56 protein-coding genes and 1 tRNA gene (1 of these 57 cut by a window edge) are annotated in these 57,671 nt (G+C 32.7%); 53 read left to right on the top strand and 4 right to left on the bottom strand.

The window, feature by feature from the left end; all coding sequences use genetic code 11:
* The first annotated feature begins 23 nt into the window (after positions 1-23).
* The 4 genes from racE to ACM6UH_RS09325 all read left to right on the top strand — a co-directional run bounded on the left by racE (position 24) and on the right by ACM6UH_RS09325 (position 2,288).
* Positions 24-833 carry a glutamate racemase gene (gene racE / locus ACM6UH_RS09340; protein ID WP_047503109.1) on the top strand — a complete coding sequence of 270 codons (810 nt, stop codon included), beginning with the start codon at positions 24-26 and terminating at the stop codon, positions 831-833.
* Positions 834-835: 2 nt separating this feature from the next.
* On the top strand, positions 836-1,420 hold the full coding sequence (locus tag ACM6UH_RS09335) for an XTP/dITP diphosphatase (protein ID WP_011303379.1): 585 nt from the start codon (positions 836-838) through the stop codon (positions 1,418-1,420).
* Positions 1,417-1,926 (top strand): YfcE family phosphodiesterase, encoded by a 510-nt coding sequence (locus tag ACM6UH_RS09330; RefSeq protein ID WP_048787032.1) that lies wholly within the window; start codon positions 1,417-1,419, stop codon positions 1,924-1,926. Before ACM6UH_RS09335 ends, ACM6UH_RS09330 begins: the two co-directional genes overlap by 4 nt.
* Before the next feature lie 288 nt (positions 1,927-2,214).
* Positions 2,215-2,288: transfer RNA gene (locus tag ACM6UH_RS09325), tRNA-Arg, on the top strand.
* Positions 2,289-2,420: 132 nt separating this feature from the next.
* Here ACM6UH_RS09325 and ACM6UH_RS09320 read toward each other — a convergent pair.
* Entirely contained in the window at positions 2,421-3,464 is a 1,044-nt protein-coding gene (locus tag ACM6UH_RS09320; RefSeq protein WP_069793620.1) for a tyrosine-type recombinase/integrase, read from the bottom strand.
* Positions 3,465-4,081: 617 nt separating this feature from the next.
* Between ACM6UH_RS09320 and ACM6UH_RS09315 the strand changes: the two genes are divergently transcribed.
* From ACM6UH_RS09315 to ACM6UH_RS09275, 9 genes are all read left to right on the top strand, one after another.
* Complete coding sequence (locus ACM6UH_RS09315; protein ID WP_047503483.1) at positions 4,082-4,330, top strand: GlsB/YeaQ/YmgE family stress response membrane protein; 249 nt, start codon at positions 4,082-4,084, stop codon at positions 4,328-4,330.
* 95 nt (positions 4,331-4,425) lie between these two features.
* Entirely contained in the window at positions 4,426-4,617 is a 192-nt protein-coding gene (locus ACM6UH_RS09310; protein ID WP_011303347.1) for a hypothetical protein, read from the top strand.
* 9 nt (positions 4,618-4,626) lie between these two features.
* A complete protein-coding gene (locus ACM6UH_RS09305; protein ID WP_048787298.1) occupies positions 4,627-5,037 on the top strand; it encodes a YolD-like family protein in 411 nt (136 codons plus the stop codon).
* Between the two features lie 313 nt (positions 5,038-5,350).
* Positions 5,351-5,542: a hypothetical protein gene (locus tag ACM6UH_RS09300; RefSeq protein ID WP_011303345.1), complete on the top strand. Its 192-nt coding sequence runs from the start codon at positions 5,351-5,353 to the stop codon at positions 5,540-5,542.
* A gap of 539 nt (positions 5,543-6,081) precedes the next feature.
* Positions 6,082-6,189, top strand: a complete 108-nt coding sequence (locus ACM6UH_RS09295; protein ID WP_011303344.1) for a putative holin-like toxin — start codon at positions 6,082-6,084, stop codon at positions 6,187-6,189.
* A gap of 83 nt (positions 6,190-6,272) precedes the next feature.
* Positions 6,273-6,956 (top strand): helix-turn-helix domain-containing protein, encoded by a 684-nt coding sequence (locus tag ACM6UH_RS09290; RefSeq protein ID WP_011303343.1) that lies wholly within the window; start codon positions 6,273-6,275, stop codon positions 6,954-6,956.
* The gene (locus tag ACM6UH_RS09285; protein WP_080983406.1) at positions 6,917-7,825 is read left to right on the top strand and encodes an IS3 family transposase; all 909 of its coding nucleotides are present in this window, start codon (positions 6,917-6,919) and stop codon (positions 7,823-7,825) included. The genes ACM6UH_RS09290 and ACM6UH_RS09285 overlap by 40 nt, the downstream gene beginning before the upstream one ends.
* Before the next feature lie 140 nt (positions 7,826-7,965).
* Positions 7,966-8,280, top strand: coding sequence for an ArsR/SmtB family transcription factor (locus ACM6UH_RS09280; protein WP_011303341.1), 315 nt, complete (start codon positions 7,966-7,968; stop codon positions 8,278-8,280).
* Between the two features lie 18 nt (positions 8,281-8,298).
* Complete coding sequence (locus ACM6UH_RS09275) at positions 8,299-10,830, top strand: heavy metal translocating P-type ATPase (protein WP_011303340.1); 2,532 nt, start codon at positions 8,299-8,301, stop codon at positions 10,828-10,830.
* Between the two features lie 558 nt (positions 10,831-11,388).
* Here the strand turns inward: ACM6UH_RS09275 and ACM6UH_RS09270 are convergent.
* The gene (locus ACM6UH_RS09270) at positions 11,389-12,012 is read right to left on the bottom strand and encodes a LysE family translocator (RefSeq protein WP_011303339.1); all 624 of its coding nucleotides are present in this window, start codon (positions 12,010-12,012) and stop codon (positions 11,389-11,391) included.
* Positions 12,013-12,392: 380 nt separating this feature from the next.
* Between ACM6UH_RS09270 and ACM6UH_RS09265 the strand changes: the two genes are divergently transcribed.
* The 5 genes from ACM6UH_RS09265 (at position 12,393) to ACM6UH_RS09245 (ending at position 16,803) form a co-directional block, all read left to right on the top strand.
* Positions 12,393-12,647: an ATP/GTP-binding protein gene (locus tag ACM6UH_RS09265; protein ID WP_231097698.1), complete on the top strand. Its 255-nt coding sequence runs from the start codon at positions 12,393-12,395 to the stop codon at positions 12,645-12,647.
* Positions 12,648-13,172: 525 nt separating this feature from the next.
* The gene (locus tag ACM6UH_RS09260) at positions 13,173-15,056 is read left to right on the top strand and encodes a glycosyltransferase family 2 protein (RefSeq protein WP_048787297.1); all 1,884 of its coding nucleotides are present in this window, start codon (positions 13,173-13,175) and stop codon (positions 15,054-15,056) included.
* Positions 15,057-15,672: 616 nt separating this feature from the next.
* Positions 15,673-15,807: a beta-class phenol-soluble modulin gene (locus tag ACM6UH_RS09255; protein WP_048787296.1), complete on the top strand. Its 135-nt coding sequence runs from the start codon at positions 15,673-15,675 to the stop codon at positions 15,805-15,807.
* A gap of 38 nt (positions 15,808-15,845) precedes the next feature.
* On the top strand, positions 15,846-15,980 hold the full coding sequence (locus tag ACM6UH_RS09250; RefSeq protein WP_011303334.1) for a beta-class phenol-soluble modulin: 135 nt from the start codon (positions 15,846-15,848) through the stop codon (positions 15,978-15,980).
* Between the two features lie 139 nt (positions 15,981-16,119).
* On the top strand, positions 16,120-16,803 hold the full coding sequence (locus ACM6UH_RS09245; protein ID WP_011303333.1) for a YjjG family noncanonical pyrimidine nucleotidase: 684 nt from the start codon (positions 16,120-16,122) through the stop codon (positions 16,801-16,803).
* Positions 16,804-16,917: 114 nt separating this feature from the next.
* Here ACM6UH_RS09245 and ACM6UH_RS09240 read toward each other — a convergent pair whose 3' ends face one another.
* Positions 16,918-17,358 carry an N-acetyltransferase gene (locus ACM6UH_RS09240; RefSeq protein ID WP_047503500.1) on the bottom strand — a complete coding sequence of 147 codons (441 nt, stop codon included), beginning with the start codon at positions 17,356-17,358 and terminating at the stop codon, positions 16,918-16,920.
* A gap of 262 nt (positions 17,359-17,620) precedes the next feature.
* Here ACM6UH_RS09240 and bshC point away from each other — a divergent pair, with 262 nt between their 5' ends.
* From bshC to ACM6UH_RS09085, 31 genes are all read left to right on the top strand, one after another.
* Positions 17,621-19,234: a bacillithiol biosynthesis cysteine-adding enzyme BshC gene (gene bshC, locus ACM6UH_RS09235; protein ID WP_048787295.1), complete on the top strand. Its 1,614-nt coding sequence runs from the start codon at positions 17,621-17,623 to the stop codon at positions 19,232-19,234.
* Positions 19,235-19,383: 149 nt separating this feature from the next.
* Positions 19,384-19,815 (top strand): division/cell wall cluster transcriptional repressor MraZ, encoded by a 432-nt coding sequence (gene mraZ, locus ACM6UH_RS09230; RefSeq protein WP_011303330.1) that lies wholly within the window; start codon positions 19,384-19,386, stop codon positions 19,813-19,815.
* A gap of 14 nt (positions 19,816-19,829) precedes the next feature.
* On the top strand, positions 19,830-20,765 hold the full coding sequence (gene rsmH / locus ACM6UH_RS09225; protein WP_011303329.1) for a 16S rRNA (cytosine(1402)-N(4))-methyltransferase RsmH: 936 nt from the start codon (positions 19,830-19,832) through the stop codon (positions 20,763-20,765).
* A 14-nt stretch (positions 20,766-20,779) separates the two neighbouring features.
* A complete protein-coding gene (ftsL, locus tag ACM6UH_RS09220; RefSeq protein ID WP_011303328.1) occupies positions 20,780-21,172 on the top strand; it encodes a cell division protein FtsL in 393 nt (130 codons plus the stop codon).
* Entirely contained in the window at positions 21,153-23,387 is a 2,235-nt protein-coding gene (locus tag ACM6UH_RS09215; RefSeq protein WP_069822223.1) for a penicillin-binding protein, read from the top strand. The genes ftsL and ACM6UH_RS09215 overlap by 20 nt, the downstream gene beginning before the upstream one ends.
* Before the next feature lie 193 nt (positions 23,388-23,580).
* Complete coding sequence (gene mraY, locus ACM6UH_RS09210; protein ID WP_011303326.1) at positions 23,581-24,546, top strand: phospho-N-acetylmuramoyl-pentapeptide-transferase; 966 nt, start codon at positions 23,581-23,583, stop codon at positions 24,544-24,546.
* 1 nt (position 24,547) lies between these two features.
* On the top strand, positions 24,548-25,897 hold the full coding sequence (gene murD / locus ACM6UH_RS09205) for a UDP-N-acetylmuramoyl-L-alanine--D-glutamate ligase (RefSeq protein ID WP_002483544.1): 1,350 nt from the start codon (positions 24,548-24,550) through the stop codon (positions 25,895-25,897).
* Positions 25,898-25,912: 15 nt separating this feature from the next.
* Positions 25,913-26,800: a cell division protein FtsQ/DivIB gene (locus tag ACM6UH_RS09200; RefSeq protein ID WP_052190972.1), complete on the top strand. Its 888-nt coding sequence runs from the start codon at positions 25,913-25,915 to the stop codon at positions 26,798-26,800.
* Positions 26,801-26,905: 105 nt separating this feature from the next.
* Positions 26,906-28,336: a cell division protein FtsA gene (ftsA, locus tag ACM6UH_RS09195; protein ID WP_047503508.1), complete on the top strand. Its 1,431-nt coding sequence runs from the start codon at positions 26,906-26,908 to the stop codon at positions 28,334-28,336.
* Positions 28,337-28,365: 29 nt separating this feature from the next.
* Positions 28,366-29,538, top strand: coding sequence for a cell division protein FtsZ (gene ftsZ / locus ACM6UH_RS09190; RefSeq protein ID WP_002483541.1), 1,173 nt, complete (start codon positions 28,366-28,368; stop codon positions 29,536-29,538).
* 446 nt (positions 29,539-29,984) lie between these two features.
* Positions 29,985-30,773, top strand: a complete 789-nt coding sequence (gene pgeF, locus ACM6UH_RS09185) for a peptidoglycan editing factor PgeF (RefSeq protein WP_047503513.1) — start codon at positions 29,985-29,987, stop codon at positions 30,771-30,773.
* A 17-nt stretch (positions 30,774-30,790) separates the two neighbouring features.
* Complete coding sequence (locus ACM6UH_RS09180; protein WP_011303322.1) at positions 30,791-31,465, top strand: YggS family pyridoxal phosphate-dependent enzyme; 675 nt, start codon at positions 30,791-30,793, stop codon at positions 31,463-31,465.
* Positions 31,466-31,470: 5 nt separating this feature from the next.
* Positions 31,471-32,076: a cell division protein SepF gene (locus ACM6UH_RS09175; protein WP_002483538.1), complete on the top strand. Its 606-nt coding sequence runs from the start codon at positions 31,471-31,473 to the stop codon at positions 32,074-32,076.
* 13 nt (positions 32,077-32,089) lie between these two features.
* A complete protein-coding gene (locus ACM6UH_RS09170) occupies positions 32,090-32,380 on the top strand; it encodes a YggT family protein (RefSeq protein ID WP_002483537.1) in 291 nt (96 codons plus the stop codon).
* A 56-nt stretch (positions 32,381-32,436) separates the two neighbouring features.
* A complete protein-coding gene (locus ACM6UH_RS09165; protein ID WP_048787294.1) occupies positions 32,437-33,267 on the top strand; it encodes an RNA-binding protein in 831 nt (276 codons plus the stop codon).
* Between the two features lie 139 nt (positions 33,268-33,406).
* Positions 33,407-34,009 carry a DivIVA domain-containing protein gene (locus ACM6UH_RS09160; RefSeq protein WP_011303320.1) on the top strand — a complete coding sequence of 201 codons (603 nt, stop codon included), beginning with the start codon at positions 33,407-33,409 and terminating at the stop codon, positions 34,007-34,009.
* A gap of 242 nt (positions 34,010-34,251) precedes the next feature.
* On the top strand, positions 34,252-37,002 hold the full coding sequence (gene ileS, locus ACM6UH_RS09155; RefSeq protein ID WP_011303319.1) for an isoleucine--tRNA ligase: 2,751 nt from the start codon (positions 34,252-34,254) through the stop codon (positions 37,000-37,002).
* Positions 37,003-37,253: 251 nt separating this feature from the next.
* Positions 37,254-38,048 (top strand): VOC family protein, encoded by a 795-nt coding sequence (locus ACM6UH_RS09150; protein ID WP_047503520.1) that lies wholly within the window; start codon positions 37,254-37,256, stop codon positions 38,046-38,048.
* Between the two features lie 194 nt (positions 38,049-38,242).
* A complete protein-coding gene (gene lspA / locus ACM6UH_RS09145; RefSeq protein ID WP_011303317.1) occupies positions 38,243-38,719 on the top strand; it encodes a signal peptidase II in 477 nt (158 codons plus the stop codon).
* A 12-nt stretch (positions 38,720-38,731) separates the two neighbouring features.
* Positions 38,732-39,649 (top strand): RluA family pseudouridine synthase, encoded by a 918-nt coding sequence (locus tag ACM6UH_RS09140; protein WP_047503523.1) that lies wholly within the window; start codon positions 38,732-38,734, stop codon positions 39,647-39,649.
* Positions 39,650-40,133: 484 nt separating this feature from the next.
* The gene (gene pyrR, locus ACM6UH_RS09135) at positions 40,134-40,661 is read left to right on the top strand and encodes a bifunctional pyr operon transcriptional regulator/uracil phosphoribosyltransferase PyrR (RefSeq protein ID WP_011303315.1); all 528 of its coding nucleotides are present in this window, start codon (positions 40,134-40,136) and stop codon (positions 40,659-40,661) included.
* 273 nt (positions 40,662-40,934) lie between these two features.
* On the top strand, positions 40,935-42,242 hold the full coding sequence (locus ACM6UH_RS09130; protein ID WP_047503525.1) for a uracil-xanthine permease family protein: 1,308 nt from the start codon (positions 40,935-40,937) through the stop codon (positions 42,240-42,242).
* 33 nt (positions 42,243-42,275) lie between these two features.
* Positions 42,276-43,178 carry an aspartate carbamoyltransferase catalytic subunit gene (locus tag ACM6UH_RS09125; RefSeq protein WP_048787293.1) on the top strand — a complete coding sequence of 301 codons (903 nt, stop codon included), beginning with the start codon at positions 42,276-42,278 and terminating at the stop codon, positions 43,176-43,178.
* Positions 43,175-44,449 carry a dihydroorotase gene (locus ACM6UH_RS09120; protein WP_048787292.1) on the top strand — a complete coding sequence of 425 codons (1,275 nt, stop codon included), beginning with the start codon at positions 43,175-43,177 and terminating at the stop codon, positions 44,447-44,449. Before ACM6UH_RS09125 ends, ACM6UH_RS09120 begins: the two co-directional genes overlap by 4 nt.
* Positions 44,449-45,549, top strand: a complete 1,101-nt coding sequence (locus ACM6UH_RS09115; RefSeq protein WP_011303312.1) for a carbamoyl phosphate synthase small subunit — start codon at positions 44,449-44,451, stop codon at positions 45,547-45,549. The genes ACM6UH_RS09120 and ACM6UH_RS09115 overlap by 1 nt, the downstream gene beginning before the upstream one ends.
* Entirely contained in the window at positions 45,542-48,715 is a 3,174-nt protein-coding gene (gene carB, locus ACM6UH_RS09110; protein ID WP_433911955.1) for a carbamoyl-phosphate synthase large subunit, read from the top strand. Before ACM6UH_RS09115 ends, carB begins: the two co-directional genes overlap by 8 nt.
* Positions 48,716-48,811: 96 nt before the next feature.
* On the top strand, positions 48,812-49,504 hold the full coding sequence (gene pyrF, locus ACM6UH_RS09105; protein WP_002483524.1) for an orotidine-5'-phosphate decarboxylase: 693 nt from the start codon (positions 48,812-48,814) through the stop codon (positions 49,502-49,504).
* Between the two features lies 1 nt (position 49,505).
* A complete protein-coding gene (gene pyrE, locus ACM6UH_RS09100) occupies positions 49,506-50,117 on the top strand; it encodes an orotate phosphoribosyltransferase (RefSeq protein WP_002483523.1) in 612 nt (203 codons plus the stop codon).
* Positions 50,118-50,139: 22 nt separating this feature from the next.
* Entirely contained in the window at positions 50,140-50,325 is a 186-nt protein-coding gene (locus ACM6UH_RS09095; protein ID WP_283995360.1) for a hypothetical protein, read from the top strand.
* Positions 50,326-50,846: 521 nt separating this feature from the next.
* Positions 50,847-51,701, top strand: a complete 855-nt coding sequence (locus tag ACM6UH_RS09090; protein ID WP_047503538.1) for a YitT family protein — start codon at positions 50,847-50,849, stop codon at positions 51,699-51,701.
* 92 nt (positions 51,702-51,793) lie between these two features.
* Positions 51,794-52,201 (top strand): VOC family protein, encoded by a 408-nt coding sequence (locus ACM6UH_RS09085; RefSeq protein WP_048787291.1) that lies wholly within the window; start codon positions 51,794-51,796, stop codon positions 52,199-52,201.
* A 102-nt stretch (positions 52,202-52,303) separates the two neighbouring features.
* Here the strand turns inward: ACM6UH_RS09085 and ACM6UH_RS09080 are convergent, their stop codons facing one another.
* Positions 52,304-54,001 carry an Rqc2 family fibronectin-binding protein gene (locus ACM6UH_RS09080; RefSeq protein ID WP_011303305.1) on the bottom strand — a complete coding sequence of 566 codons (1,698 nt, stop codon included), beginning with the start codon at positions 53,999-54,001 and terminating at the stop codon, positions 52,304-52,306.
* 159 nt (positions 54,002-54,160) lie between these two features.
* Between ACM6UH_RS09080 and gmk the strand changes: the two genes are divergently transcribed.
* The 4 genes from gmk to priA form a co-directional block, all read left to right on the top strand.
* A complete protein-coding gene (gmk, locus tag ACM6UH_RS09075; RefSeq protein WP_002483518.1) occupies positions 54,161-54,784 on the top strand; it encodes a guanylate kinase in 624 nt (207 codons plus the stop codon).
* Positions 54,784-54,996 carry a DNA-directed RNA polymerase subunit omega gene (gene rpoZ / locus ACM6UH_RS09070; RefSeq protein ID WP_002483517.1) on the top strand — a complete coding sequence of 71 codons (213 nt, stop codon included), beginning with the start codon at positions 54,784-54,786 and terminating at the stop codon, positions 54,994-54,996. The genes gmk and rpoZ overlap by 1 nt, the downstream gene beginning before the upstream one ends.
* A 236-nt stretch (positions 54,997-55,232) precedes the next feature.
* Complete coding sequence (gene coaBC / locus ACM6UH_RS09065; protein WP_047503540.1) at positions 55,233-56,441, top strand: bifunctional phosphopantothenoylcysteine decarboxylase/phosphopantothenate--cysteine ligase CoaBC; 1,209 nt, start codon at positions 55,233-55,235, stop codon at positions 56,439-56,441.
* 1 nt (position 56,442) lies between these two features.
* Positions 56,443-57,671: the 5' portion of a primosomal protein N' gene (priA, locus tag ACM6UH_RS09060; protein WP_048787290.1), read on the top strand. Its footprint extends 1,180 nt past the window's final position; only the first 1,229 of its 2,409 coding nucleotides appear in the window; its start codon is at positions 56,443-56,445; the stop codon falls past the right edge of the window.

The following is a 57,671-nucleotide window of genomic DNA, read 5'->3' as shown; positions in this document are numbered from 1 at the left end:
GATAAGTAAGGATGTAATTGAATATGGAAAAACCAATTGGTGTAATTGATTCAGGTGTTGGCGGTCTAACAGTCGCAAAGGAAATTATGCGTCAACTACCAAATGAAACAATATATTATTTAGGCGACATTGAACGTTGTCCATACGGATCTAGAGAAGGATCTGAAGTAAGACAATTTACTACTGAATTAGCACAAAAGTTAATGACCTTTGACATAAAAATGCTAGTCATTGCTTGCAATACTGCAACAGCCGTTGCACTCAACCATTTACAAAATATTTTACCGATTCCAGTGATAGGTGTCATTGAACCGGGCGCACGTACAGCGATTATGACAACAAAAAATAATGATGTTTTAATTTTAGGAACAGAAGGTACAATTAAATCAGAAGCATATAGACATCATATTAAGGCAATTAACCCGAACGTTGAAGTGACAGGTATAGCATGTCCAAGTTTCGCACCTATGGTAGAACAAATGCGTTATAAAGACCCAACCATTACTAGTATTATTATTCATCAAAATTTAAAACACTGGCGAAATAGCAATGCAGATACAGTTATTCTGGGTTGCACACACTATCCATTGCTTTACCAACCTATTAATGATTATTTTGGTGGAGAGAAAACAGTGATTTCTTCTGGGCTAGAAACTGCTCGTGAAGTCAGTGCTTTACTAACATTTAGTAATGAACATGCTGGTTATCAACGTCAACCTAAACATCGTTTTTTCGTGACTGGTGAAACGGAATATATAGAACGAATCATAACAGAATGGTTAAATATAAGTGCTACCGTTGAAAAAATAGACTTAAAAGAACAGGAGGCATAACAATGGAAGATATTGTAATTGCATCGACGAACAAAGGTAAAATTAACGATTTTAAAGTTATATTTCCAGATTTTAATGTTATAGGTATAGCTGAAATTATAGAAGATTTCGATGTTGAAGAAACGGGAGATACATTTGAAGCAAATGCTAAATTGAAATCAGAAGCTGCTGCAAAAGCATTGAATAAACGTGTGATTGCTGACGATAGTGGACTTGAAGTATTTGCTTTAGATGGAGAACCAGGCGTTTATTCTGCGCGTTATGCTGGTACTGATAAAGACGACGATGCCAATATCGATAAATTATTAACCCAGCTTGGTGATGAAACAGACAGAAGCGCACAGTTTGTATGTGTGATTAGTATGAGTACGCCAGGCGAGGAAACTGTACAATTTAAAGGTACCGTACAAGGTGAGATTACATTGAGTAAAATAGGTGAACATGGCTTTGGCTATGACCCGATTTTTTACTTAGATGATAAAAACAAAACGATGGCACAGCTTTCTGCAGAAGAAAAAAGTGAAGTCAGTCATAGAGGTAAAGCAATAGAAAAATTACGACAATATTTAGAAGGTGATGAATCATGACAAAATGGATTATAGTTAGTGATAATCACACAGAGCAAGGTGTGCTTTTTGATGTTATTAATCACCATGATCATATTGATGTTGCAATTCATTTAGGCGATTCAGAATTTGCATATGATGATAGTGAACTAAGTCGTTTTTATAGAGTTAAAGGAAATACAGATTTTTATCCTGAATTTCCTAATGAAGAGACTATAGAAATAGACGGTATTAAAGCCTTTTATACGCATGGTCATCTTTATAATGTGAATCGTTCACGCATGCAACTTGCAGAACAGGCTAAATCGTTAGGCTGTCAATTTGCTTTTTACGGTCATACACACGTGGCTAAACATGAAAATATCGCTGGCGTACATGTAATTAATCCAGGAAGTATATCACAATCGAGAAGTAATATTGAAGAAACGTATGCAGAATTAGTTATTGATGAACAAAGTAAGGAAGTAGTACTGAATTTTTATAATCGTGATCATAAGGTCATTGATAGTGAAACTTTTGAAATCTAATCGTTAAATACATACGATGGTTATGTTAATACGAAAATTTGCTTTCAATATGCAGAAGTAAGAAATCAAATATACACGTATTTGATTTCTTATAGTGCTGCTTTATGATAATCATTGATCAGTAAAAGCAAATGAGATAACTTAGTTTTTAATTAGAATTTTAAAATATATTTAGAAAAGATGATAAAAAGTCCATTAAAGTGAAAAATCATATTTATTTTTAGCGCTTAGAGTATTGCTTTATAGCACTAAGTTAGATATAATTATTTTTGTGTTCAAAAACAATATGTCCTGGTAGCTCAGCTGGATAGAGCAATGGCCTTCTAAGCCATCGGTCGGGGGTTCGAATCCCTCCCAGGACACTAATAGCGTTGAATAGCGCACATTCCAAACTTAGAAACCCCGTTGTTACGGGGTTTCTTTTATTTTGTCTACAATGCGATACAATAGAAAACAAAATTTTATGGCACTGGCATGGCACCGAGAACATATTTTTACATTGCTGATAAAATTTCAATTGCTTTGTTATTTTCTTCAAGATATTTTTCTTCCAATAAATGGGAATAGATTTCAGTGGTAACAGAAATATTTTTATGGCCAAGCCTTTTTGAAATATAATAAATCGATACATCATTTGCGAGGAGATAAGAGCAATGCGTATGTCTTAATGCATGTGAAGTAATCTGTTTGATACCATGTAACTTACAGGTCTGTTTTAGTTGCTTGTTAACAGCGTTAATAGTAAGTGTAGTACTAAAAGAATTAAATAGTAATCCTTTGGTATTTAGTTTGAGTTTTTCAATCATACTAGTAATGTGTCTCATATCATCTTTAGCTATTGTTAAAGTACGAGGTGATACATCATTTTTACGTTCATCTATAAATAATTCATTTTTTACTTGGTTAATGTATTCATACTTCATATTTAAAACACCACTTATTCGACAGCCTGTACAAATCATTATAAATAGGGCGAGGGATGAACGATTATTTTGTGATTTGAAATATTGTTTAAGTGTTTCATATTCTACTAGGTTAATAAACTTACTTTGTTCATCTTTTGGAGGGTTAGACCCTTTAAATGTGACCTTATAAGTAATATTTTTAGGTAGTAATCCTTCATAAACAGCATCATCTAAAGATGATCTGATATATCCATTTAGTTTTCTTATTGTTTCCTTCGAATGTGTTTTAGAAAATTCATTTATAAATTGTTGATACATATTTCGTGTTAATGATTTAAGGCTTGTCTGTGAAAATGAATGATTACCAATATGTTTGATAGCTGCCTTATATGATTTGTAAGTTATAGGTGTAACATTAGGTTGTTTGAATGTTTCGCACCAATTCTTAAAGTAATCATAAAAGGATAAATCATTATCAAGATAAAGCCCTTTAGTTAATTCATTAAACTTTTCATTTCCTGCATATTCAGCTTCACGTTTAGTTTTAAATCCTTTTTTTCTATGGCGTTTGCCTTCATATACAAAGTCATACATCCACTTTTTTAGTTTTTTATCATATTGTTGTGTTTTCATAAGTTGTTCCTCCTAAAAAAGATAAAAATATAAAGGGCAGTAGAGACTGCCCCTTATCACATTAATTATAACTAATGTGGTATAGTGATAGCCAAACTCAAAAAAAGCGGTTCAAAGTTAGACCTATGATGATTATAGGTTCTGAAAAAGATACTTTTCAAACAGATTTCACTGCCTTTCCTATTTCTTCTGTATCTAACAAGGCTAATTTGAATCCAGATTTTGATATAAATATAGGGTGTAACTTTTGTCCTAATTTAAAGCACATAACTTATTCTGATTGTTATGTGCGGGTACATAAACCTACTACTTATAAATTCGAATGATATTTTAAGAGAAAAAGAAAATGATGATATTTGCAAAATTTATCCAGATAAGTACAAAGAGATAAATGATGCTTGGATTAATTTTAATAAAACTCTATTTTAAAACACTCACCAACTGGTGGGTGTTTTTATTTATATGATCGTTGGGTAATATAACATTGTAGTAGTTCCACACCTTCCATTGAAAGTTATATATTAAGTGCAGCCATTAATTTGGTTGCTTTTTTATGTTTGTTTATTTATGTAGTGGGGAATAAAGTTAGGGACATTATTTCAAAAGGAGAGGGTAATATGGGCTTTATACTTATGATAATCGTTGGAGGATTAATAGGATGGCTTGCAGGAGCTATTCTAGGTAAAGATATTCCAGGTGGAATTATTGGTAATATCATTGCCGGCTTAATTGGTTCTGCAATTGGAAGTAAACTGTTGGGCACATGGGGACCAGTTTTAGGCGGAGTGCCTATTCTACCAGCTTTAGTTGGTGCTATCATTTTAATATTTATAGTTTCATTTATTATGAAAGCAATTAGAAAGTAACCATAGAGAAAAATAACCACCCTGATAATTTTGGGAGGTTATTTTTTTATTTACATATGCGAACAAGTGTTCTATTATATTCATGAGGTGATTATATGAAACCTAATTTAGATTGGAGTAAAAATTTTCAAGAATTTCAAGAAATATTAAATTCTGGAATTAATCCAGAGTGGTTATATAATGCTAAAGCGAATATGGTTTTAAACCCAGCTTATACTGGTGAAGGCAAGCAATTTTTCTTTACTAAGGACATTATAGAAGCTAGTAAAACTATTCCATTTTTTTGAGGTGATAATATGAAAATAATAAATCCTAACGCACCAGATGAATATAAATACGAAACTGATTATCGTAATATACCGAGAGAATATCTTAATTCACATATACCAGAAAGTAGAGGCATCGTTAAGTGGCAAGCCTTCAAGACACTCCCCGAACAATACGAGCAACTAGAACAATACATACAAGATCAAAATAAGATTGATAGACCGATATTAGACGACGATCAATTGAATGACCTTAATAACACATTAATTTTCAAAATGTATAATGACCCATCAATTGAATTGCGTTACTTCGAAACTGGTTATATTAAAACAAAAGTAGGTTATATTCATAAAGTAGACGTGCATACTAAAACACTACACATGTATGAAGATACTGGAATGAGTGTGTTGAATTTAAAAGATATTGTGGAGATAAAATAAGGGAGCTATTATGGAAACACATCAGTCCGCCCGAGCATATCGTTGAGTAGTTATTATTGTTATTAAAGTTGACATAGATTTTTTTAATTACTCTTATTATTGTATATTAAAATTAGCTAGTGAAAAACTAGCGCAATTCACCTTTTGTAAAATGATATATTTTTAACAGTCTGCCCCCACAGGCTGTTATTTTTATGTAAATTTACTTAACATAAATTTTTTCACAAAAAATAAATAATATATAATGATTTTAGCTAGCGGAAACTAGCTATCTTAACCTTCCACTATTTAAATAAAAACGAGCGTGATAATTATGAGTGAATACAAACAGGTAATCAAAAAACTAATTGAAAGCGAGATAACTGGTTATCAAATATATAAGAACACACTTATAAATCAAGCTATAATTTCTACTTTAAGAAACGGGAAACGTGATTTAGACAATCTATCATTAAAGAATGCAGAAAAACTATACCAATATGGAAAAGCCCACCTAAGTGAATAGGTGGGTATTTTTTAGGGCAAAAAAAGATAGATTATTTAAAAAAGTGCAGACGCTCATAGAAATATAACATTTTAAAAGTCTTTTAAAACAGTAATTCCACAAGTCCTTTTAAACATCAATATACAATCGTAAAAGTAATAACAAGAATCTGTCAAGGTGTTTAAAATTGCACAATAATAGATTTAGTAACGTTAAAGATAACGAACTAGTTTCTACCATTAAAATGTAAGAAATATATAATCAATATTTTTATGGCACTGGCATGGCACTAAAACGCTACAAACACTGATAATAAGGGCTGTATAGCAGCCCTCCCAGGACACTAAAAGAATAAATTACATATTATTCAATTAAGAATCTTGCGCTTGCAAGGTTCTTTTTTTATAGAATTAATGTAAGCGGGATAGTAAGCGAAATGGAAAGATTTGAAGAAAGCAGATTAAGGTGAGTAAGTTGGATAGATGGTGGCTAATCTCAGTATAAAGTGAGGTGATGCTTATGAAAGTACCGACAAAATCTTTAGAAAGGAGACGCCTTGTTTGGTTTCAATTGTAGAAGTGCCGTACTTAATGTTAGGTTTCGGTACATTCATCGTTACCTTGTTAGGTATAGCAATCACAATTGTTAAATCAAGCCATAAAAAATAACCATCCCAACTTTTGATACACTCCCCTAAAAGTAGACACTTTAAATATAAAAAGTGAACTATAATTAGGGGAGTGTATTTTTTATGACTACAAATAAGATGCCTTTAGAAAAGCGTATTAAAATAGTTGAAGATATAGTTGATGGAAATATATCTAGATATAGTACAGCAAAAAATAATGGAGTTTCTAGCGCTACATTACAAGAATGGGTAAGAAGATATAAAGCTTATGGTGTAGATGGATTAAAACCTTTTAGTAAAAGAAATAAATACTCTGCAGAGATTAAAGCAATAGCTATAGAAGATGTGTTAGAAAGGAATATTCCACTGTATAAAGTTGTTAACAAGTATAATATTAGCTCTATATCAGTTTTAAAATTGTGGTTAAGAAATTATAAAAAGGGAAAATCTAACAAGCACACAGGGAAAGGGTTTTCCACTATGAATAAATCAAGAAAAACAACTTTATCTGAACGTATTGAAATTACTGAAAATGTCATAGCTAAAAATTATAACTATCAAGAGGCTTCCGTGGAATATGGTGTTTCCTACCATCAAATATACCATTGGGTGAAGAGCTATAAAAAGAATGGTATAGATGGATTAAAAGATAAACGTGGAAAAAATAAAAAACAAGAATTATCTGAAATAGAACTAATAAAATTAGAAAATAAAAAACTAAAAACAAGAATAGAATACTTAGAAATGGATAAAGCAATCGTAAAAAAGTGGCAAGAGTTCAAGTATCGAAACAATCATTTTCATTAGGTCATAAAGAACATTTATATCAAATGATATTTGAGCTCAACAGAGAACAAAATTACAGTATTAAAATGTTATGCGAGCGTCTAGAAGTCAGCCGTAGTGGTTATTATAAATGGTGTAATAAAGAAATTTCTAATAATGAAAAACGCTCTAAATTAATTGCAAAAGAAATTAAGTGTATATTTAAGAACTCTAAAGAAACCTTCGGTGTAGTAAGGATACATTACGCTTTAAAAAGAGAGTGCAATTTAAATGTTAATATAAAATGTATTAGAAGAATTATGCGAATTTTAGGTTTACAAGCACAAATCAGAAAAAAACGTCCTAATTGGACTAGAATCAAACCACATTTCACAGCTGAAAATATATTGAATAGAAATTTTGAAGCCAATAAACCAAATCAAAAATGGTTTACAGATATTAGTTACTTAAATTATGGAAAAGGTCAAAAAGCTTATATTAGCGCTATAATTGATAGGTATGATTTAAGTATAATTGCTTATAAAGTGAGTAAGCGTAATGATTTAAAATTGGTTATGGACATATTGAAATTAGCCTTACAAAATAATGATGCATCTAATACAGTTTTACATAGTGACAGAGGTTTTCAATACACTTCTAAACATTACAAGAACTATTTAGATACACATAACGTAAAAATTAGTATGTCAAAAGTAGGAAGTTGTTTAGATAATCAACCGATAGAAGCTTTTTGGGGTACGTTAAAATCAGAATATTACTATAGAAATCAATTCAGCACATATGAAGATCTTGAAACAGGCATCAGTGAATATATTAATTATTATATGAATAAAAGATATGTTCCAAAATTTGATGGACTAACACCAAATGAATATAGGAACGTATCTTAAGAAAGAATAATTACAGACTAACTAATAAAATTAATTAGGACAAACGAAATTCTAATTAACATTATAAAAAGGATTGAATAACATATTATCAAATGGTAATATGTTATTTATATTAGTTTTAGGTAATATGAGGTGATTAAATGCATGATATTGAGTTAAAAGCACATTTTATACATGGTCTTTCTAATAAAGTACGTTTGATGATATTAGAGCTACTTAAATCGAAAGAAATGACTGTCAATGAGATTGTTAAACAATCTCAAATAAGTCAATCTAGTATTTCTCAACATTTATCTTGTCTCAAAGGGTGTGGTTTGGTTAATTCTAGACAAGAAGGTAAATACGTTTATTACCAAATAAAAAACAATCAAATTTTAGAACTGCTTAAACTTATTGATTCTGTAGTTGAAAATACTGAAGATGATATTCAAAGTTGCCAGTATCATACTATATAACGAAAGAAGATGACTTAAATGAGTACTAATTGCTGTAATAATAAAGCTGAATCTAATACTTGTTGTACAAGTAACTCAGTTAACGAAAATAAGTGTTGTAGTAATGAGCCTAAGGTAGCAAATCAAAATGACGAATGCTGTACAAATAACGGTGAAAGCATCGATTCAACTCATAACATTTCATGTAATGCTATGAGTAATAGTTCTGAAGAAGACGATGAAGTAGCCACCCCATTTTCAAATTATAATTTTAAAGTAACAGGTATGGATTGTAGTTCATGTGCAATAACCATTGAAAAAGCGTTAAGACCTTTAGACGATGTAACTAATCCTAAAGTTAATTTTTCTACAAGTAAATTAAGCGTTGGACTAAAATCTCAAAGTAGTATTAATCAAGTGACTCAAACACTAAAAAAATTGGGTTATGGTATCGAAGAAAATGATAGCAATCAAAACTATACAATATTTTCAATAGAAGGTATGGATTGTGGTAGTTGTGCTAAAAGTATTGAAAAACATTTGAACAATTTACCCTATGTAAATGACACACAAGTTAGTTTTTCAACTGGAAAAATGCAGATTGATTTTGAAGGCAATCAAACTAAAAATATTGAAAAAGAAGTTTCTAAAATCGGTTATTCTGCTACATTACAATCCAGTAATAAAAATAATAATACAAAGTGGCGTTTGTTTAGTAAGCCTATTATATCAACACTATTTCTTATCCTTGGTATTGTTTCATCTATGGTATCACTACCCATTTGGATAACTAATTTGATGTATATCATAGCTATTGTAGTCAGTGGTATAAAACCCTTAAAAAGTGCCTATTATGCTATTAAATCTAAGAGTTTAGATATGAATGTTTTAATGTCTGTAGCTGTTATTGGTGCCATATTAATTGGTGAGTTTTTTGAAGGCGCAATCGTCGTTTTACTATTTACTATTGGCACTTTATTACAAACTATTTCTATAGATAAAACAAGAAATTCTATTCAATCGTTAATGGATATTACACCAGCAGAAGCAAACGTTGTAACAGAGACGGGGATAATTTCAAAAAACTTAAAAGATATTAGTATTGGAGAAATTTTACTTGTAAAACCAGGCGATCGAGTACCACTAGATGGTACGATTATAGAAGGATATTCAAGTTTAAATCAGGCACCTATAACTGGTGAATCTATTCCTGTAGACAAAACGATAAATGAAGAAGCTTATGCAGGTTCTATTAATGAAAACGGGACTTTAAAAATACGTGTTTCAAGATTAGTTAAAGATACCACACTGTCTAAAATCATTCATATGGTTGAAGAAGCACAAGAAAACAAAGCACCTACACAAGCTTTTATCGACCGGTTTTCTGAAATTTATACACCCATTGTATTCATATTAGCATTATTAGTAATGGTAATCCCTCCTATTTTTTCTTTAGGAACATGGGGAGAATGGTTTTATAAAGGACTTGAACTACTTGTCATAGCATGTCCGTGTGCACTAGTTATTTCGACTCCTGTAGCTATTGTTACTGGGATTGGTAGCGCAGCAAAAAAAGGTGTACTTATCAAAGGTGGCAACCATTTGGAAGCTTTAGGTACACTTTCAGCTTTAGCTTTTGATAAAACTGGAACGCTGACTGAAGGACGCCCAAAAGTTTCAGAAATTAAAACAATCGAATCTGACAAAGAAATGTTTTTGAATATTGCGCTAAGTTTAGAATCATACTCAACGCATCCAATTAGCAATGCAATTGTTGATTATGTTTCACAATTTAAATCTATAACATACGATGTTACTGATTTTGAAAATATTGTTGGACGAGGTATTAAAGGTAAAATTGACCATAATAATATTTATGCAGGAAACATAAAGTTAATCGAATCTATAAATGAAAATATTGTAAATTATAAAGAAGAAATATATTCATATGAGCAACAAGGATATACAGTTATTATTATTGCAACAGCAGATAAAATCCATGGTTTTATTACTGTTGAAGACCCATTAAGGTCGGATATTAAGCAAACATTACAACAATTAAATGGAAGTAATATTAAAAATACTATAATGCTTACAGGTGATAATAAAGGAACTGCACATAAAATAGCGCAACTTTCAGGTATCAAAGAGGTTTATGCTGAGTTAATGCCTGAAGATAAATTATCAGCTATCAAAGATTTACAAAGCAAAGGCTATCGTGTAGGAATGATTGGTGATGGTATCAATGATGCCCCTGCTTTAGCACAAAGCGAAGTTGGTATTGCAATGGGCGGTATTGGTTCAGATACTGCAATGGAAACAGCAGATGTTGTATTAATGTCAGATAATGTACATCAACTAACAGACACTATCACTATTAGTAACAAAGCTAAGAATATAATTAAACAAAATATATATTTCTCTATTATTATTAAAATGATTGCTTTTATCTTAGTATTCCCTGGGTTACTAACACTTTGGTTAGCCGTATTCAGCGACACTGGCGCAGCGATATTAGTTATACTAAATTCATTGCGCTTATTAAGAACTAAGAAAAACAATTTATTATAAGTTTGTCCAACAGTTTGAATGAAATAATATTAACTAATACAAAAGCTAGAACAGCATTTACTGTTCTAGCTTTTGTATTTACTTCTATATTAAGTGAAATTATTATAAAAATAAAAGATACGTTCTGTAATTTCACAAATTATTGCCAAACTCTGGAACGTATCTAAATAATTAATTTTATATTTAAGGTGTCTACCTTGACGGTAGTGGTTTATTTGGCAGGTTGATGGTTATTTTTTAACTATAAATTTCAGGAACCGTCTTTTTAACGGACTCAATTGGGCGATACACTTATGTGTGTTGCCCTTTTTTCAACATACAAATTAAAACAACACAAAATATCAACAAATTATATAAGCAAGCAGTTTTATAATATTTTAGTAATTCATTGAACACATAAATCATAGTGTGGTCATATATATGAAAATACTTAGTGGACAATCTACTATGAGTTTTTAAATTGTTTATAAGTTAAGCTATTTTGACTCTAAGACATTTATTTATATATAAGACTCGCAATAACCAAAAAGTAATTAACAAAAACGATATTGTAATCATTTAATGTTTTGTAGTTAATATCTTGAGGGATAATGCAATTAAAGTTGTACTAACGATATAATCGAAACACATTTTAACCTTAGGTTTTTCAAAGATGATTTTTATGTAATTAAAGACCAAAGTACATAAACTAAACCATGTGATTACAGTTATTATAAATAGGATTGAAAATATTGCTACTTGGATACTTTGGTTACTTTGATGGTTTATAAATTGAGGTAATATACTAATATAAAATAGAATTGCTTTTGGATTTAAAATCATAGTGATGAATCCTTGTTTATATGACTTAAATAAATCGGGTTTTTCTGTATTTAAGCCATCTGATTTATCATACTCAAATTTGTGCGCATTCAGTATGTTTTTCAAACCAAGATAAATAATGTAGGCTGCACCTAATATTTTGATTAATAAAAATATAGTTTGTGAACTTACGAGTATAAAAATAAGCCCAAGTGTTGCTAATGTAGCGTAAATTAAATGGGCACTGGCGATACCTAATGTTGTGGAAATACCGCTTTTAATGCCACCATGTGTACTGTTTTTTATAACTGCAAAAAAACTAGGCCCCGGTACAATAAGTATGAGTAATGACATAATAATAAAGTTAATCCAATGATTCATATGAAATTCCCCCTTATATTGAATTTTAGAAATGAGTTACACCTTGTTTTCATGTTAATTTAATAATATGCAAAATCAAATAAATTAACAACTCATTCAAATAAATAGTTAGCTGTTTTTTAAATTGCGAAAATGGGCGAAATGGTTGGTTGGAAATAGTAAGGACAGAGAAACAATAAAAAATATTCAAAGGCTCTACGTTCTAATAAACGTAAAATATACAGATTTAGTGTTTGGCTATTGTTTCCATTACAGTGATATTTAGTATCATATTCTACAAAATGATTCACAATATATGCTTAATCGTATATGCTTAACGTTACTTACCACTCATATCATAATGTCTATAACTTTCAACATAGTTAAATGGAGGTAGAACGATGGATAAGGTAATGGTTGTTGGGTCTTTTGGATCAGGAAAATCAACGTTTTCACGTCAATTATCAAAGATACTTAAAGTCCCTGTTTATCATTTAGATATGTATTTTTGGAAACCAAATTGGCAGATGATGCGTTATGACGAACAAATTAAGATACATAAGCAATTGATTCAAAATAATAAATGGATAATTGATGGCAATGATTCATCGCTATTTGATGAAAAAATTAATGAAGCAGATACAATCATTTTATAGATTTACCTAGAGTCGTTTGTTTTTACAGAGTGTTTAAAAGATATATTGCAAATATAGGAAAAACACGTATAGATATGAGAGAAAGTTGTGAAGAAAGGTTAACTTTCACATTCTTAAAATATATTTGGCGCTATCCAATTGATAGAAAACCGCAAGTGCTAGAAAAAATTAAAATGCAAAGTAACCATAAACATGTATTTGTATTGAAGGGTCAAAAGCAAATTCGAAATTTTTCGAGGAATTGTTAATTTATATGACGCAATATGATTAAAATTCGAGATTTTTCATCTTATACTTAGAAGGTTGAAATATTGATTTTTCTATTAAATATATTCCTATAATATATTTAATGATTATAAGTGTAGTATATGGTTATTGTATGTTAACGTAAGATAAGACTTTCTCAAAAATTAATTTTTAAGTATTCAATTATATCTACAACTTAGATTATAAAAGTGTTAGAAAACATTTAGCATTAACATATATAAGTATCAAACAGAATTTATTTAAAAGGGGATTCATGCAATGAAGAAATTGCTATCTATCATAGTACCTGTATACAACAAAGAGTTATTTTTAGAATCATGTGTAGAGTCTATTAATAATTTAAATATAAATAAAGAAGCCATTGAAGCAATTTTTGTAGATGATTGTTCTAGTGATCAGTCTTTAGAAATAATAGAAGAATTTGTGGCTAAATACAATTTTATTAAATTGATTAAATTAAATGAAAATACAGGGAGCCCTTCGGAACCTAGAAATGTAGGGATAAACAATGCGCAAGGTGAGTATATTACGTTTTTGGATGCCGATGATTGGTTAGACGCAGAAGGATTGCCAACATTATTAAATCAAGCAGTGGATCATCATTCAGATGTCGCATTTGGTCAAAGTGTTAAACATACTGAAAAAGCAATTAAGAAATTAGGTAGATTTAGCTCGTATAAAGTCGCCAATCATTTAGTTCCTTATGAAATTGAACGTATATTTAGAGCTGTAGGTCCACCTGGAAAAATCATAAAACGTCAAATTATTTTAGATAATAATATAAAATTCAAACATATGAAGTATGGAGAAGATAAGTTATTTTTTATAGATGCGATCTCAAGATGTCAAACGGCGTCGATGAATCCGAGTCCGGTATATCATGTTAACCGTTATTCTTATAACCAATCTTTAGTCGGCGAAACGAGCATTATTGAGAAAACACAATTAAACTTATCTGTTTTAGAAGAAGTACTAAAATTAGATATTCCTGAAAACGCTGAATATCAAGCGATTAGTAGAATTATTGAAATGGATTTTATGTCGCGTTTATTTAATAACAAGCGATTTTTAAATGCTGAAGATAAGCAAGCGTTTTATGATTTGTTTAATCAGATGGAGCGCACGCTAGAAACTCATGGTAAAAATTTAGAATACTATTTATTGAATGATAAATTTAGAAATATCTATCACTTTTTAAAACATGAGTCATATCAGGAATTATGTGATTTCATAAAATTGGTTATACAAGGTGGAAACGCTAAAAAGTATGTTAAAGATAACCAAATATATTTTTTAATGTCTGATAATTTAACAGAAGCGTTACCTATCAAAGAACCTCTTTTCGCAGTTTATGAAGGCACACACTTTATCGATAATGAAATGAAAGAGGTCGTTCGTTTATATAAAGATGATAATAAGGTAATTAACAAGGTTGTACTGACTGAACTTAATAATGAAATCAATACAATAGATGTAGAATTTGAGGAAAAAAATCAATATATTTATTTTAGGACTGATGATTTGAAGCAATGTGATTTTGATTTCAATATTAGTATTATTTACGATGGTTATAAATTCGTAAACGTCAATATGAACTTACCCAATGCAAATACTACTATAAATCTTAAAAGACAAGGATTTAAAGCAGAATTCATATCAACAATAAAACCGAAGTCCAAAAAAGTGGACGATAGTAAATATTTAACATATAACCCTAAAGCGATTTCTCTTGTGAAACAAGCCAAACTGTATGATGATGTTGAATTTAAACAACCTGCTCAAATGACCATTGAAATGGGGGAATTAATAAATATTAAAGCATTGGTATATACGCGAAACGGGACACCAAGACTTCAGACAGAAAAAGGTCACTATTTAACTGCAAATAAGCAATTTATTCAAGCAGTTAATAAATCGAAACAAGCCCAATATATTTATAATCAACCTAGAAGCGTTAACATCTTGAAAAAATGTAAGGAATACTCAAACAGAAAATTCGATGGAGAAGCAGTGAATGTATTATCTGTTAGCGATCATGTAGACATTCAAAAAATTGTACTATCACCTAAGGGGACGCCAAGACTCAAAACTTTTAAAGATACATTTATCACTGCTAATCGTGATTTTGTAGAGGAAAGTTAAGATCCAAGAGATTTAAATTTGGTCCATAAAACGAAAAGTAAAAAAACTAAAGCGAGCGACAGAAATCGAATGGTCCAATAACGATTTCATAGTTCCATCTAGCCATTCACTAACTGGCTAAAAAGACTAAGACATTTTTTATGTGCTTAGTCTTTTTTTGTAAATAATGATAAATCTCTAAAATACATTGCTGTCGATGTGCTTATACTGCATTGATTAGCGCATGGCATTTTATTATGCCCTCTATTTATCATACTTTTTAAATTAGCATCCATTTTGCGGTTAGATCATGAAAGTAATAATCAATTACATAATGATATTCAATTTCATACTTTAAAATACTAAACAAACTCAAAAGAAATATTCTGTTCACTTAATTGTGCGATATTAAATTGTGCATAATACAGTTAGGCATGCGAAACTGTTTTGAATTTGAGATAAAAGGACAGTTAAAGCCAATTTATGACTAAGTAAGAAAAATCGACAATTAAATCACGTCATATCTTATAGTATATATATCGAACGATAGCTAGACGAAATAAGATTTTAGTAAATATCGTTCACTACATTAAAAACAGTCATAATAATCTAATTTTTTATCGAGGGGCTTATTATAATGGAAGGTTTATTCGAAGCAATCAAAAACACAGTTCAAGCAGGTATTGCTGGAGACGGCGCAAAAATTGGATCAGGCGTTTTAGATATTATTTCTAACGGCGCATCATTAATTGGCAAAGCATTAGGACTTTAATCCAGAATTAAAAATAATACTTAAAGGGGCTTATTATAATGGCAGACTTATTTAACGCAATCAAAGAAACAGTACAAGCAGGCATCGCTGGAGACGGCGCGAAATTAGGAACAAGCATTGTAAGCATCGTAGAAAACGGTGTAGGCGTATTATCAAAATTATTCGGATTTTAGTATTATTAATATCATAAACAATGGTCAGGGTGATAACCTTGGCCATTTTTGTGTTATATAAGTATATAATAATATGGAGAAATTAAAGAATATGATATATTTGAAATAAATATATTTAAGCGTACTAGAGGGTGACAAAATGAGAACGAAAAGTTTACTTATAGATTTTGATGACACATTGGTGGATTTTGATGATGCAGAAGCATATGCATTTTATGAAATGACACAACAATTTCAAATAAAGACCAACCAAAATGATTTGCATACATTTAAAAAAATAAATCAGGCACATTGGGATGCTTTTCAAAAGAATGAATTAACTAAAGATGAAGTTTTAAGTAAACGTTTTGAGGCATACTTTCATTTACATCAAATGAAGATAGATGGTAAGTTAGCTGATCAAATCTTTAGAGATGAACTTGCGAATGCACCGATTAAACATTTTGATCAAACAATTGAAACTTTAAAACAATTAAAAGAACATCACGATTTGTATATAGTGACTAATGGTGTTTTAGAAACGCAAGAAAGACGAATTGAAAAAACGAAGATAGGTCATTGGTTTAAAGATATTTTTGTTTCTGAACAAACAGGATACCAAAAACCGATGCCTGAATTTTTTGATTACGTATTTAATAAGATAGGTGAAGATAAACGAGGTTACGCAATGATTATAGGTGATTCTATGTCTTCTGATATTTTAGGTGGGAAAAATGCGAATATCGAGACATGTTGGTTTAATCCAAGAAATAAAACAAATGATACGGAAATTAAACCAGATTATGTAGTGAATTCGTTAAAAGAAGTAATCGCGTATGTTTAACCGTTCATTTAATTATTACTAAACGAATTCAAGTCATATAAAATGCCCTTCAAAGTTTTCATTTTTTAATGATTGCTTTGAAGGGCACTTTTCATTTTATTAGGACCCGTTTGATTATGGAGTCCAAACTAAAACATCATGACCATCTCTATTTGTTTCTTCTAAATCTGTAAAACCTTGTTTAATGAAAAAATCTTTAGATTGATTTCGTGCGATGACTTTGATTGGTAAGCCTTGATCTTTGGCAAAATCTAATAAAGATGTGCCATAACCACGATCTTGAAAATCACGTAGCACTTCTAATTTCCAAATTACGTTATAATCATCAAAGCCCGGGAAATGAGTTTCCTCAACTTCTCCTTTACGATATAGTGCCATTCGAGCCCCTAAACAATCACCTACATAAATACCATAGAAAGGTGAATCTGAACTTGCATCAATCATTTCTCCTCGAAGTTCATCTACTAAATACAAATCTTTATTACCGAAGTTTCTGAAATCTTCGAATAGTTCGTCTGTTTTATAATTTATATCAAGACGCTTTACACTACTCATCGCATCTTCCCCCTTTGTTATCATTTATTCTATTATACCTTATTTTTATTGTTTTTTCACAAAAACGATAGTTTAAACATATATGTATAGTTGTTTATATTTATAAAAAATAGATACTGAAGTTTTTTGAAAAATGAAGTGATCTAAGTGTGTACATATTATATAGGTTATTAAAATTTGAAAATTATAAGCCGTTAAATTGTCAATGATGTATATAAACTTTATACTAATTAGGAATAGAGTAACATAAGGAGAATTACGCATGGATTGTATGATTACAAAACTTAATGAAAAAGATCAATTTATTTCTAAAATCAAAGATAGTGATTCAAAAATAGGACAGTTTTATCACTTTGATGCTATGCAAGAAAAGAGCTATAGTGAACGTTTATCAATGTCGAATAATGGCAGAGAAGTGGCATTAGCTCAAGTTATTAAAAATTACATGAGCGACTTAACATTAACAGAGAAGCAATTGCAAAATATTTCATTATTAAGCGAAGGCGCAAAAGTCATCATAGGTGGACAACAAGCTGGATTGTTTGGTGGGCCTTTATATACTTTTCATAAAATATTTTCTATTATAACGATGAGTGAAAAACTCTCAAAAGACTATAATACAAATGTAATACCAGTATTTTGGATTGCTGGTGAAGATCATGATTTTGATGAAGTAAATCATACTTATGCCTATAATGCTCAAAATGCAAAATTACAAAAAATAAAATATCATACAATGACGCCACCTGAAGCAAGCGTCTCAACATATTATCCTGATAAAGCGCAATTAAAAGACGCGTTGAAACTATTTTTTAAAGAAATGAACGAAACCACACATTCTAAGCAACTGATTGAAATGTGTACGAAGATTATTGATCAGTATGATAGCTGGACGGATATGTTTAAAGCGTTGTTGAACGAAGTGTTTAAAGCGTATGGTTTATTATTGATTGACGCAAACAATACTGAATTACGTAAATTAGAACAACCATTTATCCAAAAAATTATTGAACATCATCAAGATGTAGATGCGTCATTTAGAAATAATCAACAAAACACGATTGCTAATGGATTAGAACAAATGATACAGACTGATACGAATGTACATTTATTTTTACATGAAGATAACATGAGACAGTTACTTACTTTTAAAGATAATCAATTTTACCTAAGTAAATCAGATAAATACATGACTAAAGAGGAATTATTAAAAATACTTGAAGTTGAACCAGAACGTTTTTCAAATAACGTAGTCACACGACCAATAATGGAAGAATGGTTATTTAATACAGTTGCTTTTATTGGTGGTCCAAGTGAAATTAAATATTGGACGGAACTGAGTGAAGTTTTTAATACATTGGATGTATCGATGCCAATTGTATTACCACGATTAAGAATTAGTTACTTGTATCCACGAACTGAAAAATTACTTAGTCAATATCAATTAAAACAGCATTCGATTATAGAACAAGGTATTGAAAAAGATAAGGAAAAATTCATACGTGCGCAAGCATCTCAAACATTTGTTGATAAAGTGGAAGAAATTAAGGTGCAACAAGAAAAATTGTATCAATCACTACTAACTGAAGTTGCTGGTAACAATGATAACCAGTTATTAGTAGAGAAAAACAATCATATACACCAAAAACAATATGAGTATTTAATTAATAGGTATTTATTGAATATTGAAAGAGAAAATGAAATAAGTATGAAGCACTTTAAAGAATTAAGTGAAACACTTCATCCGATGGGCGGATTGCAAGAAAGAATTTGGAATCCACTTCAAATAATGAACGATTTTGGGATGGACGTGTTCAGTCCCTCCACCTACCCCCCACTTTCTTACACATTTGATCATATTATTGTTAAACCCTAGATATGAAAGGGATTCACCCGATTCATCAATTTGATGAATCGGGTATTTTTTTACGCTTTTTAAGAAAAACTAGTTAAATTTGTATAATTAGTGGAGGATAGTGGTGAGATGTGGTAAATTATATATATGAGAAGGTAAGGTGATTATAAATGTTCATGGGAGAATACGAGCACCAATTGGATACAAAAGGACGTATGATCGTTCCATCCAAGTTTCGCTATGACTTAAATGAGCGTTTTATAATCACTCGCGGCCTTGATAAATGTTTGTTTGGCTACACTTTAGAAGAATGGCAAGTCATCGAAGAGAAGATGAAGACATTACCAATGACTAAAAAAGACGCACGTAAATTTATGCGTATGTTCTTCTCTGGTGCTGTTGAAGTTGAGTTAGATAAACAAGGGCGTATTAATATTCCACAAAATTTACGCCAATACGCGAACTTAAGTAAGGAATGTACAGTAATAGGGGTTTCAAATCGCATTGAGATTTGGGACAGAGAAACTTGGAGCAGTTTCTATGATGAATCTGAAGAAAGTTTTGAAGATATTGCTGAAGACTTAATTGATTTTGATTTTTAAATGGAGGTGCTAAATTGTTTCATCATGTCAGTGTAATGCTTAAAGAGACCATTGATTATTTAAATATTAAGGAAGATGGCGTGTATGTCGACTGTACATTAGGTGGAGCAGGCCACGCACTCTATTTATTAAATCAACTCGGAGACGAAGGTAGACTTATTGCGATAGATCAAGATACAACAGCTATAGAAAACGCAAAAGAAGTATTGAAAGAACACTTACATAAAGTGACCTTCGTCCATAACAACTTTAGAAAAATAACTGAAATTTTAAATGATCTGAATATTGAAAAAGTAGATGGTATTTATTACGACCTTGGTGTTTCTAGTCCGCAACTGGACGTTCCTGAGCGAGGTTTTAGTTACCATCATGATGCAAAACTGGACATGCGTATGGATCAAACACAATCATTATCTGCTTTCGAAGTAGTAAATGAATGGGAATTCGAAAAATTAGTCAGAATATTTCATCGTTATGGTGAGGAAAAATTCTCTAAACAAATTGCCCGACGCATAGAACAAAATAGAGAGCAAAAGCCAATCGAAACGACATTAGAACTTGTAGATGTTATTAAAGAAGGTATTCCAGCTAAAGCAAGACGAAAAGGTGGACATCCAGCTAAAAGAATATTCCAAGCAATTAGAATTGCTGTAAATGACGAATTATCGGCATTTGAAGATTCATTAGAACAAGCAATTGATGCAGTAAAAATGGATGGTAGAATTTCAGTCATCACATTCCATTCATTGGAAGATCGGTTATGTAAACAAATGTTTCAAGAGTACGAAAAGGGGCCAGATGTACCAAGGGGATTACCAGTAATACCTGAAGCATACACACCTAAATTGAAACGCGTTAACCGTAAACCTATTATCGCAACTGACGAAGATCTTGAAGAAAATAATCGAGCGCGTAGTGCGAAGTTACGTGTTGCAGAAATATTAAAATAAGGAGTGAATGTTGAGTGGCAGTAGAAAAGATATATCAACCTTATAACGACATAGAGACACAAATACCTGAGTCGCCACCGTCGACCCAGACCAAAACCGTAAAACGCAAGGTAGTAGTTCAACTTACAAAGTTTGAGAAGATGTTATACATAGGACTAATAACAGTAATTGCTTTAATAAGTATATATATGCTATCTTTAAAAATGGATGCGTATGATACTCGAGGAAAAATTGCAGATTTAGATACAAAAATCGAAAAACAATCAAGTGAAAACAGCGCAATAGAATCTGAAATTAAAAAGAACTCTTCATATGAACGCATTTACGATAAGGCTAAAAACGAAGGAATGAGCCTTAAGAACGACAATGTAAAGGTAGTGCGTAATAATGTCGAAGCGAAAAATTAGATTTAAAAAACCCAAATTTCAAATAAAACAAAGTAAAATAGGGGCAGTCCTACTCATCCTTGGATTCGGACTGCTCTTTTTTACGTTGGTTTTAAGATATTCATATATTATGTTGACCGGACATTCTTCTGGAGAAGACTTAATAATGAAGGCAAATGAGAAATACTTAGTAAACACCCAAGAACAACCAGAACGAGGGAAAATTTACGATCGAAACGGCAAGGTATTAGCAGAAGATGTTGAACGGTATAAAGTAGTTGCAATTGTTGATAAAAAAGCAAGTGAAGGTAGCGATAAACCTAAACATGTAACTGACAAAAAGAAAACTGCGAAAAAATTGGCTACCGTTGTTGATATGTCGGCTAAAGAAATTGAAGATAAATTAAATAATAAAAAAACTTTCCAAGTTGAATTTGGTCAAAAAGGTACAGATTTGACTTATCAAGAAAAAGAAAAAATAGAAAAAATGAAACTTCCAGGTATCACACTATATCCTGAAACCGAAAGATTTTATCCTAATGGAAACTTTGCGTCTCATTTAATCGGTATGGCACAAAAGAATCCAGACAATGGAGAATTGAAAGGTGCTATGGGCGTAGAGAAAGTTTTTGATAGTTATTTATCTGGTCAAAAAGGTGCGTTATCTTATATTCATGATATCTGGGGATATATAGCGCCAAATACTAAGAAAGAGCAAACACCTAAACGCGGTGATGATGTTCATCTTACACTCGATTCGAATATTCAAGTATTCGTTGAAGAAGCATTGGATGGCATGGTAGAACATTACAAACCAAAAGATTTATTTGCAGTAGTGATGGACGCACATACAGGAGAGATATTGGCGTATAGCCAAAGACCAACTTTTAATCCTGAAACTGGTAAAGATTTTGGTAAAAAATGGGCAAACGACTTGTATCAAAATACGTATGAACCGGGTTCTACTTTTAAATCATATGGTTTAGCAGCAGCTATTCAAGAGGGTAAATTTGATCCAGATAAAAAATATACAGCTGAACCAAGAGAAGTAATGGGTTCAAAAATTTCTGACTGGAATAAAGTGGGTTGGGGTAAAATCCCAATGTCACTTGGTTTCACTTATTCTTCAAATACATTAATGATGCATTTGCAAGATTTAGTAGGTGCAGATAAAATGAAGGATTGGTACGAGAAATTTGGTTTCGGTAAGTCGACAAATGGTATGTTTGACGGTGAAGCTACAGGCGGCATCGCTTGGGATAATGAAGCTCAACAGAAAACATCTGCCTTTGGTCAATCTACAACAGTTACCCCAGTGCAAATGCTAAGAGCACAATCAGCATTCTTTAATGGTGGTAATATGTTGAAACCATGGTATGTTAACAGTATTTCAAATCCAGTAAGCAAAGATACTTTCTTCAAAGGTAAGAAAGAATATGCAGGCAAACCGATAACTAAAGATACTGCTAAAAAAGTTCGTACTGAATTAGATAAAGTAGTTAATAGTGAAGATAGTCACGCGAAAAATTATCAAATTGATGGTTATGATGTAGCTGGTAAAACAGGTACCGCACAAGTAGCTGACTCAGATAACGGTGGTTATGTTAATGGAGAAAATCCTTATTTTGTTAGCTTTATTGGTGATGCACCTAAAGATGATCCAGAAGTGATTGTTTATGCTGGTATGAGTTTAGCTCAGAAAAATGATCAAGAGGCATACGAAATGGGTGTCAGTAAGGCGTTCAAACCAATTATGGAAAACACATTGAAATATCTAAATGTTGGAGATAAAGAATCTAAAGACAAGTCAGATGTTAAATATAGTGAAGTACCTGAAGTTGAAGGTCAAGAAACTCAAAAAGCGCAAGATAAAGTGAATAGCAAATCGTTAGAACCAATCGTTATTGGTGACGGTGAGAAAATTACAAAACAATCGGTAACTGCAAATAAAAAAGTATTACCAAACAGTAAAGTCTTGTTACTCACTGATGGCGATATAACAATGCCAGATATGTCAGGTTGGACAAAAGAAGAAGTGGTAGCATTTGAAAATCTTGCGAATGTGAAGATAACGACTAAAGGTAGTGGATTTGTTTCACAACAATCAACAACCAAAGGTCAGAAAGTAAGCAAAAATGATAAGATTGAAGTAACTTTATCTTCAGAAGCTATTGATGGTCAGTCCTCAGAGGAGCAAGATAGTGAAAAAGATTCGAAAGATAGTAAAGATTCATAGCACATAACGAATACGGTATTACATTGATATTATCATGCATACTGCTGTACTAAATTGAGGTTTTAAACAATAGTGCGAATATTTTAAAGTGGAGTCAACACTGTGGAATGTTCGCCTATGACCTCTATACATAGTTTTAAACACTCAGCATAACGACATAATCCAATTAATTAAGTATATAAAGGAGCATAATATGGTTTATCTACTCGCAATCATCGCACTTTTAATCACATTTATATTAGTCCCAGTATTAATACCGACATTGAAAAGGATGAAATTTGGGCAAAGCATCCGAGAAGAAGGTCCTCAGAGTCACATGAAAAAAACAGGTACACCAACAATGGGTGGACTCACTTTCCTAATTAGTATCATCATAACTTCAATTTTAGCGATTATTTTTATAGATAATTCTAATCCTATTATTTTATTGTTATTTGTAACAATTGGATTTGGTTTGATTGGCTTTATAGATGATTACATTATTGTTGTAAAGAAAAATAACCAAGGCTTAACTAGTAAACAAAAGTTTTTAGCTCAAATCGCGATAGCAGTTATATTCTTTATATTGAGCCAAGTGTTTAATTTAACGGACTTTTCAACAGGAATTCATATACCATTTATCAATTTTGAAATTCCTTTGTCAATTGCGTATGTAATTTTCATAGTTTTTTGGCAAGTTGGCTTTTCAAATGCAGTTAATTTAACAGATGGCTTAGATGGTTTAGCAACTGGACTATCAATTATTGGTTTCGTTATGTATGCAATTATGGCTTATTTCCAAGGTGCAACATCTATTGGTTTATTCTGTATTATCATGATTTTTGCATTATTAGGATTCTTACCATTTAACTTAAACCCTGCAAAAGTATTTATGGGTGACACAGGTAGTTTAGCCTTAGGTGGTATCTTTGCTACGATTTCTATTATGTTAAACCAAGAACTTTCATTGCTATTTATTGGATTTGTATTCGTAGCTGAAACATTATCAGTGATGATACAAGTAACATCATTTAAATTAACAGGTAAACGTATTTTCAAAATGTCACCTTTACATCACCATTTCGAACTTGTCGGTTGGAATGAAACTAAAGTAGTAACGGTATTTTGGACAGTCGGTCTAATTACAGGACTAATTGGTTTATGGATTGGAGTGAGTTAACATGCTTAAATATAGAGGATTAGAAAATAAAAATGTTTTAGTCATTGGACTAGCAAAAAGTGGCTATGAGGCAGCGAAATTATTAAATAAACTTGGCGCAAATGTGATTGTGAATGATGGTAAAGATTTAAGTCAGGATGCACATGCAATTGATTTAGAAAATGAGGGTATTAAAGTCATTGGTGGAGAACATCCATTGTCTTTACTGGATAGTCATCCCATTATTGTGAAAAATCCGGGGATACCTTATACAGTACCTTTGATAGAAGCGGCTGTTGAAAAAGGTTTAACTATTTTAACTGAAGTTGAATTGAGTTACTTAATATCGGAAGCACCAATTATAGGTGTAACGGGTACAAATGGTAAAACAACTGTGACTTCATTAATTGGAGATATGTTCCAAAAAAGTAGAGTGACTGGGAAATTGTCTGGTAACATTGGCTATGTGGCTTCTAAAGTAGCACAAGAAGTGACTGCTGACGATTACTTAGTGACTGAATTATCTTCATTCCAGTTATTAGGAATTGATCAATATAAACCTCACATTGCTATTATTACAAATATCTATTCTGCACATTTAGACTATCATGAAACTTTAGACAATTACCAAAATGCCAAAAAGCAAATTTATAAAAACCAAACTGAAAATGATTATTTAATATGTAATTATCATCAACGTCATTTAATTGAATCAGAGACACTAAGAGCAAAAACGTATTATTTTTCAACACAACAAGAAGTTGATGGGATATATGTTAAAGATGACTACATCGTTTTCAAAGGTTTTAGAATTATCCATAAAGACGATTTAGTATTACCAGGAGAGCATAATTTAGAAAATATTCTTGCTGCTGTATTGGCTGCGCTACTTTCAGGTATATCCGTTAAAGCCATTATTGATAGTTTGACTTCTTTTTCTGGCATTGAGCATAGATTACAATATATTGGCACGAATAAAACAAATAAATATTATAATGACTCTAAAGCGACGAATACACTTGCGACACAATTTGCATTGGATTCGTTTAAACAACCAATAATTTGGTTATGTGGTGGCTTAGATAGAGGAAATGATTTTGATGAATTAATTCCTCATATGAAAAATGTCAGAATGATGGTCGCTTTCGGTGAAACGAAAGAAAAATTTATCAAATTAGGTGAAAGTCAAGGAAAGTATGTAATTACAGCAAACGACGTGCAAGATGCTGTTGATAAAATTCAGTCAGTTATAGAGCCAAACGATGTTGTGTTACTTTCTCCGGCTTGCGCAAGTTGGGATCAATACAATACTTTTGAAGAGCGAGGAAATAAGTTCATTAAAAGTTTCCAAGCAAATTTACCTTCTTTTTAAAGGGTGTGAAAATGAATGGCTGATAAAGTAAAAGAATTTGATTCGGATTATTTGAAAGAAAAAAGAGCAAAACGACGAAAAAGACAGAAACAAATTCAATATTCAATATTTGGTGTTTTGTTATTCATCATCATTTTAATCTTGATTTATATGTTTACGCCCTTAAGTAAAGTTAATAGTGTGAAGATAGCTGGAAACGATAATGTTTCTAAAAGTACGATAGATAAAGCTATTAATGTAAAAAGCAGTTCACGAATGTATACGTATAGTACAACAAAAGCTAAAAACAATTTAGAAGACAACGAGCTTATCAAAAGTGCAGAAGTTAAAAAAGTTTTTCCAAATAAACTATCCGTTAAAGTGACTGAAAAGCAAATCGTTGCGATGGTTCAAAAGAAAGATAATTATGTGCCAATTTTAGAAGATGGATCAGAATTAAAGAATTATGATGGAAATGCGACGGATGATGGCCCAATTCTTGAAGGGTTTGAAAAAGATAAAAAAGAAAAAATTATTCATGAATTATCAAGTATGCCAGCAAATGTGAGAAGCATGATTGCAGAAATTAAATACGATCCTCAAGAAAATGCGCAAAGCCAAATCAAATTATTTACAACAGATGAAATACAAATAGTAGGTAATTTAAATACAATTGCTAATAAAATGAAGTATTATCCACAAATGTCGCAATCCTTAGAACGTGATGAATCTGGTAACTTGAAAAAATCAGGGTATATTGATTTATCAGTAGGTGCATCATTTATTCCATATAGTGATGGAGGTAGTACAAAATCTACGAGCGAGCAAAATGTACAGAAAAAAACAAGCGAAGAAAATGAAGCAAAAGATGAGTTGCAAAGTGCATTAAATAGAATTGCAGATAAGTCAAACGAAAATAATTAAAAAATTTAGACAAACACATGTGTTTATAGTTCACAAGCGTTAAAACGTATTGTAAACTGTTAATAGTGTCAACTTGAATAAGTGATTGTCAGGAGGTGCCTATCTATGGAAGAGCATTATTATGTAAGTATAGATATCGGTTCATCAAGTGTTAAAACAATAGTGGGCGAAAAATTTCACAACGGAATAAATGTGATAGGTACAGGACAGACCTACACAAGTGGGATTAAAAATGGTCTTATTGATGACTTCGATATTGCGAAACAAGCGATAAAAGATACAATCAAAAAAGCCTCTATTGCTTCAGGAGTAGATATAAAGGAAGTCTTTTTAAAACTTCCAATAATCGGAACAGAAGTATTTGATGAGTCTAATGAAATAGAATTTTATGAAGATACTGAATTAAATGGTACGCACATTGAAAGTGTGCTTGAAAGTATTAGAGACAAAAATGATGTACCAGAAACTGAAATTATTAACGCATTTCCAATTAAATTTGTTGTTGATGGCGAAAATGAAGTTTCTGATCCAAAAGAACTGATTGCAAGACATAGTTTGAAAGTTGAAGCAGGCGTCATCGCAATTCAAAAATCAATTTTAATTAATATGATTAAATGTGTTGAGTCTTGTGGAGTAGATGTACTAGATGTTTATTCTGACGCATATAATTATGGCTCAGTGCTTTCTGCTACTGAAAAAGAATTAGGTGCTTGTGTAATTGATATTGGTGAAGACATCACACAACTTGCGTTTTATGAACGTGGAGAATTAGTTGATGCAGATGCTTTAGAAATGGCAGGTCGTGATATTACTGAAGATATAGCCAAAGGGTTAAATACTTCATTTGAGACTGCTGAAAAAGTTAAACATCAATATGGACACGCTTTCTTTGAATCTGCATCGGATCAAGATATCTTTACTGTTGATCAAGTAGATAGCGAAGAAGATGTTCAATTTACTCAAAAAGATTTAGCAGATATTATCGAAGCACGAGTTGAAGATATTTTCTTCAATGTATTTGAGGTTTTACAAGACTTAGGTCTTACAAAAGTAAACGGCGGTTTCGTAGTTACTGGTGGTTCGGCTAATTTATTAGGAGTCAAAGAATTGTTGCAAGATATGGTGAGTGAGAAAGTTAGAATTCATACACCATCACAAATGGGAATTAGAAAGCCTGAATTCTCATCAGCAATTTCAACAATTTCTAGTAGCATTACTTTCGACGAATTGCTAGATTATGTTACAATTAGTAATCGTGACAGTGAAGAATTCGAAGAGGAAGTCATCGAATCTGATGAAAGAGAACACAGTACAAAATCAAGCGGATTTGATTGGTTCAAGAAAAAATCGAACAAGCAAGATGATGAACTTCAAGCTACTTCTTCAGAATCAACTCGAACAAAAGAATCTGTTGTTGATGAAGAAGAACCAGAGGTATACGACGATGAAGTAAATGTCGAACACGATGAAGAACTTAAACCTCAGGAAAAAGAAGAAGGTAAATTTAAAAAACTTATGAAATCTCTATTCGATTGATTGGCCATTAAAACTAGGAGGAAATATAAATGTTAGAATTTGAACAAGGATTTAATCATTTAGCGACGTTAAAAGTCATCGGTGTAGGGGGCGGCGGTAATAACGCTGTAAACCGTATGATTGACCATGGTATGAATAATGTTGAGTTTATTTCTATTAATACGGATGGACAAGCTTTAAACTTATCTAAAGCTGAGTCAAAAATCCAAATTGGTGAAAAATTAACTCGTGGTTTAGGCGCTGGCGCTAACCCTGAAATTGGTAAAAAAGCAGCTGAAGAATCACGTGAACAAATTGAAGATGCAATCCAAGGTGCAGATATGGTATTCGTAACTGCTGGTATGGGTGGCGGTACAGGTACTGGTGCAGCACCTGTAGTAGCTAAAATTGCTAAAGAAATGGGTGCGTTAACAGTTGGTGTTGTAACACGTCCATTTGGTTTTGAAGGTCGTAAGCGTCAAACTCAAGCTGCAGCAGGTGTAGAAGCTATGAAAGCTGCTGTTGATACATTAATTGTTATTCCTAATGACCGTTTATTAGATATCGTTGATAAATCAACACCTATGATGGAAGCATTTAAAGAAGCTGATAATGTATTACGCCAAGGTGTTCAAGGTATTTCTGATTTAATCGCAGTATCAGGTGAAGTTAACCTTGACTTTGCAGACGTTAAAACAATTATGTCTAACCAAGGTTCAGCATTAATGGGTATCGGTGTTTCTTCTGGCGAAAATCGTGCTGTTGAAGCTGCTAAAAAAGCAATTTCATCACCATTATTAGAAACTTCAATCGTTGGTGCACAAGGTGTGCTTATGAATATTACAGGTGGAGAATCATTATCATTATTCGAAGCTCAAGAAGCAGCAGACATCGTACAAGATGCAGCTGACGAAGATGTTAATATGATATTTGGTACTGTAATTAATCCTGAACTACAAGATGAAATTGTTGTAACAGTAATCGCAACTGGTTTTGAAGATAAACCTTCATCACAAGGTCGCAAAGCTTCAAACACAGGATTTGGAAGCAGTGCTACAAGCAGCAATACAACTAAAGAAGACACATTCGCTTCAAACACAACGAATGCGTCTCAATCATCAGATAGTGCTAGTGAAGGTAGAGCACATACTACGAATGAAGATGACATTCCAAGCTTTATTAGAAATAGAGAAGAAAGACGTTCAAGAAGAACTAGACGTTAATTTAAAATCTTTTTGTAATATATGATTATAAATAAAAGTTGAGTCTGAGGCATAAACAATGCTTCAGGCTTTTTTCTGATATGATAAAGTATCGCTTATCCATAGAACTACTTTATAGAACTACTTTTCAGAACTACTTTTTCATTTATGAATAATAGTAGTTCTTATACATGAGCTTTAGCTCAGGTAATCCGTTTTCTTACTGTTTCTTTTTCAAATTTAAAGAAAATAAAATGAGTCGGCTTCCAATTACAAATGGATCTACTCATAGATTTACAAATGCTAGTATAAATAGAGATATTTTATTATAATTAAAGTGTGTCTGTTATATGAATGACAAATGTTTTTCAGATAAGCAGAAAATTGAAACTAGCCATTATTTTGGAAGGGCATGTTGATTCGTAATATTAAAATTGAATAATATAAATTAATGGAGGTTCGTTGTGATGCAAGATAAATTTATTAAAAAGCGTCATATCTTGGAATATGAGGATAAACAATTAATAAATGTAAAACTGGGTATAACAACAAGAGAAGACGGTTTAAGTCCATATCCTCATAATGCGTTTAATATGGCAAGATATATTGATGATTCTCAGCAAAATATTACGAAACATCAAGAAATGCTTGCAACAGTTATTGGATTTCCAAGAGAACAATGGGTCTTCCCTATCCAAACACATGAAAACAAAGTTGTTAAAGTAACTAGCAACGATAAAGGAACAAATATTGATGCGTTAAATGATGCATTGCATGGTGTAGACGCACTATATACTTATGAACCCAATCTATTACTTACAATGTGCTATGCAGATTGTGTCCCAATATATTTTTACAGTGAAAAACATCATTTTATTGGACTGGCGCATGCTGGTTGGAGAGGGACGGTTGGACAAATCGTGAATGCATTAATCTCAAATATTGATTTTGACTTAAATGATTTAAATGTTGTTATTGGACCTGCTACTTCGACATCATATGAAATTAATGATGATATTAAATCAAAATTTGAAACGCTTCCCATTGATATCAACCAATATATTGATACTAGAGGCACAGACAGACATGGTATTGATTTAAAATGCGCCAATGCATTATTACTTGAAAATGCGGGTGTTCCCAAAGATAATATATATATAACAAATTATGCGACATCTGAAGATTTATCTTTGTTCTTTTCCTATCGAGTTGAAAAGGGGAACACAGGTAGAATGTTAGCATTTATTGGTCAATAATGAAGAGGTGTTTAAAGTTGGATGTACAATATAATTTAGAAAAAATAAATGAACAAATTGAAGCACATTGTAAAAAAGGTAATATTACAACAAAGCCAGACGTGATAGCAGTGACAAAGTATGTTACAATAGACCGAGCTAATGATGCATATAATGTTGGCATTAGACATTTCGGTGAAAATCGTTTAGAAGGCTTTCAACAAAAGAAAGCAGCTTTACCAGATGATGTTGTGATGCACTTTATTGGTTCATTGCAAACACGAAAAGTGAAAGATGTTATCAATGAAATAGATTATTTTCACGCGTTGGATCGGTTAAAATTGGCAAAAGAAATCAATAAACGTGCTGAACATAAAATTAAGTGTTTTGTTCAAGTCAATGTTTCAGGTGAATCATCGAAACAAGGTGTTTCATTATCTGAAGTAGAAACATTTATAAAAGAATTAAAGCAATATGAAAATATAGAAATTATAGGACTTATGACTATGGCGCCATTAACTGACGATGAGTCATATATTAAACGTTTATTTCAATTATTAAAATTAAAAAGAGATGAAATTAAAGCGCTCAATTTAAATTATGCACCATGTACTGAGTTGTCAATGGGAATGAGTAATGATTTCCATTTAGCTGCTGAAGAAGGTGCATCATTTGTGAGAATTGGGACTAAACTTGTAGGAAAAGAGGAGTGAGCCCCGTGGCTTTAAAAGATTTATTTAGTGGATTTTTCGTGGTTGAAGAGGAAGATGACGAATTAGAAGCACCACCAGAAGAAAATGAGCAACAAGAAAGACAACAACCTAAACAACAAGCGCAGTCTCAAAATCAATTTACAGAACAACCTAGAAATGTGAATTCAGAAAGACCGAGATCGATTCAATCCGTGCCCAAAAAGCAGTCAACTAGATTGCAACAATCATCGGGTGAAAGGAAGTATCAAATGAATAACACTACATCAAAAAATAATGCTAGGAACGTTGTGAATATGAATAATCAAGAGCAAGAAAATTATGATTTTACACAAGAAAGTTCTAAAATGTGTTTATTTGAACCACGTGTTTTTTCAGATACACAAGATATAGCTGACGAATTAAAAAATCGTCGTGCAACATTAGTTAACTTACAACGTATCGATAAAGTATCAGCTAAACGCATCATAGACTTTTTAAGTGGTACTGTATATGCGATTGGTGGAGACATCCAACGCGTCGGATCAGATATATTCTTATGTACACCAGACAATGTTGAAGTTGCTGGCAGTATCACGGATCAAATAGAAAATATGGAATACCAAGGTGAATAGAGGTTAAAAATAAATGGATATAGGTTTATTAGCAAATATATTTAATTTTATTTTATTCTTGGTTCAAATTTATTATTATGGAATGATTGTTTATTTCTTTATGTCGTGGATTCCAAATGCACGAGAAAACAGATTTGGTCAATTTTTAGCCAAAATTTATGAACCATTTTTAGAACAATTCCGTAAGATTATTCCGCCGCTCGGAATGATTGATATTTCGTCAATTGTTGCCATCATTGTACTTGTATTATTCAGAAGTGGATTGGCAAGTATCTTCAATCTTATTTTGAGTAAATTAATGTAATGATTAAAGCAATAATTAATATTTAGAGTGAATTTAAAAAAGTATGTATAAAATAAATGATAAGCACCTACGTTCATAGACGCGAGGTGCTTTGTCTTGTATTTGGGGTGAGCGTCATAGATATATATCAGCATTTTAGAAAAGAAGAGCATGAATTAATAGATCAACTTATAGATAAATGTAATCGGGCTAATGATCAATATTCGCCTATTTTAACGCCATTTTTAGATCCACGTGGTCAGTATATTATGAATGTGGTGGCTGGCAGTTTTGAAGATTTAGAAGTTACATTTTATGGTGGGCCATTCGCGGAAAGAAAAAGAGCGATGATTGCGCCAAGTTATTTTCAACCAGATGCAGAGGCATTTGAAATTGTATTAATTGAAATAGATTATCCTCAAAAATTTGTAACATTACAGCACCAACACATATTGGGTACAATCATGTCTTTAGGTATTGAAAGAGATCAACTAGGTGACATTGTTGTAGATGATCGAATTCAATTTACTTTGACAAAACAATTAGAATCTTATATTATATTGGAATTAACTAAAATCAAAGGTGCTTCAGTTAAACTTAATTCTATTCCTATAAAAGATATGATACAATCAAAAGAGCATTGGCTATCTTTTGAAACGACTGTCAGTGGTTTAAGATTAGATGTCGTATTAAAAGAGATGGTGCGTAAATCACGCTCGATAGCTAAGCAACTTATTGATAAAAAGCGTGTTAAAGTCAACCATACAGTGATTGATGCTGCAGATTTCCAACTAGATAGTGGGGATTTGTTGTCTATCCAAGGATTTGGAAGAGCGATGATTACTGATATTGGTGGTAAAACAAAAAAAGATAAAATACGCATTTCATATAAAACGCTGTTTAAATAATATGAAGTTTATGAAAGCGAATATAAACACTTTGCACAATTAACTAAATGATATATTATAAAAGAATATTGTAGGAAAAACACTATTTATCTTATTTAATCAAAGCTGATAATAGTGTATTATAGAAGGAGGATCATGTATGCCTTTTACACCAAGTGAAATAAAAAACAAAACATTTACTCAAGTAAAAAGTGGGTTTGAACCTAAAGAAGTTGAAGACTATTTAGAACAATTAAGTAATGAAATTGAACGTCTAAAAGAAGACAAAGCTCAGTTAGAAAAAGTCATTGAAGATAAAGAAACAAATATTCAATCTTACAAGGATGTACATCAATCCGTAAGTGATGCTTTAATTCAAGCAAAACATGCTGGTGAGGAAACTAAAGCAGCTGCTACAAAAGAAGCAGAAGCAACAGTAGCAAAAGCAAAAGCAGAAGCGGATAAAATTGTTAATGATGGTGTGGAAAAAGCACGTCGCTTATCTTTCCAAACAGAAGATATGAAACGTCAATCAAAAATTTTCAGATCGCGTTTCCGTATGCTAGTTGAAGCACAATTAGATTTACTTAAAAGTGAAGATTGGGATTACTTATTAAATTATGATTTGGATTCTGAACAAGTGACTCAAGAAAATATTAATCATTTGAATGAAAAGGATTTAACTGAAGAAGAAAAAGCTATGAAAGCAAAAGCAGAAGCAGATAATACTGCACAATCAAATGATGATCCGAATAAAGCATAAGGATAACAGACACGTTTGAAACGAAACACATATCAAAGCGAGTTAGGAATAGTGAGAGCCTTTCATATGTGCGTTTCTAATATCACTGTTGTCACAATTTATATAACATAAATGAGAGAACTCTAAGTTGAGTTAACCAGGGTGGTAACGCGGTCAATATCGTCCCTGTTAATTGAACTTAGGGTTCTTTTATTGTATAAAATGAACTAACTTAGAAAATCGGAAGAAGGAGTGTATTGAAAATGGATTATAAAGATACGTTGTTAATGCCAAAAACAGATTTCCCAATGCGTGGAGGTTTGCCAAATAAAGAGCCAAAAATACAAGAAGAATGGGATGCCAAAAATATTTATCAAAAAGTATTAGATAAAAATGAAGGTAATCCGTCATTTATTTTACATGATGGACCACCGTATGCGAATGGTAATTTACACATGGGCCATGCCTTAAATAAAATTCTTAAAGATATTATTACGAGATATAAATCCATGCTTGGTTACTATGCACCATACGTTCCAGGTTGGGATACACATGGTCTTCCAATTGAACAAGCATTGACTAAAAAGGGCGTTAAACGTAAAGAACTATCAATCGCTGAATTTAGAAAAAAATGTGAAGCATTTGCATTAGAACAAATCGACAACCAGAAAAAAGATTTTAAACGTTTAGGTGTTAAAGGTGATTTTAATAATCCATACATTACGCTTAAACCTGAATATGAAGCAGCTCAAATTCGTTTGTTTGGTGAAATGGCAGACAAAGGATTAATTTATAAAGGTAAAAAACCTGTTTATTGGTCACCATCAAGTGAATCGTCATTAGCTGAAGCTGAAATTGAATATCAAGATAAACGTTCACCGTCTATTTATGTAGCTTTTGATGTTATAGATGGTAAAGGTATTGTAGATGACGATGCACAATTCATCATCTGGACAACAACACCATGGACTTTACCTTCAAATGTTGCCATTACAGTACACCCAGATTTAACTTATGGTCAATATAATGTTAACGGCAAAAAATATATTATCGGTAAAGATTTAGCGAGTGATGTGGCTGAAGCGCTAGATTGGGACGAAGATACTTTAGAATTAGAAAAAGAATTCAAAGGTAAAGACTTAGAGTACATTAAAGCGCAACATCCATTCTTTGATCGTGAATCATTAGTTATCAACGGGTTACACGTTACTACTGATGCAGGTACAGGTTGTGTACACACAGCACCAGGTCATGGTGAAGATGACTATATTGTTGGTCAAAAATACAATTTACCTGTTATCAGTCCTGTTGATGATAAAGGTGTGTTCACTGATGAAGCAGGTCAATTTGAAGGCATGTTCTATGATAAAGCAAACAAAGAAATCACAGATTTATTAAAAGAAGATGGCTCATTATTAAAATTAGAATTTATTACACATAGTTACCCTCATGATTGGCGTACTAAGAAACCAGTGATCTTTAGAGCGACACCACAATGGTTTGCTTCTATTGATAAAGTACGTGAGGACATCTTAAGTGCAATAGACGATACGCAATTCAAAGTTGATTGGGGTAAAACACGTATCTATAATATGATTCGTGATCGTGGAGAATGGGTTATTTCTCGCCAACGTGTATGGGGTGTGCCATTACCAGTATTTTATGCAGAAAATGGTGACATCATCATGACAAGTGAGACCGTAAACCATGTTGCAGATTTATTTGAAGCAAATGGTTCAAATATTTGGTTTGAACGTGAAGCGAAAGATTTACTGCCAGAAGGTTTTACACATCCTGGTAGCCCTAACGGCGAATTCACAAAAGAAACGGATATCATGGATGTATGGTTTGATTCAGGTTCTTCACACCGTGGTGTATTAGAGGCACGTCCAGAATTATCATATCCTGCAGATTTATATCTTGAAGGTAGTGACCAGTATCGTGGTTGGTTTAACTCTTCAATAACAACTTCTGTAGCTACAAGGGGACAATCACCATATAAAATGTTACTTTCTCATGGCTTTGTCATGGATGGCGAAGGTAAAAAAATGAGTAAATCATTAGGAAATGTGATTGTTCCTGATCAAATCGTTAAACAAAAAGGTGCAGACATTGCACGTCTATGGGTAAGTAGTGTAGATTATTTAGCAGATGTTCGTATATCTGATGAAATCTTAAAACAATCTTCTGATGTATATCGTAAGATTAGAAATACGCTAAGATTTATGCTAGGAAATGTGAGTGATTATAACCCTGCCACAGACGCTATCGCAGAAAAAGATTTACTAGAAGTAGATAAATATTTATTAAATAGATTACGTGAATTTACTGCAAACACATTAGATCACTATGATAACTATGATTATTTAGATATTTACCAAGAAGTTCAAAACTTTATCAATGTGGAATTAAGTAATTTCTATCTAGATTATGGTAAAGATATTCTATATATTGAAGAACGTGATTCACACAAACGTCGCAGCATGCAAACGGTGTTATACCAAATTGTAGTAGATATGACAAAACTACTTGCACCGATTTTAGTTCATACTGCTGAAGAAGTTTGGTCTCATATTCCACACGTAGAAGAAGAGAGTGTACATTTAACAAATATGCCAGAGCGCGTAGAAATTGATCAAGCGTTTGTTGATAGATGGAATACATTTATGAAATTACGTGATGATGTTAACCGTGCATTAGAAGTTGCACGTAATGAAAAAGTAATCGGTAAATCACTCGAAGCAAAAGTTGTGATTGGCTCTAATGAAAACTTCGATGCGACGACATTCTTACAACAATTCAAAGATTTACAACAACTATTTATCACTTCTCAAGCTGAAGTTGTCGATAAAGTAGATGACGGTGTTGCATATCAACATGGTGATATCCGTATCGAACATGCTCATGGAGAAAAATGTGAACGTTGTTGGAATTATAGTGAGGAATTAGGTTCAGTAGGTGAATTAGATAACTTATGTCCTCGTTGTCAAGCAGTTGTAAAAACACTTGTATAAGAATTAGAAAGTAAGTAAAAATGATTCAATAAGTTCAAAGGTTACTTATATTTGCATTCAGCAAATTAAGTAACCTTTTCTTATGGCAATAATTGTTGTTATAATTTAGTGAAAATAAAATGCTAATGGCGCGGATGTACAGTAATATCAATAATGAAGGACGTATGAATTAGCATAGGTAGATAGATAAAAATTAAACGTAAAGTGTCATTTTAATGAATAAGAAATTGACATTTGGAAAGGTGTTTGTCATGTTTCATAATCAAAGTGCTCATTTTGTAAATGGCATCACATTAAATGTAAGAGATAAAGAAGCAATGAAGCATTTTTATCAAGACATATTAGGATTGAATGTAGTGAATGAATCACTATCTATTGTTCATTATGAAATAGGAAATATGAATCATTTTTTAACATTAAATCAAATAAATATGGGGAGAGAGCCATTAACATCGGAAGCTGGCTTATTTCATTTAGCTATAAAGTTACCTTCAAAGACAGACTTAGCAGATTTACTTGTACAGTTAAGTGAATATACAATTCCAGTTAACGGCGGTGAACACGAAACGGCTACCTCAATTTTTCTAGAGGATCCTGAAGGCAATGGACTTGAATTCTATGTCGATAATCCAATGGAAGATTGGTCTTTTGAAAATGGACAAGTTGTATTAGAGACCCAACCGATTAATGTGCCACATCTATTGACTTATGTATCAAATGAAAAGTGGCAAGGCATTCCAGATGAAAGTATTATTGGTTATATTAATCTAAAGACAATAGAGTTAAAACGTATTAAATTATATTACAAGCGATTTTTTGGTTTAGAACCATCCGCTTTAGAAACCAATCATTCAGTATATTTATCATCAAATGGTTATCATCAGCATATCGTTGTGAATAATTGGTACTCTAGTATCAAACGTATTGAAAATGAACGTACCTATGGTTTGGCTTGTGTAGATTACCATTATCCTGAATCGACTCATAAACGCTTAACTGGACCCGATGGGATTCAATTTAGATTCAATTTCTACAAAGTGATATAAAGAAGCGAAATAAAAAATGAAAAGCATAGTTAGAAATTTCCTGATTGCATCGGTATAATTTTAAACGTCAAAATTTCGTATAGGAAATGTAGTTTTTTTACAGATAATGAAACTGTAACTTTTTTTATAAGTTTGAGTAGGATATAATGAGAGTTGTTGTAAAAGCGACTGAACGTAGAATAGGAGGTACGGACATGAAACGTCAGTACTATATTGGTATTTCTTTATTCATAACAATCATTATATTAGTATTAGATCAAATCACAAAATTTATTATTGCTAGTTCAATGAAAGTGGGAGATTCATTTGAAGTTATTCCCAACTTTTTAAATATAACTTCGCATCGTAATGATGGTGCAGCTTGGGGAATTTTAAGTGGAAAGATGAGTTTTTTCTTTATTATCACAATCATTATACTGGTTGTACTCATCGTATTTTATATTAAAGAAGCGAAAAACAATTTATTGATGCAAATCGCAATTAGTTTATTGTTTGCTGGTGCATTAGGGAACTTCATCGATCGTGTGTTACATGGAGAAGTTGTAGACTTTGTAGATACATATATCTTTGGATATAATTTTCCAATATTTAATGTAGCTGACTCAAGTTTAACGATAGGCGTTTTATTAATTATTATCGCTTTGCTAACAGATATGAAGAAAGAAGAATAGGAGAGATATTGTATGGATATACATCAGTTTAAGATTGAAAATCCAGAAGATACAGGCCAACGTATCGATAAATTACTACCTGAATATCATTCAGAGTGGTCACGTACACAAATTCAAGACTGGATTAAAGCTTCTCTAGTAAAAGTAAACGACCAGGTCATTAAATCTAATTATAAGACAAAAATGAATGATCACATTGTTGTAACCGAAAAAGAAACCGTTGAAGCGGATATTCAACCAGAAAATTTAAATTTAGATATTTATTATGAAGATGATGATGTAGCGATTGTATATAAACCTAAAGGTATGGTTGTGCATCCATCTGCAGGTCATTATACCGGTACATTAGTGAATGGTCTAATGTATCAAATGAAAAATTTATCAGGTATTAACGGTGAAATACGTCCAGGTATTGTACATCGTATTGATAAAGATACCTCAGGTTTACTCATGGTTGCTAAAAATGATGTGGCACATCGTAGTTTAGTTGATCAACTCGTTAATAAAACCGTGACACGTAAATATGTCGCTTTGGTACATGGTAATATTCCTCATGATTATGGTACTGTTGATGCGCCGATTGGTAGAAATAAAAACGATCGTCAATCTATGGATGTTGTAGATGATGGTAAAGAGGCGGTTACACATTTTAATGTTTTAGAACATTTTAATAAATACACATTAATAGAGTGTCAATTAGAAACCGGACGTACCCACCAAATCCGTGTGCATATGAAATATATTGGTTATCCATTAGTTGGTGACCCCAAATATGGCCCTAAAAAAACATTAGATATAGGTGGCCAAGCGTTACACGCTGGAATTATTGGCTTTGAACATCCAGTTACACATGAGTATATTGAAAAATCAACTGCATTACCTGAAGATTTTGAACAGTTATTGTCAGAATTACGTAGAAGTGATAAATAAAAATGATAAAATTTTATAAAATGGATTATTAAACATTCATAGTGCCTAATTTTTAATTAATCAAACTGTCATTTCCACTAAAGATACACATTTTAAATTGAAACAAGCATACCGTTTTCTGTCTCACTACTGTGTTTATTTCTTAAGTGGCTTGCAAGTGAATGCGTTTCATGGTAGTATGGTGACAGTTTAATAAAGAGCGTACGTCTTTAATTGTAAGTCCAGAGAGGCTTCGAAGACATGTATTTATTAAAGGTAGACAAACAATATTTTTCTCATTTGAGAAAAATACCTGTTGTAGTTAGTATCATATAACGCAACGGAAGATACAGTCGTTAGTAAAAACACTGTAAAGAGAAATCAGCTTGGATAAGAAAGCATATGTCTCTTATACGTTTGTCATACACTTTAACAAACCTCATGTCTTAATAAAGACATGAGGTTTTCTTTATATCATCATCATTTTAAAAGGTAGGTGCCTAAGATGTCAGAACGCATTATTATGGATGAAGCGGCAATTCAACGTACTGTGACACGTATTGCACACGAAATTTTAGAATATAATAAAGGTACTGATAATTTAATCTTATTAGGTATTAAGACACGTGGCGCATTTTTAGCAAGAAGAATTCAACAAAAAATTGAGCAAATTGATGAAATTGCTGTGCCTACAGGTACAATCGATATAACACAATTTAGAGATGATTTGGAACAAACGATAAATCAAGTAGATGAAAGATCATATGAAATTGATGTAAACATTACTAATCAAGTAGTCATTATTATCGATGATGTCTTATATACTGGTAGAACTGTAAGAGCGTCACTAGATGCAGTGTTACAGTATGCTAGGCCGAAGAAGATTGGGCTAGCGACACTAGTAGATAGAGGGCATAGAGAGTTACCAATAAGAGCTGACTTTGTAGGTAAAAATATCCCGACAGCCAAGGAAGAAGATGTTTCAGTATATTTAGAAGAAATAGATGAAAGAAATGCAGTTGTAATTGAATAACACCTTTTAATTCGGTACGAGAGACTGAAAAAGGGGAGAGGGTTAAACGGATGCAATAATATTGATAAATGTTTTATTGTAATACATCCGTTTATAAATTAAACAATTAATGAAACAACCTCTTCAATTATCTAATTTTATTTTTAAAGCACATTAATATTATAGAAGTTACATAACTTTTTATATGTGTATGAGTAAATTAGATAATATACTTTTTAGTCTCTTTACATGAATTTAATGTAAAGAGATTTTTTTATGAGAGGAAGCATAACCATGGAAAATGAAACAATGTTTGAACGGACAGTCAAGCCAGTATTAGATGTACAAGATAAACCAAAAATTGGACAGTGGGCATTTTTAAGTACACAGCATTTATTCGCAATGTTTGGTTCGACCGTACTTGTACCATTTTTAACTGGATTACCCATATCATCAGCGCTTTTAGCATCAGGTATAGGAACATTGCTTTATATCCTAATAACAAAAGCTAAGATACCAGCATATTTAGGATCGAGCTTTGCATTTATCACACCGATTATAACGGGGTTAAATTCTCATAGCCTTGGTGATATGCTGATGGCACTCTTTATGAGCGGCGTGATGTACGTATTAATAGGCTTAGCAATTAGATTGAGTGGTACGGGCTGGCTTATGCATCTTTTGCCACCTGTTGTTGTAGGACCAGTGATTATGGTCATAGGATTGAGTTTAGCACCAACAGCAGTTAATATGGCCATGTTTGAGAACTCAGGGGACATGAAAGGTTACAACTTAAGTTACTTGATTGTAGCTATGATTACGTTATTAGTAACAATTATTGTTCAAGGTTATTTTAAAGGATTCTTATCACTCATTCCTGTTCTAATAGGAATCATAACAGGTTACATCGTTTCGGCTTGTATGGGATTAGTCAACTTTGCACCGATTGCTAAAGCAAAATGGCTACAGTTTCCAGAAGTCTACATACCATTTAAAGATTATACACCTTCGTTTCATCTAGGACTCATACTCGTCTTGATACCTATTGTATTTGTGACGGTAAGTGAACATATCGGGCACCAAATGGTTATCAATAAGATTGTAGGACGTAATTTTTTCAAGGATCCAGGCTTAGACAAATCAATCATTGGTGATGGTGTTTCAACCATGTTTGCAAGTATTATCGGAGGTCCTCCAAGTACAACATATGGTGAAAATATCGGCGTTTTAGCAATCACAAAAATTTATAGTGTTTATGTGATTGGTGGCGCAGCAGTCATTGCAATCATTTTAGGATTTGTCGGGAAATTTACAGCACTGGTTTCATCTATACCAACCCCAGTCATGGGTGGGGTATCCATCCTGTTATTTGGCATTATCGCAGCAAGTGGCTTGAGGATGTTAGTGGAAAGTGAAGTAGATTTTGCGAGCAATAGAAACCTAGTCATTGCATCGGTCATACTTGTTATTGGTATTGGCAATCTAGTATTCAATTTAAATGGATTAGGGATTAACTTAGAAATAGAAGGTATGGCATTAGCAGCGTTAGCAGGTATTATACTTAACTTGATTTTACCTAAAACAGCACCAAACAATAATTAAAAGAAATTCTGATGATGAGGGAGCTGAATAAAAATGGATAATTTACTTTCAATGGAATGCTTAAATACGACTGAAATTTACGATCTAATACAACGTGCGAGCGCTTTTAAAAATGGTAACGCGCAGCCAGGATGTTTTGAAGATAAATTTGTTGCTAATCTATTCTTTGAAAATTCCACACGTACAAAAAGTAGTTTTTTAGTAGCGGAACAAAAATTAGGACTAAAGTTAATAGATTTTGAGACAAGTACATCATCCGTTCAAAAAGGTGAATCATTGTATGATACTTGTAAAACGCTGGAACAAATTGGTGCCAATGTGTTAGTTATTCGACATTCACAAACAACTTATTATGATGAATTAAAGCATTTAAATATACCTATCATCAATGCTGGAGATGGTAGCGGACAACATCCGACACAAAGTTTACTAGACCTCATGACAATTTACGAAGAATACAAGACTTTTGAAGGTTTGAATGTACTTATCTGTGGTGATGTCAAGAACTCACGTGTAGCGAAAAGTAATTACCAAAGTCTAACAGCATTAGGTGCGCATGTCATGTTCTCTAGTCCAGATGAATGGAAAGATGAAACATTAGAAGCACCTTATGTTGATATTGATGAAGTGATTGATCGAATCGATATTGTCATGTTGTTAAGAGTCCAACACGAGAGACATGAGGATAGTGAAGTTACTAGCTTTGAAGTGAGTCAATATCATGAAAATTTTGGTTTAACGCAATCACGTTATGATTTATTGAAAGATCGAGCAATTATCATGCATCCTGCACCAGTAAATCGCGGTGTAGAAATTGAAGATACATTAGTAGAAGCACCGAAATCACGTATTTTTAAACAAATGGAAAATGGTATGTATATACGTATGGCAGTTATAGATCATATCTTACAAACGGAAGGGGCAACAGCAAAATGAAATTATTAACAAATGCAAAAATCTTAAAAAATGGTGAATTAACGACGGTATCGATTTTAATTGAGGGACAACATATTAAAAAAATCGCACCACACATTGATGTTATATCAGAGACTGAAGTCATAGACGTTAAAGGACAATTCGTTTCGCCAGGATTAGTTGATGTCCATGTCCATTTACGTGAACCAGGCGGTGAACACAAAGAAACAATAGAAACGGGTACGAAAGCAGCGGCGAGAGGTGGATTTACTACAGTATGTCCAATGCCGAATACGAAACCTGTGCCTGATTCAGAAGAAAATCTGAATCGCTTAAACCAATTAATTGAAGAAAATGCACAAGTAAGAGTATTGCCATATGCAGCAATCACAGTTAGACAGGCTGGGAAAGAACACGTGGACTTTGAAACACTTGCTAACAACGGTGCATTCGCATTTACAGATGATGGTGTTGGTGTACAACAAGCTAGCATGATGTACGAAGCTATGCAAGCGGCTGCAAAAGTAAATAAAGCAGTTGTTGCACATTGTGAAGATAACAGTTTAATATACGGCGGAGCAATGCACGAAGGTCAGCGTAGTGAAGCGTTAGGTATACCAGGTATTCCAAATATATGTGAAGCTGTACAAATCGCGAGAGATGTTTTACTGGCAGAAGCAGCAGGCGCACATTATCATGTATGTCACGTATCTACAAAGGAAAGTGTCAGAACAATTAGAGATGCTAAAAAGGCAGGCATTCATGTAACTGCTGAAGTCACACCACACCATTTATTATTAACAGAAGATGATGTACCAGGTGATGATGCTATTTATAAAATGAACCCGCCTTTAAGAAGTAAAGAGGATAGAGAGGCATTATTAGAAGGTTTATTAGATGGCACGATTGATTGTATAGCTACGGATCATGCACCACATGCAGCAGAAGAAAAGAATCAGCCAATGACGAAAGCACCATTTGGTATAGTTGGAAGTGAAACAGCGTTCCCATTACTATACACTCATTTCGTTAAAAATGGAGATTGGACACTTCAACAATTGGTAGATTATTTAACAATCAAACCTGCACAAACATTTGATTTACCTTTTGGAAGATTGGAAGAAGGTTATTTAGCAGATTTAACAGTCATTAACTTAGAAGAAGAAAGCGAAATTAAAGCAGAAGATTTTGCATCTAAAGGAACCAATACACCATTTATCGGTTACAAAGTTTACGGTACACCCGTATTAACAATGGTTGAAGGCGAAGTTAAATTTGAGGAGGAAGAATAATGTTGAAAAAACGTTATCTCGTATTAGAAGATGGTTCATATTATGAAGGTTATCCAATAGGTTCAGATCAATTAACATTAGGAGAAATTGTATTTAACACAGCTATGACTGGTTACCAAGAAACAATTTCAGATCCATCATATACTGGTCAAATTATTACATTTACTTATCCATTAATTGGTAATTATGGTATTAACAGAGATGATTTTGAAGCACTTGTTCCAACGTTAAATGGTGTTGTAGTGAAAGAAGCGAGTCGCCAACCAAGTAATTTCAGAAAGCAAAAGACATTCCATGAAGTATTACAAGAATATGATATACCAGGAATTTCAGGTGTAGATACACGTAGCATTACACGTAAAATAAGAAACAATGGTGTATTAAAAGCAGGTTTTACAGATGAAAAAAGTGAAATTGATTCAATGATTGCAAAGCTGCAATCCGTTGAATTGCCGCGAAATGAAGTCACAACTGTTTCTACTAAATCACCATATGTTTCTACAGGTTATGGACTTAGCGTCGTACTAGTAGATTTTGGAAAAAAACAAAACATAGTTAGAGAATTAAACGCGCGTGGTTGTAATGTAACTGTAGTGCCTTATGACACTTCAGCAGAAGCGATTATTCGCATGTCACCTGATGGTGTTATGCTGTCAAATGGCCCAGGTGACCCTGAAGAAGTCCATGTAGCTGTTGAAATGATTAAAGGCATTTTAGGGAAAATACCATTTTTTGGTATTTGTTTAGGACATCAATTATTTGCATTATCACAAGGTGCTACGTCATTTAAGATGAAATTTGGTCATAGAGGGGCTAACCATCCGGTTAAAGATTTAAAAACTGGAAAGATAGCTTTAACAAGTCAAAATCATGGTTATGCCATTGACAAAGCATCTCTAAAAAATACTGACCTAGAAGTGACACATATTGCAATTAATGATGATACGGTTGAGGGCTTGAGACATAAATCATTACCAGCTTTTTCAGTACAATATCATCCAGAAGCATGTCCAGGACCATCAGATTCAAACTACTTATTCGATGAATTTATAGACATGATAAATGAATATAAAACAAAGGAGCTTACAAATAATGCCTAAACGTCAAGATATAGAAACCATTTTAGTAATAGGATCAGGACCAATTATTATCGGTCAAGCTGCAGAGTTTGATTATGCTGGAACTCAAGCTTGTCTTGCGTTAAAAGAAGAAGGATACCGCGTCATTTTAGTAAATTCCAATCCTGCAACAATTATGACGGATAACGAAATTGCAGATAAAGTTTATATTGAGCCTTTAACACATGACTTCATCGCACGTATTATACGTAAAGAACAACCAGATGCATTATTACCTACACTTGGTGGCCAAACTGGTTTGAATATGGCGATTCAGTTGCATGATAGTGGTGAACTAGAAGCGAATAATGTAAAACTATTAGGTACTGAATTGGAATCCATTCAACAGGCGGAAGATAGAGAGTTATTTAGAACACTTATGAACGATTTAGGCGTACCAGTTCCTGAAAGTGATATCGTTAATACAGTTGAACAAGCTTTTGCTTTTAAAGAAGAAGTGGGTTATCCACTCATCGTTAGACCTGCATTCACAATGGGTGGCACAGGTGGCGGTATTTGTCACAATGATGCAGAATTCAAAGAAATTGTAACAAACGGTCTACATTATAGTCCGGCAACACAATGTCTAATTGAAAAATCAATTGCAGGATTTAAAGAAATAGAATATGAGGTTATGCGTGATAAAAACGATAACGCAATCGTAGTTTGTAATATGGAAAATATTGACCCTGTCGGCATACATACAGGTGATTCAATCGTTGTTGCACCAAGCCAAACACTATCAGATGTAGAGTATCAAATGTTACGTGATGTATCATTGAAAGTTATTCGAGCGCTCGGTATAGAAGGTGGATGTAATGTGCAATTAGCATTAGACCCACACTCATTAGATTATTATATTATTGAAGTGAATCCACGTGTTTCAAGATCATCTGCATTAGCTTCAAAAGCAACGGGCTATCCGATTGCTAAATTAGCAGCTAAAATCGCTATTGGTTTAACACTAGATGAAATGTTAAATCCGATAACAGAAACATCCTATGCAGCATTTGAGCCAACTTTAGATTATGTAATTTCTAAAATTCCTCGTTTCCCATTTGATAAATTCGAAAAAGGAGAACGTGTCTTAGGAACTCAAATGAAAGCAACTGGTGAAGTAATGGCAATTGGTAGAACATATGAAGAATCACTACTAAAAGCAATTCGTTCCTTAGAATATGGTGTACATCACTTAGGATTACCTAATGGTGAAACATTTGATTTAGGTTATATTAAAGAACGTATTCAAGACCAAGATGATGAACGTTTATTCTTTATAGGTGAGGCAATTCGCAGAGGTACTACATTAGAAGAAATACATGAAATGACAAAAATAGATTATTTCTTCTTAAATAAATTCCAACACATCATAGATATTGAACACGATTTGAAATCAAATAAAGGTGACATTGATTATTTAAAATTCGCAAAAAATTACGGTTTTAGTGATAGAGTAATCGCACATCGATTCGATATGACAGAAGAAGAGGTGTACGATTTAAGACAACAAAACGGCATTATACCAGTGTATAAAATGGTTGATACATGTGCTGCAGAATTTGAATCTGCTACGCCTTATTATTACGGCACGTATGAATATGAAAATGAATCTGTAGTCACAGAGAAAGAAAAAATTCTTGTCTTAGGTTCAGGACCTATTAGAATTGGACAAGGTGTAGAATTTGATTACGCCACTGTACATGCTGTATGGGCAATTCAACAAGCGGGCTACGAAGCGATTATAGTTAATAACAATCCAGAAACTGTTTCGACCGACTTTTCTATTTCGGATAAATTATACTTTGAACCGTTAACTGAAGAAGATGTCATGAACATTATAGATTTAGAGCAACCTAAAGGTGTCGTTGTACAGTTTGGTGGGCAAACGGCCATTAACTTAGCCGATAAACTAGCGAAACATGACGTGAAGATTTTAGGAACATCATTAGAAGATTTAAATAGAGCAGAAGACCGTAAAGAGTTTGAAGCGTTATTACACACGATTGATGTACCACAACCTAATGGTAAAACTGCAACGTCACCACAAGAAGCATTAGAAAATGCACGCAGTATTGGCTATCCAGTCGTCGTCAGACCTTCTTATGTATTAGGTGGTCGCGCTATGGAAATCGTTAATAGTGATGCAGAATTAGAAGACTACATGAATCAAGCAGTTAAAGCAAGTCCAGACCATCCGGTATTAGTCGATAGATATTTGACAGGTAAAGAGATTGAAGTAGATGCGATTTCTGATGGTGAAACAGTGATTATACCAGGTATTATGGAACATATTGAAAGAGCGGGAGTCCATTCAGGTGATTCCATTGCTGTTTATCCACCACAAACGTTAAAGCAAGAAGAAATGACAACATTAGAAGACTTTACGATTCGTTTAGCAAAAGGCTTAAACATTGTTGGTTTAATTAACATTCAATTTGTAATTGCGCATGATGGTGTATATGTATTAGAAGTGAATCCACGTTCGAGTCGTACAGTACCATTTTTAAGCAAGATTACGAATATTCAAATGGCACAGTTAGCTATGCGTGCAATCATAGGTGACAAGCTAGTGGACTTAGGATATCAACCAGGCATCCAACCTTATACAGAAGGTGTCTTTGTGAAAGCACCCGTATTTAGCTTTAACAAATTGAAAAACGTCGACATCACGTTAGGACCTGAAATGAAGTCAACAGGTGAAGTGATGGGTAAAGATGCAACTATGGAAAAAGCACTGTTTAAAGGTTTAACAGCTAGTGGGATGAAAGTTAAAGATCATGGTACGGTCTTGATGACAGTCAGCGATAAAGATAAAGATGAAATTGTCTCTATTGCACAACGATTAAATGAAGTAGGATATAGAATCTTAGCAACACAAGGTACTGCACGAAAATTAGCCGAGAATAATATACCTTCAGAAGTAGTAGGAAAAATTGGTGGCGAAGATGATTTACTTACGCGTATACAAAATGGAGAAGTACAAATCGTTGTGAATACGATGACCAAAGGTAAAGAATTCGAACGAGATGGTTTCCAAATTAGACGCGCCTCCGTAGAAAATGGCGTGCCTTGTCTAACCTCATTAGATACGGTTGTTGCATTAACACGTGTAATTGAAAGCATGACATTTACAATGAAAAATATGTAGTAATGAATAAGTGAGAAATGTCACAGCAATGAACAATCATTGACTTTGTGATGGATTAGATAAGATGAAATAAAAAAGGTTAGGATGTAGAGCTAGATGAAAAACTTGCCAATTATTGCTTTAGATTTTGATTCAACAGAAGCTGTAGATCAGTTTTTAGACCAATTTAATGAACCACTATTCGTGAAAATTGGAATGGAACTCTTTTATCAAACTGGACCTCAACTGATTGCTTCAATAAAGGATAGAGGACATGACATTTTTCTTGATTTAAAATTGCATGATATTCCTAATACGGTTGGCAAAGCAATGGAAGGCTTAAGCAAATTAAATATCGATCTTGTGAATGTGCATGCGGCAGGTGGTACAGAAATGATGAAACAAGCCTTGAACGGTTTGCAAAAACACAACCCCGATATTAAATTAATTGCAGTTACTCAATTGACGTCAACAACTGAAACGATGTTGCACAAGGAACAAAACATTCAAACTTCAATTGAGGAGGCTGTTTTGAACTATGCAACTTTAGCACAATCATCAGGTTTGGATGGCATCGTATGTTCACCACTAGAAGCAGAATTAGTGAAAAATGAATTAGGTAATGACTTTTTAAAGGTAACACCTGGTATCAGACCAAAAGATGCTAGTTCAGACGACCAAAAACGTATTACAACACCAGAAGATGCTAAAGAATTAGGTTCAACACATATTGTTGTTGGAAGACCAATCACCAAAAGTGAAAACCCAGTAGCAAGTTATCATAAAATCAAAGAAAGTTGGTTAGGTTAATATGGCTAAAGCAATTGCAAAAGCATTATTAGAAATTGAAGCAGTATCACTATCCCCGAATGATCCATTTACTTGGAGTTCTGGTATAAAATCACCAATTTATTGTGATAATCGTGTAACACTTGGATATCCAGAAGTACGTCAACATATCAGAGATGGACTGTGTGACTTAATCGAAACATATTTTGGAGACGTGGAAATAGTTTCAGGTACTGCCACAGCTGGTATACCCCATGCTGCGTATGTTTCTGAAAAATTAGCTTTACCGATGAATTATGTTCGTTCTAAAAGTAAGAGTCATGGCAAACAAAATCAAATTGAAGGTGCTTTAAGTAAAGGAAAAAAAGTAGTTGTTATTGAAGATTTAATTTCAACGGGTGGTTCATCAATTACTGCAGTCGAAGCTTTAAGAGAAGCGGGGGCAGATGTTATTGGTGTCGTAGCTATCTTTACTTACGGTTTAAAAAAAGCAGATGAACAATTCAAACAAGCGCAAATGCCATTTTATACATTAAGCAATTACAATGAATTAATTGATGTTGCAAAAGAAAATGGAGAAATTTCTGATAATGATATTAGGTCTTTAGTTGATTGGAGAGACAACTTGTCATAATATACTAAGTGGAGGGGATGTTATGACAAAAGACCCGAAAGAAGCTTATAATCATTTCGCACATTTGAATAAATTTTTGAATAAAAATGAAGATTATAGAGACCAAAACATATCAGATATTGATTACGAAATGTTAAAGCAAAAATCAGAAGAAAATATATATAAAAAATCTAAATCAACTATAAAGCAAAAAGGGTATATTAAATAATAAGCTTAACAAATAGACGATTTAAGTTAATAACATGGCAAATAAGTAGGGGCTAATCAAATTTATTTTATTAAATAAGTTTGATTAGCCCCTATTTGAAATAAGAAAGGGAACAACATTTATATTGATTATCATGAATTGTTGATTTCAATTATAGGTGCCCCGTACGTTATAAATTTTTTAATAGTGTATTAGCGAATCATTATTTTAATGATGATATAGCCTACAAGTAATACAAGGGCTGCAATAAGTAAAGGAATAATATAAAAAGACATGAACATTACCTCCAATGTAATTTAGTTTCATTTTAACTATAGAAGTTAAAATGGTAAAAGAAAAAGCTATTAGTTTAAGTATAACAGTTAATAAGTATATTCATATGATATGCTTAGTTTACTAAAAAAGATAATTAAAGTATCAAATGATTTATAAACTATGTATTTAAGATCTATATACTTATTTTAAAATAAATTGTAAAAATAAGATATTAAAGCTTTGATATTTTGGTAAGGGGGACTTGTATGCAAAAAATTCGACAGTTACTTAAAAACAATACAAAAGATATGATCATTTGTCTTATTGGTTCTTTTATTAGTGCTATTGCAGTCAATTGCTTTATACTAGGGTCAAATTTAGGTGATGGTGGCACCGTCGGCATGTCATTAGCGCTTAAATACGCTTTCGGTTGGTCACCAGCACTTTCATCTTTAATTATTAATACCCTCGTCATTATTGTTGGCTGGAAATTTTTAAGCACAAGAACAGCGATTTATACTGTGGTCGCCAATACTTCCATTTCTATATTTTTAGATTTAACTGAACATTGGAAGACAGGGGTAGATAATTTTGTAATTAATGCAACGTTTGGTGGTGTACTAGTCGGTGTGGGCATTGGGTTAGTTATTGCATCCGGTGGTGTTATAGGTGGTACATCAGTTATTGCAAAAATGCTTAATAAGTATTTTGATATTAAAACAGCACAGGGTATTTTTGTATTAGATGGTTTAGTCGTACTATCATTTTTATTTGTATTGCCACTCACGAACGTGCTATTTACAATAATAATGATTTTCATTACTGAGCGTGCGACCTCATTTATAATTGAAGGTTTTAATCCCAAAAAGGCAGTTACAGTCATTTCTAGTAAAAACGAAACGATTAGTGATAAAATCAACAGCTTCACAGGTAGAGGCTCTACGATACTAAACGGTAAAGGTGGTTATGGTAAACATGAGACAAGCATGTTATACGTTGTTGTGCCACAATCACAAGTAACAAGAGTTAAAAAGTTAGTAAATGAAGAAGACGAAAATGCATTTTTAGTGATTCATGACGTACGTGACGTACTTGGTAATGGATTTATTAACTTATCTTAAATTTAGAAATTTACGAACATAAAATGCATAAATTCGATTTTTGATAGTATATCCTTTATTCTAAAGTGTATAAAGGTTTAGGAGGTAGAATAATGGCAATACCTAAGATAACAACTTTTCTGATGTTTAACGGCAATGCAGAAGAAGCTATTAATTTATATGTTAATACATTTGAGGACGCTGAAATATTAGCGTTGGTAAGATATAGCGAAAGTGATGAAGAACCAACAGGCGCTGTTCAACATGCCATTTTTAGATTAAAAAATCAAGTATTTATGGCAATTGATAATATGAATGGGGTAGATATTGAGATGAACCCTGCAATGTCATTATACGTGACAGTTGATAGCGCAATTGAAATGGAGAGATTATTTAGTAAACTGAAAAGTGGTGGCGCCATTTTAATGCCAAAAACAGAAATGCCACCTTTTAGAGAATTTGCATGGATTCAAGATAAGTTTGGTGTTAATTTCCAATTAGCCTTACCTGAGAAAAATTAAATACTAATATAGAAGCGGGACGATGAAATCAACATTTCTAAAATTGATTTCATCGTCCCGCTTTTGTTTGTTATAGGATACAACCGTAATATTATATCGTATTTACTTTACTTTCATTTTTTGAATGTGATCATAATCGGGTGTTGCATAAAGTGTTTTTTGGTTATCATAAGTTACAAAACCTGGTTTTGCACCTGAAGGCTTATGCACGTGTTTAATTTCAGTAAAGTCAACTGGAATTTGAGCTGAACTACCTGCTTTTGAGAAGTAACCAGATAACATGGCCGCTTCTTTAATTGTTTCTTCACTCGGATCATCACTTAATATGACGACATGTGATCCGGGAATATCTTTCGTATGGAACCAAAGTTGATGTTTCTTAGCTAATTTATTCGTTAAATAATCATTTTGTTTATTGTTTTTACCAACCATGATTGTATCTCCATCTGTAGATACGTATTCTTGTAACTGCATAGTTTGTTTCTTTTTCTTCTTACTCTGTTTACGTTGTTTCATATACCCTTGCTCGGCTAATTCATCGCGAATGTCATCAATATCATTGACTGAAATATGAGCAAGTTGTTGTTCTATACTTTCAAAATAATTAATGTTTTCTTTGGTTAAATCGATTTGATGGTGCAATTCATGTTCTCTTGTCTTTAATTTATTATACTGTTTGTAATAATTTTGTGCATTCACTGCTGGTGCCTTTGTAGGGTTAAGCGGTATAGTGACTTCTTCACCAGTGTAATAATTTAAGGCTGTGACCGATTTGTCACCTTGTTTAATACGATAAATGTTAGCAGTGATAAGTTCCCCATACAATTGTTGTAATTCTTTTTCTTTTGTACCTTCTTGTTCATCAATCAATTTATTTAATTTATTTTGAAATTTATGCAATTGTTGTTGTACAAATTTCACTAAATCATTTGCACGTTGTTTTACACGCTCTCGCTCTCCACGTGCATCATAATAACGGTCTAATAAATCATGTAATGAGTCATATTCTGTTACATCATCATAAAATTGATTTAATTTCATAAAGTAAAAATCTTCTTTACCCGTCTCGTGATTTTTATGAAAAACGGGTGTAGGTGTATGGTTAATTTCATTGATGACTTCATCAAATGCTTCTGGTAACGTATCATTTGTCATAAATCGTTTGCGATTCACAATTTCATTTGTAATTAATGGACTAAAGCCTTCGAAATGATCAAGAAGTTGACGTGCAATTTTGCCCTTATTGAAATCGATATATTGTATGACTTTATTACCAGTTATTTCAAAAGGATTAATTTTATTTTGAGTTGGTGGTGTTTCATATTGAAAGCCAGGCATTACTGTGCGATATTGATTGGTATTCGGTGTTAAATGCTTAAAGCCTTCAATGATTTTACGCTGATCATCAACTAATATTAAGTTACTGTGTTTACCCATAATTTCTAAAATTATAGTTCTATATATTGTATCTCCAATTTCATCTTTGCTTTGAACATCAATTTCTACACGTCTATCATTCCCAATTTGTCTTACTGCTTTAACGATGCCACCTTCTATATGTTTACGGAAAACGCGTGCAAACATGGGTGGATCAAATGGATTATCATATTTTTTATTTGTTAAATGCATTCTAGCAAAGCTAGGATGAATAGAAAGTAGAAGTTGATGATTTTTTCGGTTTTGTCGAATAACGACAAGAAGCGTGTCGTTTTCTGGTTGATTTATTTTATGGATTCTTCCGTCTACAAGAAATTGTAACGATTCCACCATTTTTCTTGTAAATAAACCATCATATGCCATTACTATCAGCCACCTTATTTTTAGTCATTCATCATATTGTAACATGGCATAAAGAAATGGTCATGACCAAAGTTTGTGCTGTTGGACGCTATACAACTAAATGAAAATTGTGGTATCATAGTTTAATAATAGAAGAATAGTTTAGAGAGGTAGTAAGTCATGGATAATGAGAAAGGTTTGTTGATTGTACTATCTGGACCTTCTGGCGTTGGGAAAGGTACAGTTAGAAAGAAAATATTTGATGACCCATCCACATCTTATAAATATTCTATTTCGATGACGACACGTGATAAGCGTCAGGGTGAAGTCGATGGTGTTGATTATTTCTTCAAAGCAAAATCAGAGTTTGAAGAGTTAATAAAACAAGATCAATTTATAGAATATGCAGAGTACGTAGGAAATTATTATGGGACGCCTGTGCAATACGTTAAAGACACTATGGATCGTGGGCACGATGTATTTTTAGAAATTGAAGTAGAAGGTGCAAAACAGGTACGTAAAAAGTTCCCAGATGCATTGTTTATTTTTCTTGCGCCACCAAGTTTAGATCATTTACGTGAGCGCTTAGTAGGTCGTGGTACAGAATCCAGTGAAAAAATTCAAAGCCGAGTGCATGAAGCTCGTAAAGAAGTGGAAATGATGAATTTATATGATTATGTTGTAGTTAATGACGAAGTTGAGTTAGCTAAGCAACGTATTCAATCTATTGTTGAAGCTGAACATTTGAAGAGAGAACGTATAGAAGCAAAATATAGAAAAATGATACTGGAGGCAAAAAAATAATGTTACAACCACCATTAAACCAATTAACATCAAAAATTAATTCAAAATATTTAATTGCAACTACAGCTGCAAAACGTGCGCGTGAAATAGACGAGAAACCTGAAAGTGCATTATTAACAAAATACATTTCAGAAAAACCTGTTGGTAAAGCTTTAGAAGAAATTGCTGACGGTGAAGTTTTCCCAGACGAACTATTCTTAAAAACGTATTAATTAAAAAGCATAGATATTGAATTTTATATAGCCATCTATGTGTTATTAAATGAATATCTTTCAAGTGCACACCATGCAGTCGCAAGGTGTGCTTTTTTTATTTAACTAATAAATTGTGTATAATGAACAGTAATCGAAAAGTTATTTTAATTATGAGGGACATACATTTTGATTTTCAATTATAAGAGACGTCACCCACGTCTGATCTAATTCAATCGAAGGAGAATGACTATATAATGAAACGAATATTACTTGCTGTTACAGGTGGTATAGCTGCATATAAAGCAATTGATTTAACGAGTAAACTGACGCAGGCTGGATTTGATGTCAGAGTCATGCTTACTGATCATGCTCAGGAATTTGTTACCCCACTAGCATTCCAAGCTATTGGGAGAAATCCCGTTTATACGAGTACATTTATAGAGCAAAATCCTCAAGAAATTCAACATGTTGCGCTGGGTGATTGGGCAGACGCAATTATCGTAGCGCCAGCAACTGCAAATACAATTGCTAAATTAGCAAATGGCATTGCAGATGATATGGTTACGTCAACGTTGTTAGCAACTGAAACGCCTAAATTTATTGCACCTGCAATGAACGTGCATATGTATGAAAATAAGAGGACACAACATAATTTAGCGACTTTAAGTTCAGATGGTTACTATTTTTTAGAACCTGGAGAAGGTTTTTTAGCATGTGGATATGTAGCGAAGGGGCGTATGGAAGAACCTTTACAAATTGTAGAGCGCATAAAGCAATACTTTAATGACATAAAACAAAAAGCTGTGCCAGCATCAAGTAGCTTTATTGGTAAACATGTATTAATTACTGCTGGACCCACTGTAGAAGAATTAGATCCAGTTCGTTTTTTATCAAATCGATCTTCAGGTAAGATTGGATACGTGCTTGCTGAATCTTTAGCTAAACGAGGTGCAGAAGTTACTTTAGTTTCAGGACCGACACATTTAACACCACCGAAGCATGTTGATGTAGTACACGTACAAAGTGCAGAAGAAATGTTCGAAGCGGTTCGAAGTCGTTTTGCTAAACAAGATATCGTTTTTAAAGCTGCTGCCGTGTCAGATTATGCGCCAGTAGAAATGTTGGACCATAAATTAAAAAAACAAGATGGTACTTTATCTGTAGAATTTAAACGTACACCAGATATTTTGAAATATTTAGGAGAACATAAAGAATCACAATACTTAGTTGGATTTGCAGCAGAAACACAAAATATTGAAGCTTATGCACAAAAAAAATTGCATAATAAAAATGCAGATGTGATTATTGCGAATAATGTTGGAGACCGTACGATTGGCTTTAGTTCCGATGACAATGATTATACGATGTATTATAAAAATGGAGACGCTATACCTTTAGGCAAACACAAAAAAGTCGAATTAGCGGAGCATATATTGAATAGTTTAGAAACAAGGTGGCAATAAAATGATAGCAAAAGTAATTGTTGATATACCTTCTAAGAGTGTTGATTTTACATTTGATTATATAATTCCTATAAGGTTACAATCAATGATTCAAATAGGTATGCGTGTCATTGTTCCATTTGGACCAAGAACAATTCAAGGTTATGTCATGAAGATAACAGACCAGCCTGATAGCAATATAGATATAAATAAATTAAAAGAAATTAAAGAAATTCAAGATATAAAACCCGAATTGACTGAAGAATTAATTCAATTTACTGAGTGGTATAACAATTACTTCGTTACAAAACGTATTTCAATGCTTGAAGTTATGCTGCCAAGTGCAATTAAAGCAAAATATACCAAGGTCTTTTCTATTGAAGATACGAATGCACTGCCTGAAACTTTAGCAGGGAAATTTGACTCATCAGGACACTATGCATTTAAAGCAGCACAGCAAAATGATGATTTAACACAAATTGCGCCATTATTAAAACAAGGTATTGTATCTGAAGTAACCTTACTATCACAAAATGTAAATAAGAAAAAACAACGTGCCATATGTGTTGTTGAAGGATTTAACTATGATAGTGTGCTAAATTCATTAGAAAAATCTAAGAAGCAATATGAATTATATGCCTTTTTATTAGATGAACAACATCGCATCGTTTTACTTAAAGACATAGAAGCAATGGGTTATTCAAAATCTAGTGTAGATACATTAATTCGCAAGGGCTTTGTTGAAAAATATGATGCTGTCGTTGAACGTGATCCATTTGAGACTAGGGTCTTTGAACAAGATGTGAAACAACATCTGACTTCAGACCAACAACGTGCATTTGAAGCCATATCAGAAAAGATACATGCTCATGAACAATGTACCTATTTATTGCATGGTGTGACAGGATCAGGCAAAACAGAAGTGTATTTACAAACAATTGAAGAAGTACTAAATCTTAATAGACAAGCAATGATGTTAGTTCCAGAAATTGCCTTAACACCACAAATGGTATTAAGATTTAAACGTAGATTTGGAGACGAAGTTGCTGTACTACATTCTGGATTATCCAAAGGTGAACGCTATGATGAATGGCAAAAGATTAGAGACGGTAAAGCACGTGTGAGCGTAGGTGCACGTTCAAGCGTCTTTGCACCATTTAAAAATTTAGGGATGATTATTATAGATGAAGAACATGAATCTTCGTATAAGCAAGAAGATTATCCCAGATATCATGCAAGAGATATCGCGCA

Source organism: Staphylococcus sp. LKG4-2, from assembly GCF_050955665.1.
Classification (GTDB): Bacteria; Bacillota; Bacilli; order Staphylococcales; family Staphylococcaceae; genus Staphylococcus; species Staphylococcus saprophyticus.
Note: the sequence above shows the minus strand (reverse complement) of the source record. Positions and strands in the feature narration are given on the sequence as shown.

Bases quoted from the DNA above. Each gene is read 5' to 3' on its own strand.
- racE (WP_047503109.1), top strand. From the start codon at position 24: ATGGAAAAACCAATTGGTGTAATTGATTCAGGTGTTGGCGGTCTAACA.
- ACM6UH_RS09335 (WP_011303379.1), top strand. From the start codon at position 836: ATGGAAGATATTGTAATTGCATCGACGAACAAAGGTAAAATTAACGAT.
- ACM6UH_RS09330 (WP_048787032.1), top strand. From the start codon at position 1,417: ATGACAAAATGGATTATAGTTAGTGATAATCACACAGAGCAAGGTGTG.
- ACM6UH_RS09320 (WP_069793620.1), bottom strand. From the start codon at position 3,464: ATGAAAACACAACAATATGATAAAAAACTAAAAAAGTGGATGTATGAC.
- ACM6UH_RS09315 (WP_047503483.1), top strand. From the start codon at position 4,082: ATGGGCTTTATACTTATGATAATCGTTGGAGGATTAATAGGATGGCTT.
- ACM6UH_RS09310 (WP_011303347.1), top strand. From the start codon at position 4,426: ATGAAACCTAATTTAGATTGGAGTAAAAATTTTCAAGAATTTCAAGAA.
- ACM6UH_RS09305 (WP_048787298.1), top strand. From the start codon at position 4,627: ATGAAAATAATAAATCCTAACGCACCAGATGAATATAAATACGAAACT.
- ACM6UH_RS09300 (WP_011303345.1), top strand. From the start codon at position 5,351: ATGAGTGAATACAAACAGGTAATCAAAAAACTAATTGAAAGCGAGATA.
- ACM6UH_RS09290 (WP_011303343.1), top strand. From the start codon at position 6,273: ATGACTACAAATAAGATGCCTTTAGAAAAGCGTATTAAAATAGTTGAA.
- ACM6UH_RS09280 (WP_011303341.1), top strand. From the start codon at position 7,966: ATGCATGATATTGAGTTAAAAGCACATTTTATACATGGTCTTTCTAAT.
- ACM6UH_RS09275 (WP_011303340.1), top strand. From the start codon at position 8,299: ATGAGTACTAATTGCTGTAATAATAAAGCTGAATCTAATACTTGTTGT.
- ACM6UH_RS09270 (WP_011303339.1), bottom strand. From the start codon at position 12,012: ATGAATCATTGGATTAACTTTATTATTATGTCATTACTCATACTTATT.
- ACM6UH_RS09265 (WP_231097698.1), top strand. From the start codon at position 12,393: ATGGATAAGGTAATGGTTGTTGGGTCTTTTGGATCAGGAAAATCAACG.
- ACM6UH_RS09260 (WP_048787297.1), top strand. From the start codon at position 13,173: ATGAAGAAATTGCTATCTATCATAGTACCTGTATACAACAAAGAGTTA.
- ACM6UH_RS09255 (WP_048787296.1), top strand. From the start codon at position 15,673: ATGGAAGGTTTATTCGAAGCAATCAAAAACACAGTTCAAGCAGGTATT.
- ACM6UH_RS09250 (WP_011303334.1), top strand. From the start codon at position 15,846: ATGGCAGACTTATTTAACGCAATCAAAGAAACAGTACAAGCAGGCATC.
- ACM6UH_RS09245 (WP_011303333.1), top strand. From the start codon at position 16,120: ATGAGAACGAAAAGTTTACTTATAGATTTTGATGACACATTGGTGGAT.
- ACM6UH_RS09240 (WP_047503500.1), bottom strand. From the start codon at position 17,358: ATGAGTAGTGTAAAGCGTCTTGATATAAATTATAAAACAGACGAACTA.
- bshC (WP_048787295.1), top strand. From the start codon at position 17,621: ATGGATTGTATGATTACAAAACTTAATGAAAAAGATCAATTTATTTCT.
- mraZ (WP_011303330.1), top strand. From the start codon at position 19,384: ATGTTCATGGGAGAATACGAGCACCAATTGGATACAAAAGGACGTATG.
- ACM6UH_RS09215 (WP_069822223.1), top strand. From the start codon at position 21,153: ATGTCGAAGCGAAAAATTAGATTTAAAAAACCCAAATTTCAAATAAAA.
- mraY (WP_011303326.1), top strand. From the start codon at position 23,581: ATGGTTTATCTACTCGCAATCATCGCACTTTTAATCACATTTATATTA.
- murD (WP_002483544.1), top strand. From the start codon at position 24,548: ATGCTTAAATATAGAGGATTAGAAAATAAAAATGTTTTAGTCATTGGA.
- ACM6UH_RS09200 (WP_052190972.1), top strand. From the start codon at position 25,913: ATGGCTGATAAAGTAAAAGAATTTGATTCGGATTATTTGAAAGAAAAA.
- ftsA (WP_047503508.1), top strand. From the start codon at position 26,906: ATGGAAGAGCATTATTATGTAAGTATAGATATCGGTTCATCAAGTGTT.
- ftsZ (WP_002483541.1), top strand. From the start codon at position 28,366: ATGTTAGAATTTGAACAAGGATTTAATCATTTAGCGACGTTAAAAGTC.
- pgeF (WP_047503513.1), top strand. From the start codon at position 29,985: ATGCAAGATAAATTTATTAAAAAGCGTCATATCTTGGAATATGAGGAT.
- ACM6UH_RS09170 (WP_002483537.1), top strand. From the start codon at position 32,090: ATGGATATAGGTTTATTAGCAAATATATTTAATTTTATTTTATTCTTG.
- ACM6UH_RS09165 (WP_048787294.1), top strand. From the start codon at position 32,437: ATGATAAGCACCTACGTTCATAGACGCGAGGTGCTTTGTCTTGTATTT.
- ACM6UH_RS09160 (WP_011303320.1), top strand. From the start codon at position 33,407: ATGCCTTTTACACCAAGTGAAATAAAAAACAAAACATTTACTCAAGTA.
- ileS (WP_011303319.1), top strand. From the start codon at position 34,252: ATGGATTATAAAGATACGTTGTTAATGCCAAAAACAGATTTCCCAATG.
- ACM6UH_RS09150 (WP_047503520.1), top strand. From the start codon at position 37,254: ATGTTTCATAATCAAAGTGCTCATTTTGTAAATGGCATCACATTAAAT.
- lspA (WP_011303317.1), top strand. From the start codon at position 38,243: ATGAAACGTCAGTACTATATTGGTATTTCTTTATTCATAACAATCATT.
- ACM6UH_RS09140 (WP_047503523.1), top strand. From the start codon at position 38,732: ATGGATATACATCAGTTTAAGATTGAAAATCCAGAAGATACAGGCCAA.
- pyrR (WP_011303315.1), top strand. From the start codon at position 40,134: ATGTCAGAACGCATTATTATGGATGAAGCGGCAATTCAACGTACTGTG.
- ACM6UH_RS09130 (WP_047503525.1), top strand. From the start codon at position 40,935: ATGGAAAATGAAACAATGTTTGAACGGACAGTCAAGCCAGTATTAGAT.
- ACM6UH_RS09125 (WP_048787293.1), top strand. From the start codon at position 42,276: ATGGATAATTTACTTTCAATGGAATGCTTAAATACGACTGAAATTTAC.
- ACM6UH_RS09120 (WP_048787292.1), top strand. From the start codon at position 43,175: ATGAAATTATTAACAAATGCAAAAATCTTAAAAAATGGTGAATTAACG.
- ACM6UH_RS09115 (WP_011303312.1), top strand. From the start codon at position 44,449: ATGTTGAAAAAACGTTATCTCGTATTAGAAGATGGTTCATATTATGAA.
- carB (WP_433911955.1), top strand. From the start codon at position 45,542: ATGCCTAAACGTCAAGATATAGAAACCATTTTAGTAATAGGATCAGGA.
- pyrF (WP_002483524.1), top strand. From the start codon at position 48,812: ATGAAAAACTTGCCAATTATTGCTTTAGATTTTGATTCAACAGAAGCT.
- pyrE (WP_002483523.1), top strand. From the start codon at position 49,506: ATGGCTAAAGCAATTGCAAAAGCATTATTAGAAATTGAAGCAGTATCA.
- ACM6UH_RS09095 (WP_283995360.1), top strand. From the start codon at position 50,140: ATGACAAAAGACCCGAAAGAAGCTTATAATCATTTCGCACATTTGAAT.
- ACM6UH_RS09090 (WP_047503538.1), top strand. From the start codon at position 50,847: ATGCAAAAAATTCGACAGTTACTTAAAAACAATACAAAAGATATGATC.
- ACM6UH_RS09085 (WP_048787291.1), top strand. From the start codon at position 51,794: ATGGCAATACCTAAGATAACAACTTTTCTGATGTTTAACGGCAATGCA.
- ACM6UH_RS09080 (WP_011303305.1), bottom strand. From the start codon at position 54,001: ATGGCATATGATGGTTTATTTACAAGAAAAATGGTGGAATCGTTACAA.
- gmk (WP_002483518.1), top strand. From the start codon at position 54,161: ATGGATAATGAGAAAGGTTTGTTGATTGTACTATCTGGACCTTCTGGC.
- rpoZ (WP_002483517.1), top strand. From the start codon at position 54,784: ATGTTACAACCACCATTAAACCAATTAACATCAAAAATTAATTCAAAA.
- coaBC (WP_047503540.1), top strand. From the start codon at position 55,233: ATGAAACGAATATTACTTGCTGTTACAGGTGGTATAGCTGCATATAAA.